Annotated in this window: 51 protein-coding genes; 28 read left to right on the top strand and 23 right to left on the bottom strand. The window is 74.3% G+C overall.

The genetic code is table 11. The annotated features are described in order from the left end of the window. Positions 1–216: 216 nt before the first annotated feature. From mmsA to ACI79Y_RS14145, 7 genes are all read left to right on the top strand, one after another. Positions 217–1,755, top strand: coding sequence for a multiple monosaccharide ABC transporter ATP-binding protein (mmsA, locus tag ACI79Y_RS14115; protein ID WP_457159083.1), 1,539 nt, complete (start codon positions 217–219; stop codon positions 1,753–1,755). Further along, the gene (gene mmsB, locus ACI79Y_RS14120; protein WP_457159084.1) at positions 1,752–3,005 is read left to right on the top strand and encodes a multiple monosaccharide ABC transporter permease; all 1,254 of its coding nucleotides are present in this window, start codon (positions 1,752–1,754) and stop codon (positions 3,003–3,005) included. The genes mmsA and mmsB overlap by 4 nt, the downstream gene beginning before the upstream one ends. Before the next feature lie 95 nt (positions 3,006–3,100). Next, positions 3,101–4,045 (top strand): LacI family DNA-binding transcriptional regulator, encoded by a 945-nt coding sequence (locus ACI79Y_RS14125; protein ID WP_457159085.1) that lies wholly within the window; start codon positions 3,101–3,103, stop codon positions 4,043–4,045. Between the two features lie 168 nt (positions 4,046–4,213). After that, positions 4,214–5,878 (top strand): xylulokinase, encoded by a 1,665-nt coding sequence (locus ACI79Y_RS14130; RefSeq protein ID WP_457159086.1) that lies wholly within the window; start codon positions 4,214–4,216, stop codon positions 5,876–5,878. Next, positions 5,875–6,567, top strand: coding sequence for an L-ribulose-5-phosphate 4-epimerase (locus ACI79Y_RS14135; RefSeq protein ID WP_457159087.1), 693 nt, complete (start codon positions 5,875–5,877; stop codon positions 6,565–6,567). The genes ACI79Y_RS14130 and ACI79Y_RS14135 overlap by 4 nt, the downstream gene beginning before the upstream one ends. Positions 6,568–6,596: 29 nt before the next feature. Then, a complete protein-coding gene (araA, locus tag ACI79Y_RS14140; protein WP_457159088.1) occupies positions 6,597–8,099 on the top strand; it encodes an L-arabinose isomerase in 1,503 nt (500 codons plus the stop codon). 501 nt (positions 8,100–8,600) lie between these two features. Then, positions 8,601–9,158 carry a recombinase family protein gene (locus ACI79Y_RS14145; RefSeq protein ID WP_457159137.1) on the top strand — a complete coding sequence of 186 codons (558 nt, stop codon included), beginning with the start codon at positions 8,601–8,603 and terminating at the stop codon, positions 9,156–9,158. 149 nt (positions 9,159–9,307) lie between these two features. On the opposite strand, the gene ACI79Y_RS14150 is transcribed toward ACI79Y_RS14145, so the two are convergent. Together ACI79Y_RS14150 and ACI79Y_RS14155 are read right to left on the bottom strand one after the other, a co-directional pair. Then, positions 9,308–9,499 carry a ribbon-helix-helix protein, CopG family gene (locus ACI79Y_RS14150; RefSeq protein ID WP_457159089.1) on the bottom strand — a complete coding sequence of 64 codons (192 nt, stop codon included), beginning with the start codon at positions 9,497–9,499 and terminating at the stop codon, positions 9,308–9,310. A gap of 902 nt (positions 9,500–10,401) precedes the next feature. After that, positions 10,402–11,613: a cytochrome P450 gene (locus tag ACI79Y_RS14155; RefSeq protein ID WP_457159090.1), complete on the bottom strand. Its 1,212-nt coding sequence runs from the start codon at positions 11,611–11,613 to the stop codon at positions 10,402–10,404. A gap of 50 nt (positions 11,614–11,663) precedes the next feature. Here ACI79Y_RS14155 and ACI79Y_RS14160 point away from each other — a divergent pair, with 50 nt between their 5' ends. Together ACI79Y_RS14160 and ACI79Y_RS14165 are read left to right on the top strand one after the other, a co-directional pair. Beyond that, complete coding sequence (locus ACI79Y_RS14160; protein WP_457159091.1) at positions 11,664–12,599, top strand: DUF5926 family protein; 936 nt, start codon at positions 11,664–11,666, stop codon at positions 12,597–12,599. An 85-nt stretch (positions 12,600–12,684) separates the two neighbouring features. Continuing rightward, positions 12,685–13,662, top strand: a complete 978-nt coding sequence (locus ACI79Y_RS14165) for a cytochrome c oxidase assembly protein (protein ID WP_457159092.1) — start codon at positions 12,685–12,687, stop codon at positions 13,660–13,662. Between the two features lie 42 nt (positions 13,663–13,704). Here ACI79Y_RS14165 and ACI79Y_RS14170 read toward each other — a convergent pair whose 3' ends face one another. Further along, a complete protein-coding gene (locus ACI79Y_RS14170) occupies positions 13,705–14,259 on the bottom strand; it encodes a sigma-70 family RNA polymerase sigma factor (protein WP_457159093.1) in 555 nt (184 codons plus the stop codon). Between the two features lie 39 nt (positions 14,260–14,298). Between ACI79Y_RS14170 and ACI79Y_RS14175 the strand changes: the two genes are divergently transcribed. The 3 genes from ACI79Y_RS14175 to ACI79Y_RS14185 all read left to right on the top strand — a co-directional run bounded on the left by ACI79Y_RS14175 (position 14,299) and on the right by ACI79Y_RS14185 (position 18,394). Further along, positions 14,299–15,030: a zf-HC2 domain-containing protein gene (locus ACI79Y_RS14175; RefSeq protein WP_457159094.1), complete on the top strand. Its 732-nt coding sequence runs from the start codon at positions 14,299–14,301 to the stop codon at positions 15,028–15,030. Positions 15,031–15,149: 119 nt separating this feature from the next. Next, positions 15,150–16,433 carry an APC family permease gene (locus tag ACI79Y_RS14180; RefSeq protein ID WP_457159095.1) on the top strand — a complete coding sequence of 428 codons (1,284 nt, stop codon included), beginning with the start codon at positions 15,150–15,152 and terminating at the stop codon, positions 16,431–16,433. A 32-nt stretch (positions 16,434–16,465) separates the two neighbouring features. Continuing rightward, positions 16,466–18,394 (top strand): alpha/beta hydrolase, encoded by a 1,929-nt coding sequence (locus tag ACI79Y_RS14185; protein ID WP_457159096.1) that lies wholly within the window; start codon positions 16,466–16,468, stop codon positions 18,392–18,394. Between the two features lie 16 nt (positions 18,395–18,410). On the opposite strand, the gene ACI79Y_RS14190 is transcribed toward ACI79Y_RS14185, so the two are convergent. Then, positions 18,411–19,631: an arginine deiminase gene (locus ACI79Y_RS14190; RefSeq protein ID WP_457159097.1), complete on the bottom strand. Its 1,221-nt coding sequence runs from the start codon at positions 19,629–19,631 to the stop codon at positions 18,411–18,413. 78 nt (positions 19,632–19,709) lie between these two features. Between ACI79Y_RS14190 and ACI79Y_RS14195 the strand changes: the two genes are divergently transcribed. After that, positions 19,710–19,964, top strand: a complete 255-nt coding sequence (locus ACI79Y_RS14195) for a hypothetical protein (RefSeq protein ID WP_457159098.1) — start codon at positions 19,710–19,712, stop codon at positions 19,962–19,964. A 109-nt stretch (positions 19,965–20,073) separates the two neighbouring features. Next, complete coding sequence (locus tag ACI79Y_RS14200) at positions 20,074–20,364, top strand: DUF1540 domain-containing protein (protein WP_457140324.1); 291 nt, start codon at positions 20,074–20,076, stop codon at positions 20,362–20,364. A 16-nt stretch (positions 20,365–20,380) separates the two neighbouring features. Here ACI79Y_RS14200 and ACI79Y_RS14205 read toward each other — a convergent pair whose 3' ends face one another. Together ACI79Y_RS14205 and ACI79Y_RS14210 are read right to left on the bottom strand one after the other, a co-directional pair. Continuing rightward, complete coding sequence (locus ACI79Y_RS14205; protein ID WP_457159099.1) at positions 20,381–20,809, bottom strand: hypothetical protein; 429 nt, start codon at positions 20,807–20,809, stop codon at positions 20,381–20,383. A 68-nt stretch (positions 20,810–20,877) separates the two neighbouring features. Beyond that, complete coding sequence (locus ACI79Y_RS14210; RefSeq protein WP_457159100.1) at positions 20,878–21,219, bottom strand: STAS domain-containing protein; 342 nt, start codon at positions 21,217–21,219, stop codon at positions 20,878–20,880. Between the two features lie 287 nt (positions 21,220–21,506). On the opposite strand from ACI79Y_RS14210, the gene ACI79Y_RS14215 reads away from it, so the two are divergent. Further along, positions 21,507–22,097 (top strand): hypothetical protein, encoded by a 591-nt coding sequence (locus ACI79Y_RS14215; RefSeq protein WP_457159101.1) that lies wholly within the window; start codon positions 21,507–21,509, stop codon positions 22,095–22,097. A gap of 38 nt (positions 22,098–22,135) precedes the next feature. Then, on the top strand, positions 22,136–22,933 hold the full coding sequence (locus ACI79Y_RS14220) for a methyltransferase domain-containing protein (RefSeq protein ID WP_457159102.1): 798 nt from the start codon (positions 22,136–22,138) through the stop codon (positions 22,931–22,933). A gap of 154 nt (positions 22,934–23,087) precedes the next feature. Here ACI79Y_RS14220 and ACI79Y_RS14225 read toward each other — a convergent pair whose 3' ends face one another. The 3 genes from ACI79Y_RS14225 to ACI79Y_RS14235 form a co-directional block, all read right to left on the bottom strand. After that, positions 23,088–24,335, bottom strand: a complete 1,248-nt coding sequence (locus tag ACI79Y_RS14225; protein ID WP_457159103.1) for an MFS transporter — start codon at positions 24,333–24,335, stop codon at positions 23,088–23,090. A gap of 111 nt (positions 24,336–24,446) precedes the next feature. After that, the gene (locus ACI79Y_RS14230) at positions 24,447–25,538 is read right to left on the bottom strand and encodes an FUSC family protein (protein WP_457159104.1); all 1,092 of its coding nucleotides are present in this window, start codon (positions 25,536–25,538) and stop codon (positions 24,447–24,449) included. A gap of 128 nt (positions 25,539–25,666) precedes the next feature. Further along, positions 25,667–26,425, bottom strand: coding sequence for a MerR family transcriptional regulator (locus tag ACI79Y_RS14235; RefSeq protein WP_457159105.1), 759 nt, complete (start codon positions 26,423–26,425; stop codon positions 25,667–25,669). A 100-nt stretch (positions 26,426–26,525) separates the two neighbouring features. On the opposite strand from ACI79Y_RS14235, the gene ACI79Y_RS14240 reads away from it, so the two are divergent. Beyond that, positions 26,526–27,425, top strand: a complete 900-nt coding sequence (locus ACI79Y_RS14240; protein ID WP_457159106.1) for a haloalkane dehalogenase — start codon at positions 26,526–26,528, stop codon at positions 27,423–27,425. Positions 27,426–27,439: 14 nt separating this feature from the next. Here the strand turns inward: ACI79Y_RS14240 and ACI79Y_RS14245 are convergent, their stop codons facing one another. The 6 genes from ACI79Y_RS14245 to ACI79Y_RS14270 all read right to left on the bottom strand — a co-directional run bounded on the left by ACI79Y_RS14245 (position 27,440) and on the right by ACI79Y_RS14270 (position 35,034). Continuing rightward, a complete protein-coding gene (locus tag ACI79Y_RS14245; RefSeq protein WP_457159107.1) occupies positions 27,440–28,027 on the bottom strand; it encodes a diguanylate cyclase domain-containing protein in 588 nt (195 codons plus the stop codon). Positions 28,028–28,160: 133 nt separating this feature from the next. Further along, a complete protein-coding gene (locus ACI79Y_RS14250) occupies positions 28,161–28,805 on the bottom strand; it encodes a LysE family translocator (RefSeq protein WP_457159108.1) in 645 nt (214 codons plus the stop codon). 46 nt (positions 28,806–28,851) lie between these two features. Then, entirely contained in the window at positions 28,852–29,448 is a 597-nt protein-coding gene (locus tag ACI79Y_RS14255) for a TMEM165/GDT1 family protein (protein WP_457159109.1), read from the bottom strand. A gap of 255 nt (positions 29,449–29,703) precedes the next feature. Continuing rightward, entirely contained in the window at positions 29,704–30,408 is a 705-nt protein-coding gene (locus ACI79Y_RS14260) for an ASCH domain-containing protein (RefSeq protein ID WP_457159110.1), read from the bottom strand. A gap of 13 nt (positions 30,409–30,421) precedes the next feature. After that, positions 30,422–33,238, bottom strand: coding sequence for a diguanylate cyclase domain-containing protein (locus ACI79Y_RS14265; protein WP_457159111.1), 2,817 nt, complete (start codon positions 33,236–33,238; stop codon positions 30,422–30,424). Beyond that, a complete protein-coding gene (locus ACI79Y_RS14270; RefSeq protein ID WP_457159112.1) occupies positions 33,235–35,034 on the bottom strand; it encodes a diguanylate cyclase in 1,800 nt (599 codons plus the stop codon). Before ACI79Y_RS14270 ends, ACI79Y_RS14265 begins: the two co-directional genes overlap by 4 nt. 113 nt (positions 35,035–35,147) lie before the next feature. Between ACI79Y_RS14270 and pheA the strand changes: the two genes are divergently transcribed. After that, positions 35,148–36,110 (top strand): prephenate dehydratase, encoded by a 963-nt coding sequence (gene pheA, locus ACI79Y_RS14275; RefSeq protein ID WP_457159113.1) that lies wholly within the window; start codon positions 35,148–35,150, stop codon positions 36,108–36,110. 176 nt (positions 36,111–36,286) lie between these two features. Here pheA and ACI79Y_RS14280 read toward each other — a convergent pair whose 3' ends face one another. The 3 genes from ACI79Y_RS14280 to ACI79Y_RS14290 form a co-directional block, all read right to left on the bottom strand. Then, positions 36,287–36,625 carry a GroES family chaperonin gene (locus ACI79Y_RS14280; protein ID WP_457079335.1) on the bottom strand — a complete coding sequence of 113 codons (339 nt, stop codon included), beginning with the start codon at positions 36,623–36,625 and terminating at the stop codon, positions 36,287–36,289. Positions 36,626–36,711: 86 nt separating this feature from the next. Further along, on the bottom strand, positions 36,712–37,059 hold the full coding sequence (locus tag ACI79Y_RS14285) for a metallopeptidase family protein (RefSeq protein WP_457159114.1): 348 nt from the start codon (positions 37,057–37,059) through the stop codon (positions 36,712–36,714). Next, positions 37,059–38,492 (bottom strand): GuaB1 family IMP dehydrogenase-related protein, encoded by a 1,434-nt coding sequence (locus ACI79Y_RS14290; RefSeq protein WP_457159115.1) that lies wholly within the window; start codon positions 38,490–38,492, stop codon positions 37,059–37,061. Before ACI79Y_RS14290 ends, ACI79Y_RS14285 begins: the two co-directional genes overlap by 1 nt. Before the next feature lie 124 nt (positions 38,493–38,616). Here ACI79Y_RS14290 and serS point away from each other — a divergent pair, with 124 nt between their 5' ends. The 6 genes from serS (at position 38,617) to ACI79Y_RS14320 (ending at position 47,121) form a co-directional block, all read left to right on the top strand. After that, on the top strand, positions 38,617–39,918 hold the full coding sequence (serS, locus tag ACI79Y_RS14295) for a serine--tRNA ligase (protein WP_457159116.1): 1,302 nt from the start codon (positions 38,617–38,619) through the stop codon (positions 39,916–39,918). Positions 39,919–39,944: 26 nt separating this feature from the next. Further along, positions 39,945–40,868, top strand: coding sequence for an HAD family hydrolase (locus ACI79Y_RS14300; RefSeq protein ID WP_457159117.1), 924 nt, complete (start codon positions 39,945–39,947; stop codon positions 40,866–40,868). Beyond that, positions 40,861–41,670: an HAD family hydrolase gene (locus ACI79Y_RS14305; RefSeq protein ID WP_457159118.1), complete on the top strand. Its 810-nt coding sequence runs from the start codon at positions 40,861–40,863 to the stop codon at positions 41,668–41,670. The genes ACI79Y_RS14300 and ACI79Y_RS14305 overlap by 8 nt, the downstream gene beginning before the upstream one ends. A 158-nt stretch (positions 41,671–41,828) precedes the next feature. Next, positions 41,829–43,460: a methyl-accepting chemotaxis protein gene (locus ACI79Y_RS14310; RefSeq protein WP_457159119.1), complete on the top strand. Its 1,632-nt coding sequence runs from the start codon at positions 41,829–41,831 to the stop codon at positions 43,458–43,460. A 221-nt stretch (positions 43,461–43,681) separates the two neighbouring features. Further along, entirely contained in the window at positions 43,682–45,313 is a 1,632-nt protein-coding gene (locus ACI79Y_RS14315; protein ID WP_457159120.1) for a methyl-accepting chemotaxis protein, read from the top strand. Positions 45,314–45,483: 170 nt separating this feature from the next. Further along, entirely contained in the window at positions 45,484–47,121 is a 1,638-nt protein-coding gene (locus ACI79Y_RS14320) for a methyl-accepting chemotaxis protein (protein WP_457159121.1), read from the top strand. 168 nt (positions 47,122–47,289) lie between these two features. Here ACI79Y_RS14320 and ACI79Y_RS14325 read toward each other — a convergent pair whose 3' ends face one another. After that, the gene (locus ACI79Y_RS14325) at positions 47,290–47,829 is read right to left on the bottom strand and encodes a bacterial proteasome activator family protein (protein ID WP_457159122.1); all 540 of its coding nucleotides are present in this window, start codon (positions 47,827–47,829) and stop codon (positions 47,290–47,292) included. 87 nt (positions 47,830–47,916) lie between these two features. On the opposite strand from ACI79Y_RS14325, the gene ACI79Y_RS14330 reads away from it, so the two are divergent. From ACI79Y_RS14330 to ACI79Y_RS14340, 3 genes are all read left to right on the top strand, one after another. Further along, positions 47,917–49,134 (top strand): cysteine desulfurase-like protein, encoded by a 1,218-nt coding sequence (locus ACI79Y_RS14330; RefSeq protein WP_457159123.1) that lies wholly within the window; start codon positions 47,917–47,919, stop codon positions 49,132–49,134. Between the two features lie 72 nt (positions 49,135–49,206). Then, a complete protein-coding gene (locus tag ACI79Y_RS14335) occupies positions 49,207–50,370 on the top strand; it encodes an acyl-CoA dehydrogenase family protein (protein WP_457159124.1) in 1,164 nt (387 codons plus the stop codon). Further along, on the top strand, positions 50,367–52,433 hold the full coding sequence (locus ACI79Y_RS14340; RefSeq protein ID WP_457159125.1) for a SpoIIE family protein phosphatase: 2,067 nt from the start codon (positions 50,367–50,369) through the stop codon (positions 52,431–52,433). The genes ACI79Y_RS14335 and ACI79Y_RS14340 overlap by 4 nt, the downstream gene beginning before the upstream one ends. A gap of 6 nt (positions 52,434–52,439) precedes the next feature. Here ACI79Y_RS14340 and ACI79Y_RS14345 read toward each other — a convergent pair whose 3' ends face one another. The 4 genes from ACI79Y_RS14345 to folP form a co-directional block, all read right to left on the bottom strand. Next, positions 52,440–53,432, bottom strand: a complete 993-nt coding sequence (locus tag ACI79Y_RS14345; protein WP_457159126.1) for an NAD(P)H-quinone oxidoreductase — start codon at positions 53,430–53,432, stop codon at positions 52,440–52,442. Positions 53,433–53,494: 62 nt separating this feature from the next. Continuing rightward, on the bottom strand, positions 53,495–55,123 hold the full coding sequence (locus ACI79Y_RS14350) for a 4-coumarate--CoA ligase family protein (protein WP_457159127.1): 1,629 nt from the start codon (positions 55,121–55,123) through the stop codon (positions 53,495–53,497). An 83-nt stretch (positions 55,124–55,206) separates the two neighbouring features. Next, positions 55,207–55,635, bottom strand: coding sequence for a PaaI family thioesterase (locus ACI79Y_RS14355; protein ID WP_457159128.1), 429 nt, complete (start codon positions 55,633–55,635; stop codon positions 55,207–55,209). A gap of 129 nt (positions 55,636–55,764) precedes the next feature. After that, positions 55,765–56,625 (bottom strand): dihydropteroate synthase, encoded by an 861-nt coding sequence (gene folP / locus ACI79Y_RS14360; RefSeq protein ID WP_457159129.1) that lies wholly within the window; start codon positions 56,623–56,625, stop codon positions 55,765–55,767. Positions 56,626–56,650: 25 nt separating this feature from the next. Here folP and ACI79Y_RS14365 point away from each other — a divergent pair, with 25 nt between their 5' ends. Continuing rightward, on the top strand, positions 56,651–57,190 hold the full coding sequence (locus ACI79Y_RS14365; protein WP_457159130.1) for a DinB family protein: 540 nt from the start codon (positions 56,651–56,653) through the stop codon (positions 57,188–57,190). Positions 57,191–57,258: the final 68 nt, after the last annotated feature.

Raw genomic sequence — 57,258 nt, forward strand, 5'->3', positions numbered from 1 at the left:
CCCCCCCCCCCCCCCCCCCCCCCCCCCCCCCCCCCCCCCCCCCCCCCCCCCCCCCCCCCCCCCCCCCCCCCCCCCCCCCCCCCCCCCCCCCCCCCGGCCCCACCCCCTGCCGGCCGCCGATCCCGGCGGCGGTGGGGGTGCCCAACCGAAGCAGCACCCCCGGGCGAGTCCCGCTCGGGGCATCCACCCGTGGGAACAACGAGGACGACGGAGTCCATGGACGACAACATCCTGGAGATGCGCTCCATCACCAAGACCTTCCCTGGCGTCAAGGCCCTGGCGGACGTCTCCCTGGCCGTCCGCCGCGGCGAGGTGCACGCGATCTGCGGGGAGAACGGCGCCGGCAAGTCGACGCTGATGAAGGTTCTCTCCGGCGTCTACCCGGCCGGGACCTACGACGGCGAGATCGTGTTCGACGGCGAGGTCTGCCGGTTCTCCGGCATCCGCGACAGCGAGCAGGTGGGCATCGTGATCATCCACCAGGAGCTCGCCCTGGTCCCCTACCTGTCGATCGCCGAGAACATCTTCCTGGGCAACGAACGCCGGGGCCGCGCCGGGATCATCGACTGGAACAAGGCGCACGCCGAGGCCGCCCGTCTGCTGGACCAGGTGGGGCTGCGCGAGAACCCGACGACCCCGGTCGGTCAGCTCGGGGTCGGCAAGCAGCAACTGGTGGAGATCGCCAAGGCGCTCTCCAAGGACGTCAAGCTGCTGATCCTGGACGAGCCGACCGCCGCGCTCAACGACACCGACTCCGCGCACCTGCTCGGGCTGCTCCGCACGCTGCAGGAGCGCGGGATCACCTCGATCATGATCTCGCACAAGCTGAACGAGATCGCCGCGATCGCCCAGAGCACGACGATCATCCGGGACGGCCGCACCGTCGAGACCCTGGACATGGCGGACCCCTCGGTCACCACCGACCGGATCATCCGCGGCATGGTCGGGCGGGACCTGGAGTCCTACTACCCGGAGCGCGAATCGCACCCGGGCGAGGAGGTCTTCCGGGTCGAGGACTGGAGCGTCAAGCACCCGGTCCAGGACCGGCTGGTGGTCGACCACGCGTCGCTGAACGTGCGCGCCGGCGAGGTCGTCGGCATCGCCGGGTTGATGGGCGCCGGTCGCACCGAGCTGGCGATGAGCATCTTCGGCCGGTCCTACGGCCGCGACATCACCGGCCGGCTGTTCATGCACGGCCGCGAGGTCAAGGCCCGCACCGTCGCGGAGGCGATCGAGAACGGCATCGCCTACGCCACCGAGGACCGCAAACGCTACGGCCTGAACCTCATCGAGGACATCCGCCGCAACGTCTCGGCCGCTGCTCTCGGCAAGCTGTCCCGCCGTGGCTGGGTGAACGGCAACGAGGAGACCAAGGTCGCCGAGGAGAGTCGGCGCAGCATGAACATCAAGGCGCCGAGCGTGTCCTCGATCGTGGGGAAGCTGTCCGGCGGGAACCAGCAGAAGGTCGTGCTGTCCAAGTGGCTGTTCACCGACCCGGAGGTGCTGATCCTCGACGAGCCCACCCGCGGCATCGACGTCGGCGCCAAGTACGAGATCTACACGATCATCAACCGACTGGTGGCGGCCGGGAAGGCCGTCATCGTCATCTCGTCCGAGCTGCCCGAGCTGCTCGGCATCTGCGACCGCGTCTACACGCTGTCCGCGGGCCGGATCACCGGTGAGCTGCCGGTGCGTGAGGCCACCCAGGAGAGCCTGATGGCCCTCATGACCAAGGAGAGGGAGCTCGCAGCATGACCAGGACCGTTCCCCAGGAAGAGGAGCTGACCCCTGCGCCGGGGGCCGCTGCACCCGGCGGGCTGCTGGACGACGGCTCGAACGACCTCCGGTCGCTGATCACCCGGAACCTCCGGCAGAGCGGCATCTACATCGCCTTCGTGGCGATCGTCGCGCTCTTCGCGATCCTGACCGACGGCACCCTGCTCAGCGCCGGGAACATCACCAACCTCGTCCTGCAGTACTCCTACATCCTCGTGCTGGCCATCGGCATGGTCATCGTGATCATCGCCGGGCACATCGACCTGTCGGTCGGCTCGGTGGTGGCGCTCACCGGCGCCGTCTCGGCGGTGCTGGTCATCCAGCAGGGCCTGCCCTGGTGGGCCGGTGCGCTCGCGGGCATCGCGGTGGGGCTGCTCGTCGGCGCCTGGCACGGCTTCTGGGTGGCCTACGTCGGCATCCCCGCTTTCATCGTGACCCTCGCCGGCATGCTGCTGTTCCGCGGGCTGACGCTCGAGGTGCTGGACAACGTCTCGCTCTCGCCGTTCCCCGCGGAGTACCGCGAGGTCGCCAGCGGCTTCATCAACGGGTGGCTCGGTGGCTACGGCTACGACGCCTTCACCCTGCTCATCGGCGCGATCGCGGTGGCCGGCTACGCGGTCAGCGCCTGGCGCAGCCGCGCCGCCCGGATCCGCTACGGGCAGCCGGCGGACTCCATCGCCATGCTGGTCGCCAAGATCGTGCTGGTCGGCGTCGTCGTCATGGCCTTCGCCTGGCAGCTCGCACACGCCCGGGGCCTGCCGATCGTGCTGATCATCCTCGGGGTGCTGGCGATCATCTACGGGCTGGTCACCAAGCGGACGGTCTTCGGACGCCAGGTGTACGCGATCGGCGGCAACCTGTCGGCGGCGACGCTGTCCGGCGTCAAGGTGAAGGCCGTCAACTTCTGGATCTTCGTCAACATGGGCTTCCTGGCCGGCGTCGCGGGGGTCATCTTCTCCTCGCGGGCCAACGGCGCCCAGCCTGGCGCGGGTGAGATGTTCGAGCTGGACGCCATCGCTGCGGCCTTCATCGGCGGTGCGGCGGTCACCGGTGGGGTCGGCACCGTGGTCGGTGCCATGGTGGGTGGCCTGATCATGGCGGTCATGAGCAACGGCATGTCGCTCCTGGGCGTCGACCAGTCGCTCCAGTCGGTGGTCAAGGGCCTGGTGCTGTTGCTGGCGGTGGCCTTCGACGTCTACAACAAGCGGCGGGCGGGCTCCTCGCGCTGACGTCAGCGGGGTCACCGGTACGGGGGGCGGCATCGGGGCCTCCCCCACGGGAAGGGGAGACGGTGCTGACGCAAGGGCCGGCACGAGCGCGGGCGATGTCCGACGTGGCAGCGCACGCGGGGGTCTCCCACCAGACGGTGTCCCGGGTGGTCAACGGCCACCCCAACGTCGCACCGGCCACCAGGGCGCGGGTGCTGCAGGCGATCGCGGAGCTGGGCTACCGGCCCAACACCGCAGCCCGCGCCCTGGTCACCGGGTCGACCCGCACGCTGGGCCTGGAGAAGGCCGCGCGTGCGGCGGGGTACTCGCTCGGCGTCGCCATCCTGGACGAGGACAGCGAGGCGGCGATGCGCGAGGCGGTCGACCGCTTCGTGGCCCAGTCGGTCGACGCCGTCGTCGCGCTGTCCACCTACGGCCAGGCGGTCGACGCGCTCCGGCGGTTCGAGTCGCCGGTGCCGCTGATCGCGGTGCAGGTGGGCCGGGACGAGAGCCGGCCCACCGTCTGGGTCGACCAGCAGGTCGGGGCGGCGCTGGCCACCCGGCACCTGCTCTCGCTGGGGCACCGCACGGTGCACCACGTGACGGGCCCGGGTGACTCCCTGGAGGCGCGCGGGCGGGTGATCGGCTGGCAGGCGGAGCTGGAGGAGGTGGGCGCCCCGGTGCCGGACCTGCTGCACGGCAACTGGCTGGCGTCCTCCGGGCACGCCGCCGGGCTGGAGCTGGCCCGGCGGGCCCGCGCCGGTGAGGACGTGACCGCCGTCTTCGTGGCCAACGACCAGATGGCGCTCGGGCTGCTCCAGGCCCTGCACCGGGCGGGGCTGTCGGTGCCCGCCGACGTGAGCGTCGTCGGCTTCGACGACATCCCGGAGGCGGCGTACTTCACCCCGCCGCTGACGACGGTGCGCCAGGACTTCGCCGAGCTGGGCCGGCGGGGGGTGCAGCTGGTGCTCTCCCGGCTGCGGGGTGAGCAGAGCGAGTCCCAGCCGGTGCTGCCGGCCCTCGTCGTCCGGGAGACGACCGGCCCCGCCCCCGTCCGCTGAGCGCCAGCTCGCGGTCCACCGCCGCGCCCCCGGGGAGCGAGGGCGGCTTGACCGGGCCCTTGTTAACGCTAACAATCCACTCACGTTCCGCGACCCACGGTCGACCGGATCACCGGCACCAGATCCCGGGACCAGGCCTGTCACCGATGGGCGGAAGGGACTCCTGACATGACGATCGACGCTGTCGCAGCGATCACCTCGGGCCGCACGGCGCTGGGCATCGAGCTCGGCTCGACCCGGATCAAGGCGGTGCTGATCGGCCCCGACCACGCGCCGCTCGCCGTCGGGGCCTCCGACTGGGAGAACCAGCTGGTCGACGGCCTGTGGACCTACTCGCTGGACGCCGTCTGGGCCGGCGTCCAGCAGAGCTTCTCGGCCCTCGCCGACGACGTGCGGCAGCGCCACGGGGTGGAGCTCGCCGGAGTCGGTGCCCTCGGGGTGTCGGCGATGATGCACGGCTACCTCCCGTTCGACGTCGAGGGCCGGCTCCTCACCCCCTTCCGCACCTGGCGGAACACCCACACCGGCCGGGCGACCGAGCGGCTCAGCGCGGAGTTCGGGGTCAACATCCCGCACCGGTGGAGCGTCGCGCACCTCTACCAGGCCGTCCTGGACGGCGAGGACCACCTCGGCCGGCTGGACCACCTGACGACCCTCGCCGGGTACGTGCACTGGCAGCTCACCGGCGAGCAGGTGCTCGGCATCGGGGACGCCAGCGGCATGTTCCCGATCGACCCCGCCACCGGTGGCTACGACGCCGCCATGCTGGCCCGGTTCGACCAGCTGGCCGCCGAGGCCGGGGTGGAGCTCACCCTCGCCGAGCTGCTGCCGGCCATCGCCGTCGCCGGGCAGCCGGCCGGCACGCTCACCGCAGCGGGCGCGGAGCTGCTCGACCCGACCGGGGGGCTGCGCCCCGGCGTCCAGCTCTGCCCGCCCGAGGGCGACGCGGGCACGGGCATGGTCGCCACCAACTCGGTGGCGCCGCGCACCGGCAACGTCTCCGCCGGGACGTCCATCTTCGCGATGGTCGTGCTCGAGGGTGAGCTCGCCGGGGTGCACCGCGAGCTGGACCTGGTCACCACGCCGGCCGGCGACCCGGTGGCGATGGTGCACTGCAACAACGGGGCCAGCGAGCTGGACGCCTGGGCCGGTCTGTTCACCGAGTTCGCCCGGGCGCTGGGCTCCCCGGCCGACCCGTCGGAGGTCTTCGCGACCCTGTTCACGGCTGCGCTGGACGGGGCCGCCGACTGCGGCGGGATGCTCGCCTACAACTACCTCTCCGGCGAGCCGATCACCGACCTCGAGGAGGGCCGCCCGCTCTTCCTGCGGTCCCCGGACAGCCGGCTCGACCTCGGCACCTTCATGCGCACGCACCTGTTCTCCTCCCTGGCCACGCTGCGCATCGGCATGGACGTGCTGCAGAAGGCCGAGGGCGTGCGGCTGGACCGGATGTTCGCCCACGGCGGCATGTTCAAGACCGCAGGCGTGGCCCAGCGGTTCCTGGCCGCCGCGATCGACACGCCGGTCTCCGTCGGCGACGTCGCCGCGGAGGGGGGTGCCTGGGGCATCGCCGTCCTGGCCGCCTTCGCCACCGGGCGGGCGCCGGAGCAGAGCCTGCCCGACTACCTGGACACCGCGGTCTTCGCCGGCACGAGCCTGGTGACCGCCGAGCCCGACCCGGCCGACGTCGCGGGCTTCGACGCCTTCATGCAGCGGTACGTCGCCGGGCTCCCGGTCGAGCGCGCCGCCGTCCAGCACGTGGCCACCGGCTCCCAGCCGACCGAGCCGTCCGACACCACCTCCGCACCCCTGACCGAGGAGCAGCCGGCATGACCGCCACCGCCGACCCGCAGGCCCGCACCGAGCGGGGCACCCACCGCGCGCAGCGCGAGCACGTCGCCCACCTGCACTCGTACCTCACCCGCTACGAGCTGGTCACCTGGACCTCCGGGAACGTCTCCGAGCGCGTGCCCGGCGAGGACCTGTTCGTCATCAAGGGCAGCGGCGTCGAGTACGACGAGCTGACCTGGGAGGGCATCACCGTCTGCGACCTCGACGGCAACGCCGTCGACGGCGTCCGGGCGCCCTCCAGCGACACGGCCGCGCACGCCTACGTCTACCGGAACATGCCCGAGGTCAACGGCCAGGTGCACACGCACAGCACCTATGCCGCGGCCTGGGCGGCCCGGCACGAGGAGATCCCCTGCGTGCTCACCGCGATGGCCGACGAGTTCGGCGGTCCGATCCCGGTCGGGCCGTTCGCGCTGATCGGCGACGACTCCATCGGCCAGGGCATCGTCGCGACGCTGCAGGGGCACCGCTCGCCGGCGGTGCTGATGAAGAACCACGGCGTCTTCACCATCGGCCCCTCGGCGAAGGCGGCGGTGAAGGCGGCGGTCATGACCGAGGACGTCGCCCGCACCGTGCACCTCTCCCGTCAGCTGGGGGAGCCCGTCCCGATCGCGCAGGCGGACATCGACTCGCTGTACGCGCGCTACCAGAACGTCTACGGCCAGCGCTGACGCGCCGGCCCCGAGGTAAGGACCTGTACGTGGCATTCGAGGACAACGAGGTCTGGTTCCTCACCGGCAGCCAGGGGCTGTACGGCGAGGAGACCCTGCAGCAGGTGGCCGAGCAGTCCCAGCGGGTGGCGGCCGCCCTCGACGGGTCGTCCGACGTCCCGGTCCGGGTGGTCTGGAAGCCGGTGCTCACCGACGCCGGCGCCATCCGCCGGCTGATGGGCGAGGCCAACGAGACGCCGTCCTGCATCGGTGTCATCACCTGGATGCACACCTTCTCCCCGGCGAAGATGTGGATCTCCGGGCTGGACGCGCTGCGCAAGCCGCTGCTGCACCTGCACACCCAGGCCGACGCCGCCCTGCCGTGGGCGACGATCGACATGGACTTCATGAACCTCAACCAGGCCGCCCACGGCGACCGGGAGTACGGGTTCATGCTCACCCGGCTGCGCACGCCGCGGACCACGGTCGCCGGCCACGTCAGCAACCCGCGGGTCGCCCGGCGGGTGGGCTCCTGGGTGCGGGCCGCCGCCGGTGCGGCCGAGGCCCGCGGGCTGAAGCTCGCCCGGTTCGGCGACAACATGCGGGACGTCGCGGTGACCGAGGGTGACAAGGTCGAGGCGGAGATCCGCTTCGGCATGTCGGTGAACACCTGGGGCGTCAACGACCTGGTGGCCGCGGTGGAGCGGGTGGCCGAGCCGGCCGTCGACGCGGTGATCGCCGAGTACGCCGACCTGTACGAGATGGACGCCGACCTGCGCCCCGGCGGCGACCGGCACCACAGCGTCCGCTACCAGGCCCGGATCGAGGTGGCGCTGCGCCAGTTCCTGACCGAGGGCGGTTTCGGCGCGTTCACCACCAACTTCGAGGACCTCGGCGGGCTGCGCCAGCTGCCCGGCCTCGCCGTCCAGCGGCTGATGGCCGACGGGTACGGGTTCGGCGGTGAGGGCGACTGGAAGACCTCCGCCCTGCTGCGGGTGCTCAAGGTCGCCGGCGCCGGGCTGCCCGGTGGCACCTCCTTCATGGAGGACTACACCTACGACCTGGCCGCGGACCGGCCGACGATCCTCGGCGCCCACATGCTCGAGGTGTGCCCGACGATCGCCGGGGAGAAGCCGCGCCTGGAGGTGCACCCGCTCGGGATCGGCGGCCGCGAGGACCCGGCCCGGCTGGTGTTCACCGCCGCGCCCGGCGCCGGGGTCACGATCGGCTGGTCGGACCTGGGCGACCGGTTCCGCTGGGTGGCCAACGAGATCGACGTCGTCGAGCCCGCCGAGGCGCTGCCCAACCTGCCCGTCGCCCGGGCCGTCTGGGCGCCGCGGCCGGACTTCGAGACGGCGACCGAGGGCTGGCTCACCGCCGGCGGCCCGCACCACACGGTGCTCACCACCCAGCTCGGCGCCGACGAGCTGACCGACCTGGCGGAGGTGTTCGGCACCGAGCTGGTGCTCATCGACGCCGACACCACCCGCCGCAGCTTGGCCAAGGAGCTGCGCTGGAGCGCGGCCTACCACCGCCTCGCGCAGCGCCTCTGAACTCCGGTCACCCGCGGCGACACCCCCCGAGCCGCTGCGGGTGACCGGATCCCACCTCGACGCCCCGGCCCGGACCCCTGGCCGGGGCGTCGTCGTGTGAGCGGTGCGAGACCGGAGGGGCGCTCGTCGATCAGCAGGGCCGGGTGTGGACGGGCTGACGTGGACCGTCACAACGCAGGGCCGGCAGAAGTGCACCTGGCGGAGCTGACTGTAGCGCACCGACTAAGTAAAATGATGCGTCTTCTTAAGGCAAAGAACAGAGCGCATCTTGTCGCCGTGGTGCTCACCCACGTACGATCATCGCCCACTGATCGAGGGATCTCGTGAGAACTTCCAAGAACCGTCTCGTCCGCGTATCGGTCTACCTGTTCGCCGGTCTGGTAGCCGCCTCATATTCGATGCTTGCCGAGTCACCGAGGCTTTGGGTAATGATTCTTCTTGCTGGCGTCGTGACTATCATCGGATGCTCTGCGGTGTCGTGGTGGGAATCTCGAAAACTGGATCAGGAATAGCCACTCCTGGACCAGAACCCCCGCCTCCCAGGCGGCCGAGCTGCGTGCCGCCTTCGCGGTGCGCGTGTTCGTCGACCACGGCGAGTCGAGCCGCGTCGCCGACCGGCCGCAGTGGCTCGCGTGCCTGGACTACCTGCGCGACGGTGACACCCTCGTCGTGCGCCGGCTCGATCGGATCGCCGGCAGCGAGACGATGGCCATCCAGACCATCAACGAGCTGCCCGAGCGAGGCGTCAACATCAAGAGCCTCACCGAACCCGACATCGACACCACCACCCTCATGGGCCGCGCACTGTTCGGCATCGTTGCGGTGTTCGCCCAGCTCCGCGTGGACACGATCCGGGACAACACCCGCCGCGGCCTCGAGCACGCCAGGGCCGAGGGACGAGTCGGCGGGCGCCCGGCGGTCATGACGCCCGAACGGGTGGAGCAGGCGCTGCAGATGCGCGCCGAGAACCACAGCATCGTGCACATCGCGAAGGTGCTCGGCGTCGGTAAGTCCTCAGTCTCACGAGCCCTCGACAAGGCCGCTCAGCTCGCGTCCTAGACGGTCTGTCCCAGGCAGACCCTCTAGACGCAGCGTCGCGTCATTGCGGGCGAACTGGCCGATCTGAGTTTTCCTGCCCGCGACCGTGTGCGGAGGGAACGCAAGAAGGGGCGCCTGCTAAGCAGGCGCCCCTTTGGGAGATTGGTGGACTACATGAGGACGAGCCCTCTGCCGGCACCCTTGGGGCCGACGGTCTGAACTCGGTTGCCAGCATCAAGTTCGTCGTCAACGAACTTGTAGACCGAGATCGCACGGCGAACCGCCTCCGTGTAAGAGATGCCTGAATCGCTCGCGATCTTCTTGAGCGCATCGGCGGTCTCTTGGTTTAGGTTCACGTTCATCTCCGGGTAGAAGTACCCCGCCCACAGCTCCCCGCTCAGAGGCCATCAGCCGGCGAGGGACGCCACCTTGCGACGACGCTCCGCGGCGGAGTCCGCACGGCGCAGGTACTCGTCGCGGTCGAGATCAGCACCAATACCAAGGCGACAGCCGCATCTGCGGAAACGCCTGCGGGAAAGCTGGTCCGCCTGGCGACCTCGAAAGTGTCTCGCAACCGACGGTGACGACACTCAATCTAGCCGACAGGGCGTCCCGGGCCCTGGCGTAGATCAGTCAACCGCCTGCCGGCACGGCTCGCCGGTGTCGGCCCGAAAATGGTCGGGTTTCGGGCCGTCCATTAACGGGCGTTATCGGTCAGCGCAAACTCGACTATCTGCCCGTGTGGCTGTCGTGTCTTCGCTGACACTCCGCGGTGATGCCTGCAGGCCTACCAGGGGGTGGGTCAGCGCGTAGGCGGGGCGGGCAACCGCTTCATGCGGAGCACCAGGATCACAGCCACGCCGAAGCCCGAGGCGGCGCCGCCGACCAGGGCCTGCGTGAGGGTGGACCAGTCCGTGAGCACGACAACGAGCAGTGCGACAGCAACGGCCCAGCCGAGGCCGAGAGCTGCCGTGACGACTGTCCAAGTGGCTCGCTTATTCACGCCGTCAGGATGGCCGCTGTGCCGACTCCTTGAGGTGAGTGTGGCTGTATGGCTCCCTGAAGGAGTGAGCCGACGTCTGCCACTATCGCGACTCCTTGCGGAGGAGTGTTCCGACTCGCCGCAGAGGCTTGCCGATAACAAGTCGTTATGTCGAGTGGTGTCTGCGGGTGCTGCAATCGGCGGTTGAGGTACCGCGGCACTGGCCCGCGACCCTGAGCGACCGCGGTGGGACACTTGGAGCGTGCGACGGCGGTCCGGCGCTCAACGGGCGGTGAGCACCACGGGCAGGTCGGCCAGCCCGCGCATCACGAACTCCGGCCGGCGCTGCGGCCGCGCGCCCAGCTCCAGTGACGACGTCCGGGACAGCAGCGCACCGAAGGAGGCCTGCAGCTCGACCCGGGCCAGCGGCGCGCCGATGCAGAAGTGCACCCCGGCGCCGAAGGAGATGTGCGGGTTGTCGGTGCGCCCGACGTCGAGGGCGTCCGGTTCGGCGAAGACGGCGGGGTCGCGGTTGGCGCTGCCCAGCAGGGCGGCGATCTTCTGCCCCTCGGCGACGGTGACCCCGCCGATCTCCACGTCGGTGGTGGCGGTGCGCTCGAACAGCTGCAGTGGCGAGTCGAAGCGCATGAGCTCCTCGATCGCGGTGGGCAGCAGCGCCGGGTCCTCGCGCAGTCGCTGCAGCTGGTCGGGGTGCTCCAGCAGGGCGAGCAGGCCGTTGCCGCTGACGTTCACCGTCGCCTCGTGGCCGGCGTTGAGCAGCAGGATGCAGGTGGTGACCAGCTCGTCCTCGGTCAGCCGGTCGCCCTCGGAGTCGCGCACGGTGACCAGGTGGGTGAGCAGGTCCTCGCCCGGGGCGCGGCGGCGCTCGGCGGCCAGCTCGCGCAGGTAGGCGACGAACTCGGCGGCGGCCCGCTCGGCGTCGTCCTCGATGGCCGTCGTCCGGCCGTACTCGTACATCTTCACGATCGCGTTGGACCACGGCCGCAGCAGCGGCCGGTCGGCGGTCGGGACGCCGAGCAGCTCGGCGATCACCGCGACCGGCAGCTCCTCGCTCATCCCGGACAGGACGTCGACCGGTGCCGACCCGGCCGACCGCTCGACCAGCTCGTCGACCAGGGAGTCGGCCAGCTCCTGCACCCACGGGCGCAGCCGCTCGACGTGCCCGCGGGCGAACGCGGCGCTGATCAGCCGGCGCAGCCGGGTGTGCTCCGGCGGCTCCATCTCCAGGATCGCGTTGCGGTGGATCAGGTTGAACTGGTCGAACCGCTCGGCGGGCGCCTTGTCGCGCCAGATCCGGCCCAGCCGCCGGTCGCGCAGCACCGCGTTGGACTCGGCGTGGGTGAAGGCCAGCCACATGCCGAGGCCCGCGTCCCACTGCACCGGCGCCACGGCCCGCGCTCGCGCGAAGGTGGGGTACGGGTCGGCGACCACGGCCGGGTCGGCCAGGTCCAGGGGAGCAGCAGCCAGCGTCACTGGAGTGACTCTAGCGAGTTGTCGTCGGGGGAGTCTCCTACCCTCGCAGCATGGCCCGTTCCGCATCCCGCAGCCGTTCCGCCGCCCCGGCCGCCGACGGCGAGATCAACCCGAAGGCCCCGTGCCCGTGCGGCTCCGGCCGGCGGTACAAGCACTGCCACGGCTCCGGCTACGCGGCGCCGGTGCGCCGTCCCTTCGAGGGCCTGACGGGCGAGGCCGACTGGGTCGCGCTGCGCGAGCTGGTGCCGGCCGCCACCGCGGAGCTGCGCACCACCGACGGCCGGGAGGTGACGCTGGCCAGCGTGCTGCCCGGTGGCACGCCCGCGCTGGTGCGCGCCAACGGCGAGATCCTGCTCGGCGTCCAGCTGCCGACCTCCTCCGACGACGTCAGCCGCGACCTGGGGACGGCGCTGGCCGCCGCGCTGGAGGCCCCGGCGGGCGCACCAGTCGACCCGGGCCCGATCGGCGCCGCCGGGTCCGCCGGACCGCGGCTGCAGGAGCTGCTGGACACCAGCGCGCCGATGGAGGTCACCGTCCACGACGACTTCGGCTTCTGGCTCGAGGGCGCCGAGCCGAACCCGGCCGCCCAGGCCGGCCTGCAGCAGGCCAACGAGATGGTCATGCCGACCGTCCGGCTCGAGGGCCTGGAGGCCGCGTACTGGTGCCGTCCCTCGGTCGACCGGGCGCACGTGCGCTGGGCGCGGACCGAGGCCGAGGAGCCGCTGCTGGACGCCCTGGCCCGGCTGGCGGCCGCCGGCGAGCTGACGCTGGGGGAGGACACCCGGTACGCCGGCGCCTTCCGCGCTCTCGGCCTCGTCGTCCCGGTGTGGGACGTGCCCGCCGACGTCCCCGGTGCCGACTGGGCGGCCCCGGCGGCCGAGCTGCAGACCCGGCTGGAGGCGGCGCTCGCCGTCGACACCCCGCTGACCGCGGACGAGCGGCGGGCCCGCGCCGGGCTGCTGTCCCGCCAGGTCACCCTGCGCTGATGCCGGGTGCCGCCGCGGCCACGGGCCGCGGCGGCACACGGGGGCCTACCGTGGTGCCCGCACGGCACGGCTGAGGAGGGCGATCGTGGACCACGAGCACGGCGGGATGCACCTGCCGGAGCTGCCGCCGACCACCGGCCGGGTGCTGGCGCTGGATCTGGGCGGGGCCTCCCCGGTGGCCTGGGTGGCGGTCCTGCTCGCCGTGGTCTACGGCGTCGGGCTGTGGCGGCTGCACGCCCGCGGCGTCCGGTGGTCGCCGCTGCGCACCGCCTCCTGGTTCGCCGGCTGCGCCACCACCTTCTACGTCTGCGCCAGCGGGCTGCAGACCTACGGCATGGGGCTGTTCAGCCTGCACATGGTCCAGCACATGGTGCTGACCATGATCAGCCCGCTGCTGCTGCTCGGTGGGGCACCGGTCACCCTCGCGCTGCGGGCCCTGCCGGCGTCCCCCGGCACCGCCGGGATGCCCCGGCGGCTGGTGCTCTCGGCGCTGCACAGCAGGCTGGGCCGCGCGGTGTCGCACCCGCTGTTCACCGTGCCGCTGTTCATCGCCAGCCTCTACGGCGTCTACTTCACGCCGATCTTCGACGACCTGATGTCGACGGTGCCCGGGCACACCTTCATGCTGCTGCACTTCCTGGTCACCGGGCTGCTGTTCTTCGGCCCGATCCTGGCCATCGACCCGTGGCCGCGCCGCTCCGGCCACGGCGGCCGGATGCTGGAGCTGCTGCTGCCCGCGCCGTTCCACGCCTTCTTCGGCGTGATCGTGATGATGAGCAGCGGCCTGCTGCTGACCAGCTACGCGAACCCGCCGGAGTCCTGGGGCGTCGACCCGCTCTACGACCAGGGCGCGGCCGGCGGCATCGCCTGGTCCTTCGGGGAGTTCCCGACCGTGCTGGTGCTCGCCGTCGTGTTCTTCCAGTGGACCCGGTCGGAGGAGCGGGCCAACCGCGCCGCCGACCGGGCCCGGGAGCGGGCCATCGCCCGGGGTGAGAGCGGCGACGACCCGGAGCTGGTCGCCTACAACGAACGCCTGCGCCGGCTCGCCGCCCAGAACCCCTGACCCCTCACCCCGCCGCAATGGCCATTTCGGCGGGGTGAGGGGTCAGGAGGGGCGGCGGGTGCGGGGGTGGTCGGCGGCGACCAGCGCGTCGACCAGGTCGGCGCGGGCCCGGGCGACCCGGGAGCGGATGGTGCCCACCGGGCAGCCGACGACCTCCGCGGCCTCGGCGTAGGGGAGCCCGATCAGCTGGGTGAGGACGAACGCCTCCCGCCGCTCGGGGTCGAGCCGGTCGAGCACGTCCTGCGCGGCGACCGTGCCGCCCACCTCGTCGGCGGGGGCGTCGCGCACCAGGTCGCCCAGGTCGGCGTCGTCCTCGATCAGCACCAGCCGGCGGCGCTTCCTCGAGCGCAGGTGGTCGGCGCAGACCCGGCGGGCGATCGACAGCAGCCAGGTGCGCACGCTCGAGCGGCCCTCGAACCGGGCCAGCGCCGGCAGCGCCCGCAGGTAGGTCTCCTGGGTGAGGTCCTCGGCGACCTGCCGGTCGGCCAGGTGGGCGCACAGCCGCCACACCTCGGCCTGCGTCTCGCGCACGAACGCCGCCTGCGCGGCGCCGTCGCCCGCTGCCGCCCGGGCCGCGAGCCGTTCCAGCTGCTCCACGACCACCCTCCGGGAACCCTGCGACTGCCGGCGACGACTATGCCAGTCGTGCGGTGCGTTCCCTTTCGTGAGGCGATCTCGGCGGGTCTGGACGGCGAGGACCCGGGTATGCCCCAGCGCTGGGTCGACGAGCACCTGGCCGGCTGTGCGGCCTGCCGTGGCTGGGCGGAGGCGGCCGCGGAGGTGACCCGCCGGGCCCGGCTCGCGCCGGCCTCCTCGGTGCCCGACGTGACCGCGGCAGTGCTCGGCCGGCTGCCGGCGGCCCGGGTGCGGCGGAGCTGGGTGGACGCCGCGCTGCGGCTGGCCCTGCTCGCGGTGGGCGCCGGTCAGCTCGCGGTGAGCCTGCCGGCGTTCCTCGGTGCGGGGTCGAGCGCACCGGTGCACCTGGCGCACGAGACCGGCGCCTGGAACCTGGGGCTGGCCGCCTGTTTCCTGGTGGTCGCCGCCCGCCCCCGGCTGGCCGCGGGTGCGCTGCCGTTCCTGCTGTCCTTCACCGCGGTGCTCGGCTGGGTCACCCTCGCCGACCTCGGCGCCGGGCACGTGCACCCCGGCCGGGCCGGGGCCCACCTGCTGCTGCTCGGCGGCGCCGTCCTGGTCAGCGCCCTGGCGCTGCGCGCCCGCACCCCGGGCCGCGGGCCGGTGGGCGCCGTCCGCGAGTGGGCCGGCCGGCTCACCTCCCGTGCCGGTGCCGAGGGGGCGGGGACGACGGTGCGCCGCGCCGCCGTCCGTTCCCTGCCGGTCGACCCGGTGGCCGAGCAGCGCGCCGCCTGACGTCGGGCCGCATGATCACCTCGGGCTGAGCGGGGCCATCCGCGCCCGGTGGCCCCGCTGGACCCGAGGTGATCATGCGACACCCGGCGTTCACCTGGTCTCCCTACGCTTCCAGGGCCATGAGCACCCCCAGGGACTCCTCGCCGGGGACCGGCGCCCTCGCCCGCCGGCTGGGCACCGGCGACGCCGTCGTCATCGGCCTGGGCTCGATGATCGGGGCGGGGGTCTTCGCCGCGTTCGCCCCGGCCGCGCAGGCCGCCGGCGCCGGGCTGCTGATCGGCCTGCTGCTCGCCGCGTTGGTCGCCTACGCCAACGCGACCGCCTCGGCGCAGCTCGCCGCGCAGTACCCGGCCTCCGGTGGCACCTACGTGTACGGCCGGGAGCGGCTGGGGCCCTGGTGGGGGTTCCTCGCCGGCTGGGGGTTCGTCATCGGCAAGACGGCGAGCTGCGCGGCGATGGCGCTGACCTTCGCCGCCTACGCGGCGCCCGACGGATGGCAGCGCCCGGTGGCGGTGGCCGCCGTCGCCGCGCTGGCCGCGGTCAACTACCGCGGCGTCACCCGCACCGCCCGGCTGACCCGGGTGATCGTCACCGTGGTGCTCACCGCGCTGACCGTCGTCGTGCTGGCCAGCCTGGTCGGCGGCTCACCGACGTGGTCGCAGGTCAGCCCCTGGGACGGCGTCAGCGGCGGCTGGTACGGCGTGCTGCAGTCGGCCGGGCTGCTGTTCTTCGCCTTCGCCGGCTACGCGCGGATCGCGACGATGGGCGAGGAGGTGCGTGATCCCGCGCGGACCATCCCGCGGGCGATCCAGCTGGCCCTGGGTCTGACGGTCGCCGTCTACGCGGTCGTGGCGGTCACCCTGCTGGCGGTGCTCGGCCCGGACGGGACGGCGGGGACGGCGGCACCGTTGGCGGCCGCCGTCGACGCGGGCAGCTGGTCGGCGGCGGCGCCGGTGGTCCGGATCGGGGGCGCGGCCGCGGCGCTCGGTGCGCTGCTCGCGCTGATCGCCGGCGTCGGCCGCACCAGCCTGGCGATGGCCCGGGAACGGGACCTCCCCGGCTGGCTGGCCGCGGTGCACCCCCGCCACCAGGTGCCGCACCGGGTGGAGGTGGCGCTGGCCGTCGTCGTCTGCCTGCTGGTGCTCACCGTCGACCTGCGCGGCGCGATCGGCTTCTCCTCCTTCGGCGTGCTGCTCTACTACCTGGTCGCCAACGCCTCGGCGTTCACCCAGGACCGCTCGCACCGCCGGTTCCCCCGCGCACTGCAGGTGTTCGGCGCGGTGGGCTGCGTCGTCCTCGTGGTCACCCTGCCGCCGAGCGCCATCGCGGTCGGTGTCGCGGTGCTGGCGGTCGGCGCAGCGGCCCGACTGGTGCGCGTCTCCCGGGGACGACGCGCCGCATGATCCAGCGCGGCCGGACCTGGTTGAGTGACCCCGTGACGAGTCGTCTGGCGGCAGTGCCGATCGCCCTCCTGCTCCTGGTCGCCGGGTGCACCGGCTCGGGGGAGGACGACGACACGGCGGCGCCGAGCGCGGCGGCCCGGGAGGTCGCGTGGGGCGCCTGCGACTTCGACGTGCCGGCCGGGGTCGACATCGAGTGCGGCACCCTCGAGGTGCCGGCCGACCGGGACGACCCGGACTCTCCGACGATCGAGCTGGCCTTCGGTGTCGTCGCCGCGGCGGACGACGACCCGGCCGAGGACCCGCTCGTCTACCTCTCCGGCGGACCGGGCCAGGGGGCGCTGGAGTTCGTGCCGCTGGCGTTCGGTGAGCTGTACGAGCCGCTGGCCCAGGACCGGGACCTGGTCATCCTGGACCAGCGCGGCACCGGGCTGACCGAGCCGTCGCTGGCCTGCGACGAGTACAGCTCCTGGGTGCGGGAGTCGCTGGGGTCGGAAGAGCCGGTCGAGGAGCTCGCGGAGCAGGCGGCCGCCTCGCTGGAGGAGTGCCGGCAGCGCCTGGTCGACGAGGGCGTCGACTTCGCCGACTACGACAGCGCCGCCTCCGCCGCCGACCTCGACGACCTGCGCCGCGCGCTGGGCCACGAGGAGTGGAACCTCTACGGGATCTCCTACGGCACCCGGCTGGCGCAGACCGCCATGCGCGACACCCCCGAGGGCATCCGGTCGGTGGTGCTCGACGCCTCCTACCCGATCGACGCCGACCTCTACGAGGAGACGCCGGGCAACGCGGCCCGGGCGATCGATGCGCTGTTCGCCGCGTGCGCGGCCGACGCGGGGTGCGCCGAGCGGTACCCCGACCTGGAGCAGACCGTCACCGACCTCGTCGCGGAGCTCGACGCGGCGCCCGCGTCGGTCACGGTGCTCGACCCGACCACCGGTGAGCGGGTGGAGAGCCCGCTGGACGGCGCCGGCTTCGTGGGCTTTCTCTTCCAGAGCATGTACTCCACCGAGCTGATCCCGTTCCTCCCCGAGGTCATCGAGGCCGCGGCCAACGACGAGTTCGGCACCATCGGCCTGCTGCTCAGCGCGTTCACCCAGCAGCTGGACATGGTCAGCGTCGGCCAGCAGCTGGCCGTGCAGTGCCAGGAGGAGGTCAGCTTCAGCGACCCGGACGCGGTGGCGGACGCGGTCGCCGAGCACCCGCTGGTCGAGAGCTTCTTCGCCAGCACGCCCACGATGGGCCCGGGCATCTTCGACGTCTGCACCAGCTGGGACGCCGGCGAGCCCGGCCCCGCCGAGAACGAGGCGCTGAGCAGCGACCTCCCCACCCTGGTGCTGGCCGGTGAGCTCGACCCGATCACCCCGCCGCGGTGGGGCGAGCAGCTGGCCGAGGAGCTGGGCAACGCCGTCTACGTCGAGTTCCCCGCCACCGGGCACGGCTCGGTGGGCACGCACGAGTGCGCGGTGCAGCTGACCCGGGAGTTCCTCGCCGACCCGGGCAGCGAGCCGGACACCTCCTGCGTCGACGACGTCGAGGCCCCCGCGTTCACCCCCGAGGGCGTGCAGGTCGAGATGACGGACTGGGAGAGCGAGGAGCTGGGCCTCGCCGGGGTCCGGCCCGACGGGTGGTCGGAGGTGCTCCCCGGCGCGTTCCAGCAGTCACCCCTGGTCTCGCTGGTGCAGCAGGTGGTGCCCGGCGCCACGGCCGACCAGGTGCTCCAGCAGCTGGCGGCGCAGCTGGGCACCGGTGAGCCGGTCGAGCCGGTCGACCAGCTGGAGACGGCGTCGGTCACCTGGGACCTGTACCGGGTCGACGACCTCGGCCAGCGGGTCGACCTCGCCCTCGCCGAGACCCCGGCGGGCCTGGCCGTGGTGCAGCTGACCGCGAGCCCGAAGCGCAGCGACGTCTACCGGGAGCAGGTCTTCCTGCCCGCCGTCGAGGCCTTCGACCCGGGGGCCTGACGGTCGGGTGGGGCGGCTACGTCGGGACGGGGTCGCGGAGCACGGGGCAGGACATGCACCGCGGGCCGCCGCGGCCGCTGCCCAGCTCCGACCCGGCGATCGCCAGCACCTCGATGCCGGCCTTCTCCAGCGCCGCGTTGGTGACGGTGTTCCGCTCGTAGGCCACCGCCAGCCGCGGCGCCAGGGCGAGGGTGTTGTTGCCGTCGTCCCACTGCTCGCGCTCGGCGGTGACCGGGTCGAGCCCGGTGTCGATCACCCGCAGCCGGTCGATGCCCATCGCCTCGGCCGCGGCCTCCAGGAACGGCCGTGGCCCGTGCACCGACAGCTCCACCGTGTCGGCGTCGTCGGGCAGCTCGTCGCTGGTCACCGTCCAGGCCTGCAGCGAGTCCGCGACCGCCGGGTACATGACCATCGCGTCGACGTCGACCATCGTGGCGATGGTGTCCAGGTGCATCGTCGCCCGCTCCTGGGCGATCGGGACGACGAGCACGGTGTGCGCCAGCCCGCGGGCGAACACCCGCCGGGCCAGCCGCTCCGCCCCGCCCGGCGTCGTCCGCTCGCCGACGCCGACGGCGACCACGCCGGGCGCGAGCAGTAGGACGTCGCCCCCCTCCAGGTGCTCCAGGTGCGCGCCGTAGAGCTGCTCGGCGCCGGCGAAGCGCGGGTGGTGGGCGTAGAGCGCCGCGGTCAGCGCGCTCTCCCGCGCCCGGGCCGGCATCGCCAGCGACGTCACCGCCACCTGCCCGCCGACCCACACCGAGGAGTCGCGGGTGAACATCAGGTTGGGCAGCGGCGGGACGACGAAGTCCCCGTGGCCCATCAGCTGGTAGGCCAGGCCCCGGCCGCCGTGCAGCTCGTCGTGGGCGACCCCGGCGATCAGCGCCTGCGCCAGGTCGTCGGGCGCCAGCCCGGCCAGGTGCGCGGTGGTCGCGTGCTGCAGCGTCGCCCCCAGCCGTGGGTCGTCGACGGCGGCGGCGATCACCTGCTCGCGCGCGGCGGGCAGCGCCATCACCTCGGTGAGCAGCCGGTGCAGGTGCAGCACCTCCACCCCGCGCTCGGTCAGCGCCGCGGCGAACGCGTCGTGCTCCTCCTGCGCGCGGGCCACCCACGGCACGCCGTCGAAGAGCAGTTCGTCGTTGTTGCGCGGGGTGAGCCGGCGCAGCTCCGCGCCCGGCCGGTGCAGCAGCACGGTGCGCAGCCGGCCGACCTCGCTGGTCACCGAGCAGGGGGCGGTCATGCGGTCGAGCCTCGCCGATCGGGCCACCCGCGGCCAGCCCGGAACGGGTGAACCCGGCGGTCGTGGTCCACTACGGGCGTGACGCCGGTCGACCCGCCCCCACCGCCGCCCACTCCCGGCGGCCAGCCGCGGTGGCTGGTCGTGCTGCTCGCCGCTGGCATCTCCCTGCTGGTGGGCGCGGTGCTGCTGCTCCTGTTGCAGCTGGCGGGCGTCGAGCGGATCGGCCTGCTCGGGCTGCTGCTCGTGCTGATCACGGCCGCCGTCGCCGGCGGCTACGCCACCCGGGCGCTCGCTCCCCGGCTGCCGCCGATGGGCAGGCGCCCGCGCGGCTGACCGGCGTGTCGCACGGCCTCTTCAGAAACGCCTGCTCAGGCGCATATGTGCAGGTCAGGTCAGCCTTCCCTGGCTGGCGAGGTCGGTCGTGTGCTGCCAGCCTGGGGTCATGACCCAGATGCTGGACATGCCCCAGGTGCAGGACTGCTCGGTCGACAGCTGTTCGTACAACGCCGAGCACACCTGCCACGCCGGCGCCATCACCGTCGGCGGCGACCACGCCCACTGCGGCACCTTCGTGGAGATCTCCTTCCGCGCCGGGCTCGACCGCACCGGCGTGGTCGGCGCCTGCCACCGCTCGGACTGCGTGCACAACGAGGCACTGGAGTGCCGCGCGTCCGCGGTGCAGGTGGGCTCCGCCGCCGACAAGGCCGACTGCCTCACCTACACGACCCGCTGACCCCAGCGGGCCCGGGTCAGGCGACCAGCTGCTCCAGCTGGTCGGCGCTGGGCACCGGTTCCAGGGCCAGGGTCGGCGTGCGCAGCGCGCCGTCGGCCACCGACAGCGCCGCGACCGGGTCGCCGTCGTCCACGAGGACGGCCCGCCCCGCCGTCGCGACGCCCCGCAGCGCGGCGAGCACCGTGTGCCGGTCGCGCGCGGCCAGTCCGTCGGTCAGGTGGTCGACGAGGACGACGGACGCCGCGCCGGCGCGCGCCTGCTCGACGGCGCCCAGTCGGTGCCGGACGTCGTCGTCGGGCGAGGCGGTCAGCCGCAGCACGGGCAGGGACGCGTGGCCCCCGGCGCACCGGGCGCTGCCCGGGTCGAGCGCGGCCATGGTGGCCGCTCGCGTCGCCGCCGGCCCCAGCAGCACCGTGACGCCGCCGACCGGCAGTCGCAGACCCATCGAACCCCACCTCACGTCGAGTGAGGCCAGGCTAACCTGACCGGCTGTTCGGGTGCCAGCCGCGCTGGTCAGGCGGGCGTGGCCCGGTCGTCGGGGCGCGGCAGCAGCCAGGACAGCCCGGCGCGTTCCAGTGCGGGGCGCAGCCGGTCGGGCAGGTGCAGCAGCTGCAGCTCGGCGCCCCGGCGACGCGGCTTGCGGGCCAGGTGCACCAGCAGTTCCAGCCCCGCCGCCTCCAGGGTGGTCACCGCCTCGAGGTCGACCCGTTCCGGCCAGGACGACGGCGGCACCTCGCGGCGGAACCGGCGCACGGTCTCCCGGTCGATCTGGCCGCTGAAGCGGAGCAGGGGGCCGGAGCCGTCCTCCGCGAGGACGACCGCGCCCGATCCGCTGCGATCCGGGCCGATGGTCACGGTGGACTGGGTACCCGCTCATCCCCGCTGAAACGTGCCCCAGGGCGAACGCCCAGGTCAGCAGGCCAGGATCCATCCGGGAGGGGGCGGTGTGCGACGGCCACCCGTTGGCGGCGGTGCGCCCGGAGGCGGTGGGGGAGCTGGGGTTCGCGGGGCGGGCGCCGGTGACCGTCCGGGCCCGGCCTGCCGATGACGGTTGCAGAGCGCGCCGACTTCCCCGGCGCGGTCGTCGAACAGTGGGGGTCTCTGGCGTGAGCGCGTCGAACGGGCATCAGCCCAGGACGGCGGTGGGGCGGGGTGCCGACGCCGCCTGGTGGCTGGTCGACGAGGACGGCGTCGTCCTGGCCGGGCCGTTCCCCAGCCAGCTGGACGCCGCCGTCGCCGGGCTGACGGCCGACGGCTGGTTCGCCGAGCCGGGCTACGGCTCGTGCCGGCCCGACGGGACCCTGTCGCGGCAGTTCTCCCCCGAGGACCGCAGCTGGCTGGGGCACCTGTCTGCGCTGCTGGACCGGCTGGCCGACGACTGGGACCCGCTGATCTCCGACGCCGACCCGCTCACCGGCCTGGTCTGCGAGATCACCGCCGCCGTCGCCGAGGCCGGACTGCCGTTGCACGACTGCGCGGGCCGCACAGCGGACCGGGCGCTCGGCGGGGTGTGCCTGACGCCGAGCCCGGAGCGGGACGGCGTGGTGGTCTCCTGGACCCAGCACGACCGGACGTCGGTCGGGCGGGTGCGCGGCCCGGAGACCGACGCCGCGGTGCAGCAGACGATGAACGCCGCGGTCGCCGAGGTGCTGTCGGCGTCCGGGTTCCTGGTCGAGGCCCTCGGTGCGGTGTCCGTCGTCCGCGCCGCCGACAATCCCACTTCGTGGGAGTGACGTCCCACTACATGGTCTGACTCGGGCATCCTGCGCGGGTGGACACCTACACGCACGGGCACGCTGAGCCGGTCCTGCAGTCGCACCGCTGGCGCACGGTGGAGAACTCCGCCGGGTACCTGCTGGCCTCGTTGCGTCCCGGCATCGACGTGCTCGACGTGGGCTGCGGCCCGGGCACGATCACGGTCGATCTCGCCGCCCGGGTGGCGCCGGGGCGGGTCGTCGGGCTGGACGTCGCGCCCGCCCCGCTGGCCGAGGCCCGGGAGCTCGCCGCCCGGGCGGGGGTGGACGTCGAGTTCGCCGTCGGCGACGGCTACGCGCTCGCGTTCGACGACGGCTCCTTCGACGTGGTGCACGCCCATCAGGTGCTGCAGCACCTGACCGACCCGGTGGCCGCGCTGCGCGAGATGGCCCGGGTCTGCCGGCCCGGGGGAGTGGTCGCCGTCCGGGACGTCGACTACGCCGCGACCACCTGGTTCCCCGCCGCGCCGGGCCTGGACCGCTGGCTGGAGCTGTACGGGCAGGTGGCCCGGCGCAACGACGCCGAGCCGGATGCGGGGCGGCGGCTGCTGTCCTGGGCCCACGCCGCCGGGCTGCGGCAGGTCACCGCGACCACCTCGGCCTGGTGCTTCGCGAGCCCGGCCGAGCGGGAGTGGTGGGGCCGGTCGTGGGCCGGGCGGGCGACGGCGTCGGCGTTCGCCGAGCAGGCGGTGGCCTACGGGTTGGCCAGCCCGGCGGAGCTGCAGGAGGTCGCGGACGCATGGCTGGCCTGGGTGGCGGCCGACGACGGCTGGCTCGGCATGCTGCACGGCGAGCTGCTCATCCGGGTCCCCTGAGGGCAGAGATGGCCATTTCTGCCCTCAGGGGCGTCACCGGAGCCAGCCGTTCGCCTTCTCCGACACGCCGCGCTCGGGGGAGAGCGCGGCCCGCACGCGGTCGGCCAGCTCGCGGTCGTAGGTCACCCGGCAGCATGCCGCGCCGGCGCCGTCCTCAGGCGGCTGCCGGCACCGGCTGTTCGTCGGCGTGGGCGACGTGCCGCAGGGCGCGCCAGATGAGCACGACGAACACGGCCGACCCGGCGAAGGCGAACCAGAACGGCGCGGTGACGCCCCAGTGCTGCGCCAGCACCCCGCCGATCCCGGAGCCGACCACCAGCCCGCCGTAGACGCCGACCACGTTGACGCTGCCCACCCGCCCCTGCAGCGCCTGCGGCACGGCCCGCTGGCGGACGGCGACCGACGTCGTCCCCCAGATGAAGGCGTGCGCCCCGAAGGCGAAGAAGACCGGCAGGGCGACCCACGGGCTGCTGGTGAGGGCCAGAGCCAGGTGGGTCAGCGTCTCGACGACCAGGCCGATCCGCATGAGGTCGCCCAGGCTCACCCGGCGGGTGATCCACCCGTAGGTGAGGCCGCCGACGATGCCGCCGACGGCGCTCACGGTGGTCATCAGCCCGAAGCCGATCGCGCCCAGCCCGAGCCGCTCGGTGGCGTAGAGCACCAGCACCGACCAGGCCGCGCCGAAGGTGACGTTGAAGATCGTGATGGTCAGCACCAGGGTGCGCACGGCCGCGTGGTGCCGCACCCACCGCAGCCCCTCGGCGATGTCGTGCCGCATCGCGGTGCGCGCGCCGGTGCGCGGCTCCCGGGCCGGCAGGACGACGCGGGTGACGAGCACCGCGCCCAGCGCGATCACCACCGCCTGCACCCCCAGCGCCCACGCGGCGCCGACGGTGAACAGTGCGGCGCCCAGCGGCGGACCGGCGAGCTGGTTGACGGTGATGAACCCGGTCTGCAGGCGGGAGTTCGCCACCGCCAGGTCGTCCCGGGCCACCAGCATCGGCACCAGGGTCTGCGCGCTGTTGTCGGCGAACACCTCGGCGGTGGCCAGCGGGAACAGTGCTGCCAGCACCACGGCGATGGACACCCGGTCGGTGACCACCGCCAGGGTCAGCACCACCAGCACGGCGGCGCGGGTCAGGTCGACGACGAGCACGATGAGCCGCCGGTCCAGCCGGTCGGTCAGCGCCCCGGCGAGCAGCCCGAACAGCAGCGCCGGCAGCCACTGCACGGTCGCGGCCAGGGCGACCAGGAACGGGTCGCCGGTCAGCGAGGCGACCAGCAGTGGCCCGGCCGCGAGCAGGATGCCGTCACCGAGCTGGGAGATCCAGGAGGAGGCGAGCAGCCAGCGGAACGGGGTACCGAGCCGCCCCGGGACGAGGATCTCAGCGATGCGGCTCACGAGGACCGGACCTTAGCCGGGCTCAGGGACGGCGTCGTCCCGTTTCCGCTGAGGGTGGACGTTCCACGTGCAACCGTCTCGCCATCATGGCCATTCTGGCGGGGAGACCGGTCAGGCGGGCTGGGGGAAGCGGACGTGCGCCTCCAGGGTCGCCAGCGAGCGGTGCATCCCGATCGTCACCGCCGCGAGGGCGAAGAAGCCCTCGTCGTCGCCGATCTCGGAGCCCCGCAGCAGCGCGGTCAGCCGGTCCGCCGCGGTCAGCGCCGTCGCGATGGCCGCATCCCGGTCGTCGGGCTCGGTGTCGGTGGCGTGGTACGGGATCCGGACCACGCCGGCCAGGCCGTCCAGCGCATCGGCGAGCACCCAGCCGGTGCCGTCGTCCACCCGGTCCAGCCCGCGCCGGTGCGGCTGGAACTCCACCACCAGCGTGGTGAGGTCGTCGATCAGGACGGCGACGCGGTCCAGCGCGCGGGACTGCTCGCGGATGCTGCTCGCCGTGCCCCGCCAGCGCCGGGCCCGGGGGTTGGCCCGCCGCGCGCGCTCGACCATCGCCTCGGCGGAACGCATCCGGTCCAGGGCGCGGTCCAGCTCCTCCCCGCGGACCTCCCACTCACCCAGCTCGGGCACCTGCCCGCTGCGCAACGACGTCGCGATCGTCTCCAGGTGCTCGCCGAGCAGGGTCCGGGTGCGGGCGATCCGCTGCTCGGCGGTGGTCAGCTGCAGGGGTGGGAACAGCAGGCTGGTCACCAGCACGCCGATCACGGCGCCCAGCAGCGTCAGCCCCGCGTACCGGAGCGCGTACTCGGCCGGGTCCGCCGTCCCCACGGTGAGCATGAGGACGGCGGCGAAGCTGACCCAGCCGGCCTGCTCGCGGAACAGCCACCGCCACTGCTCGACCACGATCGCCAGCGCGACGATCAGCGCGATGGTGATCGCGTTGGAGACACCCCGGGTCGCCTCGAACAGCGCCACGGCGAGGGCGAACCCGACCAGGATCGCCACGATGCTGCGCCAGGCCGCCGACGCGGAGTCCGCCACCGTGGGGCTCACCGCGATCACCGCGCCCAGCGGCGCGTAGTAGGCGTACGCGGCCAGCGACGGCGGCAGCAGCAGCGCGACCTGCCAGGACAGCCCCGCCGCCAGCGCCGCCCGCACCGCCCGCTGCACCCACGGCTGCTGCAGCCGCGCGATCACCCATCCCACCGGGCCAGCATGCGGGCTGCCAGCCACCCGGCGGGAGCGGGAGGGACGTGACGTCGCTCGCCCGGGTCAACCCGCGTCGCCGGAGGTGGAGCCGCGCCGTGCCCCGGCTCCACCTCCGGCCGGCCGGCTCAGCCCTGGCGGACGGCGTTGGCCTGGACGGCGGTGCTCACGTACTGCGCCAGGCCGGGCGCGATCCGCTCGTAGTGGGCGGTGAACCGCTCGTCCTCGACGTACATCCGGCCGAGCCCGGCGTGCATCTCGGGCGAGCAGTCGTAGAAGTGCCGGCTGATCTGCTGCCGGTGCTCCTCGGCGACGTCCATGGCGGTCGCGGAGTCGGCGGGGACCCCGGCCGCCAGCGCCGCGGCGAAGCGCCGCTCGACGTCGTCGGTCTCCGCCTTGACCCGTAGCCAGTCCTCCTTGCCGTGTGCCGCCGTCCGCCGTCTCGACTCCGCGTACGCCGCGGTGTCGCCCCAGCGCTCTTCGACCTCCGCGTCGTACTGCGACGGGTCATGGTCGCCGAACACCTCGAACCGTTCCTCCGGGGTCAGGGAGATCCCCATCTGCCGTGCCTCCATCTCCTTCTCCACGGCCGCGACCATCGCCCGGGTGCGCTCGAGCCGGTCCCGCAGCAGCCGGTGCTGCCGGCGCAGGTGCGCCGCGGGGTCGGCGTCGGGGTCGTCCAGCAGGGTCGCGACCTCGTCGAGGGGGAACCCGAGTTCGCGGTAGAGCAGCACCTGCTGCAGCCGGTCCAGGTCGCGCGCGTCGTAGCTGCGGTATCCCGCCGACGTGCGCTCGCTGGGCCGGACCAGCCCGATCCGGTCGTAGTGGTGCAGCGTGCGCACCGTGACGCCGGCGAGCCGGGCCAGCTCACCCACCGTCCAGCTCATCGCCCCTCCTCTCTCGTCGACGGAGACCACGGAACAGCCTGACGCGGCGTCAGGGTCAAGGGCAGGTTCGGACGGCGCGTGGACGGGGCACTGGCCGGACATGGCCGACGACGTCCGCACGCCCGTGCCCGCCGACGACCCGTTCCCGCGCTCCCGGGTGCGGGTCGGTGACCACGAGATGGCCTACGTCGACGTGGGGGAGGGCGACCCCATCGTCTTCCTGCACGGCAACCCGACGTCGTCCTACCTGTGGCGCAACGTCATCCCGCACGTGCAGCACCTCGGGCGCTGCATCGCACCGGACCTGATCGGCATGGGGGAGTCGGACAAGCTGCCCGACCCGGGACCGGGCAGCTACTCCTTCGACCGGCACGCCGAGTTCCTGGCCGGGTTCCTGGACGCGGTCGGCGTCACCGAGCGGGTGACCCTGGTGCTGCACGACTGGGGCTCCGGGCTGGGGTTCGACTGGGCCGCCCAGCACCCCGACGCCGTGCGGGGCATCGCGTTCACCGAGGCGATCGTCACGCCGATGATCTGGGCCGACTGGCCCCGGGCGGCCAAGCCGGTGTTCCAGGCGATGCGCGGGGCGGACGGCGAGCGCAGGGTGCTCGACCAGAACGTGTTCGTGGAGAAGATCCTGCCGGCGGAGGTGCGGCGCGGGCTGTCGGCGGAGGCGCACGACCGGTACCGGGCGCCGTTCCGCGAGCGCGCCGACCGCTGGCCGACGCTGGAGTGGCCGCGGCAGATCCCGATCGAGCACGTGCCGCCGGGCGTGCACGACGTCGTCGACCGGTACGGCCAGTGGCTGGCACACAGCGAGGTGCCCAAGCTGTTCCTCAACGCCGACCCGGGGTCGATCCTGGTCGGCCGCCAGCGCACCAGGGTGCGGCGCTGGCCGGCGCTGACCGAGGTCACCGTGCCCGGCGGGCACTTCGTGCCCGAGGACTCCCCGGACGAGATCGGCCGCGCGCTGGCGGACTGGATCCCGACCCTGCGCTGAACCGGGGGGGGGCGTCAGCCGTGCCGGCCGCTGCCCTGGCGCTCGTGCCGGATCCGGGTCATCGACTCGTTCGCCGAGGCGATCAGCGACTCGGGGGTCGACGCCCGCCCGGAGAGCGCCACACCGACGCTGAGCCGGATCCGGCAGGCGAGCTCGGGGGCGGGCTGCAGGGGGGCGTCGAAGGCCGCGGCGACCCGGCGGGCGATCCCCTCCGCGTCGGCGGGGTCGGTGATGCCGGGGCACAGCAGCACGAAGGTCTGCGCGCTGATCCGGGCGACGACGTCGCCCTGGCGGACGGCGGAGACCAGCCGGCCGGCGGCCTCGGCGCGGGCGGCGTCGGCGACCGGACGGCCGTGGGTGTCCTCCACGGCGGTGATCCCGTCGAGGTTGCAGGAGAGCACCGCCAGCCGGCCGGCGTCCGGCCCGGCGGCGGCCAGCGCGAGCTCGAGCCGGTCGATGAGCAGGCTGCGCACCGGCAGGCCGGTCAGCGGGTCGGGGACCGTCCGCTGCCGCAGCCGCTGCGCGAACTGCCGCTGGGCGGCCACGACGGCGGCCGTCTGCACCAGCACGTCCTGCGACTGCTCGAAGCGGATGGTCTCCATGGTCGGTGCTCCCGTTCGCTGGGCGGCCGCATCTCGGCCGTCCTCCCAGGAGTCGGCAGGTCGGCGACGGCGCTTGAGGACGGCGGGCCGCCGGTCCCCCGGAGGGGTGCGGTTCCGCCCCCGCGCCGACCGGTCAGCCCGCGGTCTGCGGCCGTCCGGTCAGCGCGAGCCGGACGGCGAGGGCGCCGAGGACCCCACCCATCAGCCACCGCTGGACGCGCAGCCAGGTGGGCCGGGTCGAGAGGAAGCCGGTCAGCGAACCGGCGAAGACGACGATGAGCCCGTTCACGGTGAGCGCGAGGGCGATCTGGACCAGCCCGAGCACCAGGCTCTGCGCCGCCACCGAGCCGCGGTCGGGGTCGATGAACTGAGGCAGCAACGACACGTACAGCACCGCGATCTTGGTGTTGAGCAGGTTGGTGACCAGCCCCATCAGGAACAGCGTCCGAGGGGGGTCGGGGCGGAGGTCCCGCGGGGCGAAGGCGTTGACGCCGCCCGGCCGCAGCGCCTGCCAGGCGAGGTACAGCAGATAGGCCGCACCGGCGATCTTGAGGACCGTGTAGGCAGCCGGGACGGCCACGAAGACGGTCGCCAGACCCGCCGTGGCCGCAGCCAGGTAGACCAGGAACCCGGCGGCGACACCGAGGAGCGAGACCAGCCCGGCCCGGCGGCCCTGCGTGACCGACCGGGACACCAGGTAGATCATGTTGGGCCCCGGCGTCAGCACCAGACCGAGCGCCACGAGGGCGATGCCGGCGACGGCAGCGGTGGTGACCACGTCGTCCTCCTCCGCCGGGTCCGGCTGCGACCCTGGCCTGCGCCGTTCAGCCCACCAGGGTGCGCACGGTCTCGACCACCGCGACGACGGCGAAGACGGCGAACAGCACCGCCGCGACCCGGCGGATCAGCGCGATCGGCAGCCGGTCGGCGAGCTTCCGGCCCAGGAAGGCGGCCAGACCGGAGACGACCAGCAGCGCGGCCCAGGCGCCGAGGAACACCGACAGCGGCTCCTCGTAGCGGGCGGCGAGCCCGGCGGTGGCCAGCTGGGAGAGGTCGCCCCACTCGGCGGCGAACAGCACGCCGAAGGAGATCACCGCCGCGCGCAGGAACGACGTCTGCTCGCGGGCCGCGGCGGCCTCGTCGTCCTCGGGCCCCTCGTTCGCGCTGCGCCACAACAGCACCGCGCCGACCACGAACAGGGCGGCGACGACGGCGCTGACCAGGGCCGCGGGCAGCAGCGACAGCAGCGAGCCGGCGGTGACGGCGATCGCCACCTGCAGGCCGAACGCCGTCCCGACGCCGACGAACACCGGCAGCGCCGGGAACCTGGTGGCCAGCACCAGGGTGGCGAACAGCGTCTTGTCGGGCAGCTCGACCGGCAGGACCAGGACGAAGGCGGCCAGGACGACCGAGGGGACCACAGTGCTCTCTTCCGCTCAGCGTCGCCGGGCGGGGATGCGGGGCAGCCCTCGACCGGCGGCGCACCATCAAGGTGGCCGCGAGGCCGAAGGTCTCGCCCACCCGCGCCGGAGCACGGGCCCGCTGACCGGGCGCGCGAGCGCGCCAGCATGTCGACCAGCGGTCGGGGGGCTACTCCCCTTCTCGGCCCAGGAGACTAGCCGATGCCCCGGGGTGCACGGCGTGAGCACGTCCGGATGCCCACCGGGCGCGCTGGATCAGTCGTCGAGTTCGAACGCCACCAGCACGATCGTGTCGTCGGCCTGCAGGTCGGGGTAGTAGCCACGCAGCAGGGGCAGCACGTCGGCGCGGCTCTGGAAGCCGTCGGCGTGCGCTTCCTCTTCGGTCACCTCCGAGACCCGCTTGGCCACCGTGGAGGTGATGCGCCCGGGCAGGGAGACGTTCACGGGCGATTCGAACACCAGCAGCGCCCGGCCGACCTGGACCGGGTCGTGGAACCGGAGGGTCAGTCGCTTGCGCCCCGCGCGGACGGCGTCGAGGTGGGTCGCGCGGAAGCGCAGCCGTTGGACCTGCTCGGCCGGCCACGAGAACGAGCGCGGCAGCAGGTCTGCGGCGCGGACCACCTCCGCGCCCGTCGAACGCGGCACGATCACCCGCAGGTGCGGGTGGTGGTCGGCGAACACCTGCCTGTCCCGGCCGCACGGGGAGAGCACGCCGCGGCCGGCGTCGCCGACGGCCACGATCGTCTGTGGAGCCAGCGCCCCCGCCGCGCGCGCGGTTGCCAGCGCCACCAGTTCTGCGCACGGCCCACCTGTGAAGTGGTACAGGTTCACCCCGACGTGCACGTCGCCGTGCTCGTCGCGCACGGCCGCCGCGACCGTGTGCAGCGCCCCATCGCCGTGGGCGGCGATCACCTGCTCGGCGGCGTCGACCAGCTCCCGGTCGTGCGGGGTGGGTTCCATGGTGCCCGAGGGATCACCGCTGGGCGGTGCGGCGGGCGATGCGGGCGGCGAAGACGCCGGCGGACCAGCCGTTGTCGATGTTGCTCACCACGACGCCGGGCGCCGCGGAGTTCAGCATGGTCAGCAGCGCGCTGAACCCGCCGAAGGTGTTCGCCTGCCCGGCCGAGGTGGGGACGGCGACCACCGGCACCTCGGTGAGGCCGCTGACCACGCTGGCCAGCGCCGCGTCCAGGCCGGCGACGACGACCAGGCAGTCGACGTCGTTCAGCAGGGACGGGTCGGCCAGCAGCGGGCGGATCCGGTTGCCGCCGACGTCCTCGACCCGGACGACCTCGGCGCCGGTGACCCGGGCGACGAACGCGGCCTCGGCGGCGATCGGGGTGTCGCCGCTGCTGGCGCAGAGCACGGCGATCCGGCCGACGGCCTCGGGCACCGGGCCGACGGCGGCGGCCATCGCCACGCCGTCCATCGTCGTGTACGCGTCGTGCTCGCTGGCCAGCGCGACGAGGGTCTCGGCACTGGCCCGGACCACCACGGCCGGGTGGTCGGGGTGGTCGCGGCGGGCCTCGCGGACCAGCGCCAGCACCTGCTCGGTGCTGCGGCCGGTGGCCCAGATGACGTCGGGTCCGAACGGGGCGACCACCTCGCGGGCGGCCGCCGGGGCCGGGGTGGGCGCGGGAGCCGGGGCGGGCTCGGGATCGGCCGGCTGTTCGGTGCGCGGCCGCCGGGCCGCGGGGGCCGAGCCGAAGAGCTCGTCCAACGGGCTGCGCGGGCGCGTCGGCTGCACCGGCGGGTCCATCAGCAGGGACGCGAAGCCGTTGAGGTCGCTCTCCGGCTGGTCGTCGGTGGGGCGGTCGGCCAGCGGGGAGGTGCTCACGTCGCCGACGATAAGCGCCACGTCGGCCGAGCCCGGGACCTCGCCGGAGGCCGTGCCGGGCGCCGTCACACCGGCCCCATCGGCCCCGTCCGGAGCCCGGGTCTGGGTCACCCCCGACAGCCGGACGACGCGGTCGCGGCCGGCCCGCTTGGCGTCGTAGAGGACGCCGTCGGCCGCGGCGAACAAGGTGCGGCGGTCGTCGCCGCGGGCGGCCTGGGCGATGCCCACGCTGATCGTGACCGGCCCCTCGACGCCGAGCGCCGACCAGTCGTGGGTGGCGATCGAGCGGCGGATCCGCTCCATCGCCCGCTCCGCCTGCTCGGCCGTGGTCTCCGGCAGCAGGATGACGAACTCGTCGCCGGCCCAGCGGCACACCTCGTCGGTGTCGCGGCAGCCGTCGACCAGCAGCTGGCCGACCGCCCGCAGCACCGCGTCGCCCCCGGGATGGCCGGCGGCGTCGTTGATCGCCTTGAACCGGTCGATGTCGACCACCGCGAGCGCCGGGGCGGCGCCGGAGGTGAGCAGCCCGTCGAGCCGGGCCTCGGCGTACCGGCGGTTGGGCAGGTGGGTCAGCGGGTCCTCGTAGGCCTGCCGGCGCAGCTGGCCGGCGGCCCGCTCGGTCTCCAGCAGGCTCTTGCGCCGGCCGAACAGCTCCACCCAGCGGGTGCGCCGCTCGTCGACCCGGTCCAGCTCGTCGGCGAGGTAGGCCTGCAGGTAGGGCAGCGCGCGGGCGGCGTCGTCCAGGTCGGCGTGCAGGGTGCACAGCTCGCGCAGCGCTGCCCGGCGCAGCCGGGCCAGCCCGTGCTCGGTGGCCACGGTCAGCGCGGCGGCCAGGTGGTCGTCGGCGCGGCGCGGCTCGCCGGACCGGCGCAGTGCCCGGCCCAGGCCCAGCTGCGCCGAGGCGAGCAGCGACCGGTCGCCGGCCTGCTCAGCGGCGCTGACGACGGCGCCCAGCAGCGGCAGGGCCGCGGTGTGCTCGCCCAGCCCGACCAGTGCCCAGCCGTGGACCACCTGGGCGTCCAGTACGGCGGGGTCGTCGGCCGGCAGCTCCTCCAGGGCACGCTCGGCCAGCCGGCGGGCCTCGGTGAAGGAGGCGTGTGCGGACTCCAGGCCGCCGTCGTCCAGCACGCCCTCGCCGACCTCGGCGGACAGCGCGGCCAGCCGGGTGGCGGTCTCGCCCACCAGGCCGCGGGCCAGGTCACCGTCGTCCGCGGTGGCCGCCGCGGCGGCGGCCACCTCCGCGGCGCGACGCTGGTAGTCCAGCGCCAGCGGCATCAGCTCCAGGTCGGCGAGCACCCCGGCCAGCGCGCTGAGCGTGTGCACCAGCAGCGGGCCGGGCGGCACGGCCGGGTCCAGCAGGCTGGCCGCCTCCACCGCCTCGTCCATCGCGGCGTCGACCCGGTGGGACAGCAGCTCGATCCGCGCGTGCCGGACCAGCCCGGCGGCCCGCTGCAGGCCGTCGTCCTGGGCGTCGAACGCGGCGCGCGCCGAGCGCACCAGCGCGATCGCCTGCGCGGCCCGCTCGGCGGACTCCGACCGCGTCTCCCGGTCGACCGGCTGGTCGTCGCCGGCGGCGCTGCCCTGCAGGTCCAGCGGCGGTTCCTGCTCGGGCCCGCCGTCGACGAGCGGCTCGCCCAGCAGCGACCAGCCGGCCAGCCGCAGCCGGCGGACCAGCAGTTCCGCGCGCAGCGTGTCGGCCCAGGCCCGGGCCAGCGAGGCCCGGGCCCCGCCCCGCTCGTCGGCCGGCGTGGCGGGCAGCTCGCCCTCGACCTCGGCGAGCAGCCTCTCGGCCTGGTCGAGCTCCCAGTTGGCCAACGCGGAGCTGACCCGCTGGTGCAGGAGTCCGGGCGGCACGAGGGCACTCTGCACGGTGGTCCCGGGCGTGTCACGCACCGGGGTGTCGGCCCGGCGGGCGGTGTCGTCGCCCCGGGAGCCGCTCAGGCGCAGGGTCACGAGACCGCCTCGCCGTCGTCGAACGCCCAGCCGGGCCGGCGGGGCGCGCCGCTGAGCACCTGGGAGACCAGGTCGTCGACCGACGTGGCGGCGGCCGCGGCGCGGGCCGGCGTGGCCGGTGGTTGGTCGCCGCCCGGGGCGCGGACCCGGTTGCGGCCCCCGCGCTTGGCCGCGAAGAGGTTCAGGTCGGCGCAGTCGAACAGCTCCCGCCACGTCCGGGGGCCGGCGGCGCCGGGCGCGGCGGTGCTGGCGACCCCGATGCTGACCGTCAGCGGAGCCGGGACCTCCAACGCGGCCCAGTCGGCGTCGGCGACGGCGCTGCGCAGCCGCTCCATGGCGACCACCGCCTGCGCCTCGTCGGTGTCCGGCAGCAGCACCAGGAACTCGTCGCCGGCCCAGCGGAACACCTCGTCGCCGGTGCGGCTGTGCTCCTCGAGCAGCGTCGCGACCGTGCGCAGCACGGCGTCGCCGTGCAGGTGGGAGTGCTCGTCGTTGAAGGACTTGAAGCCGTCGACGTCGACCACCGCCAGCGAGACCGGCTCCCGGTCGTCGCGCAGCTCGGCCATCCGCTGCTCGGCGCTGCGCCGGTTGCCCAGCCCGGTGAGGGTGTCCTCCATCGCGTGCCGCCGGAGCACCGCCGTCTGCCGCTCGGCCTCCCGCAGCCGGCTGCGCCGGACGAACATCTCCGCCCACAGCTCCCGGCTGCGCAGGTGCGCCCGGCTCGTCTCGGACCGGTAGGCGTCCAGCCAGTGCAGCGCCTCCGCGGTGAGCCCCAGGGCCGCGGTCGCCTGGCCCAGCTCCAGCAGGCACTGGCGGTAGCGGCGCAGGTCACCGGCCGCGGCGAAGGCGCCGGTGGCCGAGACGAGCAGCTGCAGTGACTCCTCGCCCAGGTGCGGGGGCGGGGTGCGGTCGCGTGGCCCGGGACGGGCGGCGGCCTGCCGGGCCAGCAACCGGGCCAGCGCCAGGTCGGCGTAGCCGGCCAGCCAGGGGCCGGCGTCGCCGGCGGCGAGGTGACGCTGGACGCGCCGCAGCGGGGCGAGCGCGGAGTCCAGGTCGCCGGTGAGGGTCAGCGACCAGGCCTGCACCACGTCGAGCAGGTCGACGTCGGCGTCGGTGGGCTCCCAGGCGAGCTCCCGGGCGGTGGTGGCGTGGCGCAGCGCCGCCTCGGCCAGCTCGCGGGACCGGGCCAGGTCGCCCCGCCGCTGCACCGTCTGGGCCAGCTCGACGTGCTGCTGGGCGCACAGCCGCAACAGCTGCCACCGGTCGCCCAGGTCGGGCAGCCGATCGGCCACGCGGGCGCCGCGCCGGGCCTGGCTGACGGCGAGCTCCTCGAGGTCCAGCCGGGTCAGCGCGAGCGAGAGCCAGTGGTGTGCCTGGTGCAGCGCGCGGGGAGGGGTGCCGGACGCGCCGGTCTGCTCGCCGAGCTGGTCGGCCAGCAGGCTCGCGTCGACGGCGAGGTGCAGGGCGGCGTCGTACCGGTCGGCGCTCACCTCCACGTGCGCCAGGTAGGCCAGGGTCAGCGCGCGCTCGGCCGACGCCGGGCAGCGCTCGAGTGCGGCGCGGGCGGCGGCGACGGCGGAGGCGGCCCCGTCGGTGTCGCCGTCCAGCAGGAGGGCGCGGGCGCTGAAGGCGTGCGACCAGGCGCTCCACGAGGGATGCCGGGCGGCGGTGAGCACGATGGCGGCCCGGTCCAGCTCGGCGGTGAAGGCGCGGGCGTCCTCGGCGCTGCTGGCCGCCAGGAGGCGCCAGCGGACCGTGTCGAGCATCGGCTCGAGGGTCTCGGGCGCCGCGGTCACGCGCACCTCCTGTCAACTGTCGGGGGACGTGACGAGCACGTACCCGGCCGGTGACGAGGCAGCTCCCCCCGCGCCGGGACCTGGATCCGGCGCGGCCGCACTACCCTCACCAGATGCCGCGCGCAGACTCCCGCACAGCGCCGACGAGGTTCGCCTATCTCGGACCCGAGGGTACCTTCGCCGAGGCCGCCCTCGCCGTGCTGACCGCCGAGGTCGATCCCCCCGTCGACGTCCACCCCGCGCCCAGCGTCGCCGCCGCGCTCGCCGCGGTGCGCGCCGGGGAACGCGACGCCGCCCTCGTGCCGCTGGAGAACTCGGTGGAGGGCTCGGTGCCGGCCACCATGGACGGGCTGGTCGACGGTGCGCCGCTGGTGATCACCCGGGAGGTGTTCCTGCCGGTGGCCTTCGTGCTGGCCGTGCGCCCCGGCACCGACGCCGCCGCGGTGCGCTCGGTGGCCAGCCACCCGCACGCCCTCGCCCAGTGCCGGGCCCGGGTCGCCGAGCTGGTGCCCGGGGCCGACGTCGTCCCGACCGGGTCGACCGCCGACGCCGCCCGCCGGGTCGCCGCCGGCGAGCACGACGCCGCGGTCTGCGCCGCCATCGCCGCCGAGCGGTACGGGCTGGTGGCGCTCGCCGGCGACGTCGCGGACCACCCGGGCGCCGTGACCCGGTTCGTGCTGGTCGAGCGGCCGGGGCCGCTGCCGGAGCCCACCGGGTCGGACAAGACCACGGTCACCGCCGTCGTCGCCGACCGCACCGGCGCCCTGCTGGACCTGCTGGCCGAGTTCGCCGTGCGGGGGATCAGCCTGACCCGGATCGAGTCCCGCCCCACCCGCGAGGGGCTGGGCGTCTACTCGTTCTCCATCGACTGCGAGGGGCACGTCGCCGACCAGCGGGTGGGCGACGCGCTGGCCGCACTGCACCGGCAGGCCGACGAGGTGCGGTTCCTGGGCTCGTACCCGCGCGCGGACGCGCAGCCCGGGAAGCCGGTGGCGGAGCGGGTCGGCGATGCGGCGTTCGTCGCGGCGGAGGAGTGGCTGGCCCGGGTGCGCGCCGGGTCCGCCGGGCAGGGCTGAGCCGCCGTCCCGGGGCCGTGCACCGACCGTCATGATCACCCAGTGTGCGCGCTCAGGGACGCTCTGCACACCCCTGGTGTCGGACCGTTCCGTCTCGTCGGTTCCGGTGTGCGCACGACGTCACTCCTGCCCCGCTGGACCGACGACGAACGCACAACGGGGCGAGGCGCCCTGCCTCAGAGGTAGAGGCCGGTGTTCTCCTCGATCCGGGCGGCGGCGACGGCGTGCACGTCGCGCTCACGCAGGATGATCAGGTCCTCGCCGTGCACCTCGACCTCGTGCTGGTCCTCGGGGGAGAAGAGCACCTGGTCGCCGACCTTGATCTGCCGCACGTTCGGGCCGATGCCCTTGGCCTCGCCCCACACCAGGCGCTTGGCCACCTGGGCGGTCGCCGGGATCAGGATGCCGCCGGTCGAGCGCCGGTCGCCGTCCTCCTTGCGGAGGGCGACCAGCAGCCGGTCGTGCAGCATCTGGATCGGCAGGCGGGGGGCGGTGCGGTCGGCGTCCTCGGGCACGTCGGGCAACGCTACCCGCCGCCGTCCGCGCGCTTTCTCGCGAGAAAGCCCGCGCGCTTTCTCGCGGGAAAGCGCGCGGGGTCGGGCTACCCCCAGCCGAGGGCGTGGAGGCGTTCCTCCTCGATGCCGAAGTGGTGCGCGATCTCGTGGACGACGGTGACCGTGACCTCGTCGACCACCTGCTCCTCGTCCTCGCAGACGTCGCAGATCGCCACCCGGTAGATCATGATCCGGTCCGGCAGCGCCCCGCCGTAGTCCCAGCCGCGCTCGGTCAGTGCGAAGCCCTCGTAGATGCCGAGCAGGTCCGGCTCCTCGGGGTTCCGGTCCTCCACCAGGACGACGACGTTGTCCAGCAGCGCCATGAGCTCGGCCGGCACCTGGTCCAGCGCGTCGGCGACCAGCTCCTCGAACCGCTCCTGCGGCAGCGCCTCCATCACCAGCTGGTGGGCTGCGGGCGGCCCTCCTCGTAGCCGGCCGCGCTCTGCACGCCCAGCACCGCCCGCTCGTGCAGCTCGTCGACGGTGCGCGCGCCGGCGTAGGTGGCCGAGGAGCGGACGCCGGCCACGATCTGGTCGATGAGGTCCTCGACGCCGGGCCGGGCCGGGTCCAGGTACATCCGGGAGGAGCTGATGCCCTCCTCGAACAGCCCGGCGCGGGCCCGGTCGAAGCCGCTCTGGGTGGCGGTGCGGGCCTTGACCGCCCGCGCCGACGCCATGCCGAAGCTCTCCTTGTAGCGGCGGCCGGTGCCGTCGTCGTACAGGTCGCCGGCGCTCTCGTAGGTGCCGGCGAACCAGGAGCCGATCATCACGTTCGCCGCGCCGGCGGCCAGCGCCAGGGCGATGTCCCGGGGGTGGCGCACCCCGCCGTCGGCCCACACGTGCCTACCCAGCTCCCGCGCCGCGGCCGCGCACTCCTCGACGGCGGAGAACTGCGGGCGGCCGACGCCGGTCATCATCCGGGTGGTGCACATCGCGCCGGGCCCGACGCCGACCTTGACGACGTCCGCGCCGGCCTCGACCAGGTCGCGGGTGCCCTCCGGCGTCACCACGTTGCCGGCCACCACCGGCGTCGTCCCGGCGACGGCGCGGACGGCGCGCACCGCCTCGACCGCCTTCTCCTGGTGGCCGTGGGCGGTGTCGACCACGAGCACGTCGACCCCGTGCGCCAGCAGCGCCTCGGCCTTGCCCGCGACATCACCGTTGATGCCGACGGCGGCGGAGGTGAGCAGCCGGCCGGCGGCGTCGACGGCGGGGGCGTAGATGGCCGAGCGCAGGGCGCCCTTGCGGGTGATCAGGCCGACCAGCTGGTCGCCGTCGAGGACCGGGGCGGCGCTGATCCGCTCGGCGGAGAGCACGTCGAAGACCTTGGGCAGGTCGGTGCCGGCGGGGATGGTCAGCGGCTCGGGGGTCATCACCTCGGACAGCTGGGTGAACCGGTCGACGCCCTGGCAGGCGCCGTCGGTGACCACGCCGACCGGCCGGCCGTCCTGGACCACGACGACGACGCCGTGCGCCCGCTTGCCCATCAGCGACAGCGCCTCGGCGACCGTGGACGTCGGGCCCAGGGTGATCGGGGTGTCGTAGACGGTGTGCCGGGCCTTGACCCAGGAGACGACCTCGCCGACGACGTCGATCGGGATGTCCTGCGGCAGCACTGCCAGGCCGCCGCGGCGGGCCACGGTCTCGGCCATCCGCCGGCCGGAGATCGCCGTCATGTTGGCGACGACGATCGGGATGGTCGTGCCCACCCGGTCGGGGGTGGTCAGGTCGACCTCGAGGCGGGAGCCGACCGTGGAGTGCGCCGGCACCATGAACACGTCGCTGTAGGTGAGGTCGTGGTCCGGGCGGCGGTCGCCGAGGAAGCGCATGGCACCAGTGTCCCGCACCTGGGCCAGGAGGGGTGGCCGTCGGTGGCGCGGGTCGACCCGCGCGGCAGCCGGATCGGGCCCCGGCCGACCGGATCGGGCCGACGGCGCCACCTACCATGCGTCTGTGATCGACCTGCGACTCGTGCGTGAGGACCCCGAGCGGGTCAAGGCCAGCCAGCGCGCCCGGGGCGCCGACGACTCCCTCGTCGACCGGCTGCTGGCCGCCGACGCCGACCGCCGGGCCGCGGTGAAGGCCGCCGACGACCTGCGCGCGGAGCAGAAGGCGGCCTCGCAGGCGGTGAAGAAGGCCACCCCCGAGGAGCGCCCCGCCGTCCTGGAGCGGGCCAAGGCGCTGGCCGCGCAGGTGAAGGAGGCCGAGGAGGCCGAGCGCACCGCGGACGCCGCGCTGACCGAGCTGCACCTGCGCATCCCCAACCTGGTGCACGACGAGGTTCCGCCCGGCGGTGAGGACGACGCGGTGGAGATCCGGGTCGTGGGCGAGGTGCCCAGCTACGACTTCGAGGTGAAGGACCACCTGCAGATCGGGGAGGCGCTCGGCGCCATCGACATGGAACGTGGCGCCAAGGTCTCCGGCGCCCGCTTCTACTTCCTCACCGGCCCCGGCGCGCTGCTGGAGTTCGCGCTGGCCCAGCTGGCCATCACCCGCGCCGTCGCGGCCGGCTTCACCCCGGTCGTCGCCCCTGCCCTGGTCAAGCCGGAGGCGATGGAGGGCACCGGCTTCCTGGGCGAGCACGACGAGGAGGTGTACCGGGTCGAGCGCGACGACCTGTACCTGGTCGGCACCTCCGAGGTCGCCATCGCCGGCATGCACGCGCGTGAGGTGCTCGACCTCTCCGCCGGCCCGAAGCGGTACGCCGGGTGGTCCTCCTGCTTCCGCCGGGAGGCCGGGTCCTACGGCAAGGACACCCGCGGCATCATCCGGGTGCACTGGTTCGACAAGGTCGAGATGTTCAGCTTCTGCGCGCCCGAGGACGCCGCCGCCGAGCACCGCCGGCTGCTGCAGTGGGAGGAGGAGTTCCTCCAGGCCCTCGAGCTCCCGTACCGGGTGGTCGACATCGCCGCCGGCGACCTGGGCACCAGCGCGGCCCGCAAGTTCGACATCGAGGCGTGGTTCCCCTCCCAGGGCACCTATCGGGAGCTGACCAGCACCTCCGACTGCACGACGTTCCAGGCCCGCCGGCTGCAGATCCGGCACCGCGACCCCGACGGGAAGCCGCAGCCCGCGGCGACGCTGAACGGCACGCTGTGCGCGATCGCCCGCACGATCGCCTGCCTGCTCGAGGTGCACCAGCGGGCCGACGGCTCGGTGCACGTGCCCGCGGCGCTGCGCCCGTGGCTGGGTGGCCACGAGGTGCTCACCCCCGGCATGGCGCTGGCTGCGGTCGCCCCCGGCCCCGCCGCGTGAGCGCTGGCCGGCCCGACGGCGGCGGGTTGACCGCACCCGCGGCCGCCGCGGCCGCGGGTGAGGTGGTCGACCTGGGCGACCTGGGCGCCCGCCTGGGGTCGTGGCGGCCCCGGCTGGTGGTCAGCGACCTGGACGGCACCCTCCTGGGTGCGCACGGGGAGGTCAGCCCGCGCACCGCGGCGGCGATCGCCGCCTGCCGGGCCGCCGGCCTGCCGGTGGTCGGCGCGACCGGCCGCGGGCCGCGGCTGCTGGAGAGCGTCCGCGCCGCCCTCGCCGGGCAGGGGATCGCGGTGCTGGCCCAGGGCGGCTACGTCGTCCGGTTCGGGTCGGACGGCGCCCCCGACGAGGTGCTCCGCACGGTCGGCATGCCCCGCGAGGTGGCCACCGAGGTGATCGCGGCGATCGAGGAGGTCGCCGGCGAGCTGATCGTCGCGGTGGAGGACGCCGCCGAGCAGGCCGAGGCGATGCGCCCGCTGCGGGTGCAGCACGGCTTCGACTGGCCCTACCCCGAGCCGGCCCACCTGCTGCCCCGGCACCAGGTGCTGCCCGTGGGGGCGGTGCTCAAGGTGTTCCTGCGCTCCCCCCGCCTGGGGGAGGACCAGCTGGTGGAGCTGGCCCGCCGCGTCGTCGACCCCTCGGTCGCCGAGCTCACCCACGCCGGGCTCGGGTTCATCGAGGTGCTGCCCCCGGGGGTCACCAAGGCCACCGGGCTGCAGGTCGTGCTGGACGCCCTGGGTCTCGGGTTCGGCGACGTCCTCGTCTTCGGCGACATGCCCAACGACCTGCCGATGATCGAGGCGGTCCGGGACGGGGGCGGCCGGGCGGTCGCCGTCGCCAACGCCCACCCGCTGGTCCGCGCCGCCGCCGGCGACCGGACCAGCGGCCACGAGGCCGACGGGGTGGCGCGGTACCTGGAAGCCCTGCTGGAGCTGGAGGGCACCGGTGGCTGACCGGCCGAAGCTGATCGTCAGCGACCTGGACGGCACGCTGCTGCGCAGCGACGAGACGATCAGCGACGCGACGCTGGCCGAGCTGCGCTGGTGGGACGCCGAGGGGGTGCCGCTGGTGCTGGCCACCGGGCGGCCGCCGCGCTGGATGCTCGGGGTGCGCGAGCGGCTGGGCGGGGGGACGGCGATCTGCTGCAACGGCGCCGTGCTGCTCGACCTGACCGGGTTCACCGTGCTGGAGGAGCACCCGGTGCAGCCGGAGGTGCTGCAGGAGGTCACCGCGCAGCTGCGCCGCCGGCAGCCGGACACCTGGTTCGCCGTCGAGTACGGCGACCAGTTCCGGCACGAGCCGATCTACCGGCCGCGCTGGGACAGGGACGCGCCCGGCGTGGCGGTCGCGACCCTGGAGGAGATGGTCGCCCAGCCGGTGGCCAAGCTGCTGGCCCGGCACGAGCGGCTCGGCCGCGACGAGTTCGTGGCGCTGGTCGCCGAGGTGGTGGGGGACACCGCCACGGTGACCACGTCCTCCTCGGACGCGATGGCCGAGATCTCGGCGGCCGGCGTGACGAAGGCGACCGGTCTCGCCCGGCTCGCCGCCGAGCGCGGGCTGACCCCGGCCGACGTCGTCTACTTCGGTGACATGCCCAACGACATCGCCGCCTTCGAGTGGGTGCGGGACGGCGGGGGGCGGGCGGTGGCCATGGCCCACGCGCACCCCGACGTCCTGGCCGTCGCCACCGACGTGACCGTCGCCAACGATGCGGACGGGGTCGCGGCCTTCCTGGCCACGCTGCGCAGCAGCTGAGGCCCGGGCCGCGTCGGCCCCTTCGTGGGAACGATGTCACCCGATCCAGCGGACTTCCTGGTTTCGCATCCGCGCTGTGCTCCAGAACCGGTCGTGCGCTGCCGATCTCCGGCTGACAAGGGCGCCCAGGGTGCGTCCATCCGCAGGAGAGGTACGCCATGACCGACGCTCGGGCCCACCAGGCCACGCCCACCGACCCGGACCGACGTCCGGGTCTCGTCCAGCGCACGGGCCTGCGCGCCCGGCTGCTCGCGGCCTTCCTGCTGGTCGCGCTGGCCACGCTCGCGGTCGGCACGCTCGGCGTGACGCGCATGGGCGAGCTGAGCGACCAGGCCGAGGCGGTCTACGAGGAGGGCGCCGTGCCGCTGCGCGACATCCTGCTGCTGCGCTCCACCTACTGGGAGATGCAGGCGGCGACCTCCCGTGGCATGAGCCCCGGCCTGCCGGCCGACGTCGTCGCCGGCCTCCAGGAGCAGGCGGTCGCGATCCGCGCGACGCTGGACGAGCTCCGGGCCGGGGTGGAGGAGATCACTCTCACCTCCGCCACCGAGAGCGCCTTCCAGGACTTCCAGGCCGCCATCGCGGCCTACGACGACACCAGCGCCCAGATGGCCGAGCTCGGTGCCGCCGGCGGCGACGTCATGACCCTGCTGCCGGGGTTGCAGGAAGCTGAGCTGAACGCGGTCACGGCGCTCAACGAGGCCACCGACGCGCAGATCGCCGCCACCTCGGCGACCGTGCAGGAGGCCCGCGACGCCTACGCCAGCGCACGCACCCTCACGATCATCGGCGTCGTGATCGGCCTCGTGGTCTCGGTCGCGCTGGCTGTCCTGATGGCCCGCAGCGTCACCCGCCCGGTGCAGCGGATCCGCGAGACCCTCGAGCAGGTCGCCGCCGGGGACCTGCGGGTGCGGGCCGGGAACGTCGGCGGTGCCGAGCTGGGCGACGTCGCCCGCTCGCTGGACACCACCCTGGACTCCCTGGGTGGGGTGCTCACGCTGGTGAGCGACTCGGCGTCGCGCCTGGGTGCGGCGTCGCAGCAGCTGACGGCGGGTGCGGCGGCGATGGCCGGCAACGCGCGGACGGCGGCCGGTCAGGCCGACGTCGTCGTCGCCTCCGCCGGTGAGGTGGCCTCCAGCGTGGACACGGTGTCGACGGGCTCGCAGCAGATGGAGGCGGCGATCCGGGAGATCGCGCAGAGCGCGACCGAGGCGGCGCGGGTCGCGGGGCAGGCGGTCGGCGTCGCGGAGAACACGACCCGGACGGTCGGCAAGCTGGGTGACTCGTCGCAGGAGATCGGCAACGTGGTGAAGACGATCACCTCGATCGCGGAGCAGACGAACCTGCTGGCGCTGAACGCCACGATCGAGGCGGCGCGTGCCGGTGAGGCGGGCAAGGGCTTCGCCGTGGTGGCGAACGAGGTGAAGGAGCTGGCGCAGGAGACCGCGCGGGCGACCGAGGACATCGCCCGCCGGGTGCAGGCGATCCAGGGCGACACCGCCGGTGCGGTGGACGCGATCGGGGAGATCTCCACCGTGATCGCGCAGATCAACGACTTCCAGGCGACGATCGCCGCGGCCGTGGAGGAGCAGACCGCCACGACCAACGAGATGAACCGCAACGTGTCCGAGGCGGCGACGTCCTCGCAGAGCATCGCCTCGGCGATCACCGGGCTGGCCGCGGGCACCGCGGAGACCAACCAGCGGGTCGAGGAGGCGCAGCGTTCGGCGGAGGAGCTGTCCCGGATGAGCGACGAGCTGCAGGCCGCGGTCAACCGGTTCACCGTCTGAGCAGCGACCACCTCGCCCCCACCGCGCGCCAGCTCGCGGCCCGGGCCCGGCGAGGTGGCCACAGCAGGGCCTGCCGGGAGCACCCGGCAGGCCCTGCCGTCTTTCGTGTTCCGGACGGCGGAAGACAGCCGGGCCGCACTCAAGAGTTCCCTCGGTGGGACCGATCCCAGGGAAAGCAGGTCGTCCGCACCAGCGCAGGAGCCACCACGAAGGAGAGACCCATGGACGTCGACACGCCGAGCACCGCCCCCGAGCCGGGAGGTGCCGGACCGCTCGCTGGGCTCGGCCGGGTGGGGCTGCGGGGCCGGCTGCTCGCCGCGATCCTCGTCGTCGCCCTGGCCACCCTCACCGTGGGCGTCATCGGGATCCACCGGATGGGCACCCTGAGCCACCAGGCCCAGGAGGTCTACGACAGCGGCACCCGCCCGCTGGAGCAGCTGGACGACCTGGAGTCGTTGTGGTGGGAGCAGCAGGCCTACTCCGCCCGCTCGGCGATGGAGAACCTCCCGGACGAGGTCCTCACCCAGAACGCCGAGGCGGCCACCGAGGCGCAGGGCCGGATCACCGAGGCGCTCGAGGCGGTGGATCCCGGGGCGCTGAGCGCGCCGGTGCGGGCGTCGTTCGAGCAGTTCCGGGACGCCGCCCTCGGCTTCTTCGAGAACCAGGCGCAGATCCTGGCCAACGTCGGCGACCTCGAGCTGACCATGGCGATCGTCCCGCAGCAGCAGGAGCTGGAGGCGACCGCCATCGAGGCGATCACCACCGCGACCTCCGCGCAGAGCGCCGTCGCCGCGGCGACGGCCCAGGAGGCCCAGGACGCGTACGAAGCCGCCCGCACGCTGACCATCGTCGTGGTCGCCGCCGGCATCGCGGTGTCGGTGCTGCTGTCGCTGCTGCTCGTGCGCTCCATCACCCGCCCCGTGCAGCGGGTGCGCGAGGTGCTCGACCGCGTCGCCGAGGGCGACCTGAGCGTCCGCGCCGGGGAGACCGGCGGCGCGGAGATCGGTGAGGTCGCCCGGTCGCTGGACCGCACGCTGGAGTCCCTCGGTGGGGTGCTGTCGCTGGTGAGCGACTCGGCGTCGCGCCTGGGTGCGGCGTCGCAGCAGCTGACGGCGGGTGCGGAGGCGATGTCCGCGAACGCGCGGACGGCGGCGGGCCAGGCCGACCTGGTCGTGGCCAACGCCGGTGAGGTGGCCTCCAGCGTGGACACGGTGTCGACGGGCTCGCAGCAGATGGAGTCGGCGATCCGGGAGATCAGCCAGAACGCCAGCGAGGCATCGCGGGTGGCGAACCAGGCGGTGGGCGTCGCGGAGAGCACCACGCGGACGGTCGGGAAGCTGGGTGACTCGTCGCAGGAGATCGGCAACGTGGTGAAGACGATCACCTCGATCGCGGAGCAGACGAACCTGCTGGCGCTGAACGCCACGATCGAGGCGGCGCGTGCCGGTGAGGCGGGCAAGGGCTTCGCGGTCGTCGCCAACGAGGTGAAGGAGCTGGCGCAGGAGACGGCGCGGGCGACCGAGGACATCGCCCGCCGGGTGCAGGCGATCCAGGGCGACACCGCTGGTGCGGTGGACGCGATCGGCCAGATCAGCTCGGTCATCGGGGAGATCAACGACTTCCAGGCGACGATCGCCGCGGCCGTGGAGGAGCAGACCGCCACGACCAACGAGATGAACCGCAACGTGTCCGAGGCGGCGTCGTCCTCGCAGAGCATCGCCTCGGCGATCACCGGGCTGGCCGCGGGCACCGCGGAGACCAACCAGCGGGTCGAGGAGGCGCAGCGTTCGGCGGAGGAGCTGGCCCGGATGAGCGACGAGCTGCAGGCCGCGGTCAACCGGTTCACCGTGTAGCCGGTGCCGGTGCAGCAGGGCCCGTCCGGTGTGTGCCGGGCGGGCCCTCCTGCGTTCGGGTGAGATCCGGGCCGGCCGACGTCGGTTGCGCTCAACCGGTCCACCCGTCTGCCGATAGGGGGTGCGAGAGCGCTGGTCGGGACGGTCCCGCCGGCGGAGAGGGCAAGGACATGACTGTGGTGGGCGACTCGGTTCCGGACAGCGGCGCACGTGGGCCCGGGAGCCGGCTCGCCGCCCGGGTGGGCCTCCGCGGGCGGCTCGTCCTGGCCCTGGCACTGGTGGCGCTGGCCACCGTGTCGGTCGGCCTGTTCGGCGTCCAGCGGATGTCGGTGCTCAGCGACAAGGCCGAGGAGGTCTACGCCGAGGGCGCCGTCCCGCTCGACGAGCTGCGCCAGTTGCAGGTCGACTGGTGGCAGTTCTCCGCCGGTACCGCCCGCGCCCAGCTCACCGCACTGCCCGCCGAGACCCGGGCCGCGTACGCGCAGGCGGCGCAGAAGAGCTCCACGGCGCTCACCGACCACCTCGCCGCCGCCGCCGACCTCCCGCTGTCACCCGACGCCCGGACGGCCTACGAGGAGTTCGCCACGGCCACCCAGAGCTACCTCGGGATGCTGCAGCAGCTCACCTCGGGGCAGGGCAGCCGCACTCCGCAGCAGACGCTGGCCCTGATCGCCCAGATGAACGACGCGGAGACCGTCATCTCCGAGTCGCTCGTGGCGGCCACCACGGCTGCCGCCGACACCGCCGAGGCGACCGCCGCCGAGGCACGGGACGCCTACACCTCCGCGCGCACCCTGACCCTGCTCATCGTCGGCGTCGGACTCGTCGTCTCCTTCGTGCTGGCGCTGCTGGTGGTGCGCTCGGTGATGCGCCCGGTGCAGCGGGTCCGCGAGGTCCTGGACCAGGTCGCCGAGGGTGACCTCAGCGTCCGCGCCGGCGAGACCGGTGGTGCGGAGATCGGTGCGGTCGCTGCCTCGCTGAACCGCACCCTGGACTCCCTGGGCGGTGTGCTGCGGCTGGTGAACGACTCGGCCGGCCAGCTGGCCGCGGCCTCCCAGCAGCTGAACGCCAGCGCCGGCGCGATGGCGGAGAACGCCCGCACGGCAGCCGGCCAGGCCGACGTCGTGGTGGCCTCGGCCGGTGAGGTCGCCGCCAGCGTGGACACGGTGTCGACGGGCTCGCAGCAGATGGAGGCGGCGATCCGGGAGATCAGCCAGAACGCCAGCGAGGCCAGCCGGGTCGCCAACCAGGCGGTCGGCGTCGCCGAGGAGACCAACCGGATGGTCGGCAAGCTGGGCGACTCCTCCCAGGAGATCGGCAACGTGATCAAGGTGATCACCGGGATCGCGGAGCAGACCAACCTGCTGGCGCTCAACGCCACGATCGAGGCCGCCCGCGCCGGGGAGCTGGGCAAGGGCTTCGCCGTCGTGGCCACCGAGGTCAAGGAGCTGGCGCAGGAGACGGCGCGCGCCACCGAGGACATCGCGCGGCGGGTCGAGGCGATCCAGGCCGACACCTCGGGTGCGGTCGGTGCGATCGGGGAGATCAGCTCGGTGATCGCGCAGATCAACGACTTCCAGGCCACCATCGCCGCCGCGGTGGAGGAGCAGACGGCGACGACGAACGAGATGAACCGCAACGTGGGCGAGGCGGCGAGCAGCTCGCAGAGCATCGCCTCGGCGATCACCGGGCTGGCCGCGGGCACGGCGGAGACCAACCAGCGGGTCGACGAGACCCAGCGGTCGGCCGCCGAGCTGGCCCGGATGAGCGACGAGCTGCAGGCCGCCGTCCACCGCTTCACCCTCTGAGGGAAGCGCGCGGAAGCGTGCTGAGCGACGTCGGGCGGGGTCAACGCACGCGGAAGCGTGCTCAGTGATCCGGTCGCGGGGGCCGCAGGCTCCCCGACCGGATCACTGGCAACGGCTCAACGCCGGCCGGGCACGCCTCCTGGCCGCGGTGGAGGCCGGTAGGCCGACTCAGAGATACTGCCCGCCGCCGTGCCGGGGCTCGTGGCCGGGCTGGCCGGCGCCGCCGGGCAGCGCCTTGCGGCGCATCTCCTCCAGCTGGGCGCGGGCGGCCATCTGCTGGGCGAACAGCGCGGTCTGGATGCCGTGGAAGACGCCCTCCAGCCAGCCGACCAGCTGGGCCTGGGCGATTCGCAGCTCGGCGTCGGACGGCGTCTCGCCCTCGGTGAAGGGCAGCGTGATCCGCTCCAGCTCCTCCCGCAGCTCGGGCGCGAGGCCCTGCTCGAGCTCACGGATGGAGGAGGCGTGGATGTCGCGGAGCCGGTTGCGGCTGGCGTCGTCCAGAGGCGCGGCCCGGACCTCCTCCAGCAGCTGCTTGATCATCGTGCCGATCCGCATGACCTTGGCCGGCTGCTCGACCAGGTCGCCGACGCCGGGGGCGCCGTCGTCGCCGCCGTCCTGCGGCATGGGCATCGCGCCGACCGGCTGACCGTCGGGACCCACGACGAGGACCTGCTGGGGGTGGGGTTCACCGGTGCCAGGAGCAGTCATGGCCCCATCCTGCCCCGCGGCCGGGAGCCGTGGGCCCGGGGCCGCCCGAGGTGACCGTCGCCACCTCCGCCCGAATAGGCTCGCGGCATGTCATCGGGTGCCGGGCGGCTGGACGTCGCCCGCGTCCGGGGCCTGTTCCCGGGCCTGTCCGACGGCTTCGTGCACGCCGACGGCCCGGGCGGCACGCTGGTGCCGGAGAGCGTGGTCCGCGCGGTCTCCCAGGCGATGCGGGTGCCGATCGCGAACCGGGGCGGGGTGTTCCCCTCCTCGGCACGGGCCGAGCAGCTGGTCTCCGGTGCGCGCTCGGCCGTCGCCGACCTGGTGGGCGGCGTCGCGGGCGGGGTGGTGCTGGGCCCGAACGCCACCTCGCTGACCTACGCGGTCGCCCGGGCGCTGGCCAAGCACTGGCGCGCCGGGGACGAGATCGTGGTGAGCCGGCTGGATCACGACGCCAACGTCCGGCCGTGGCTCCAGGTGGCCGACCGGCTCGGGCTGGTGGTGCGCTGGGCCGAGGTCGACATCGAGACCGGGGAGCTGCCGGACTGGCAGTACGACGAGCTGCTGACCAACCGCACCCGGCTGGTGGCGGTCACCGCGGCCAGCAACGCCATCGGCACCTGCCCGGACGTCGCCGCGATCGCCCGCCGCGCGCACCAGGTGGGCGCGCTGGTGTACGTCGACGCGGCGCACGCGGCCCCGCACCTGCTGCTGGACCTCGAGCAGCTGGGCGCGGACTTCCTCGCCCTGTCGGCCTACAAGTGGTGCGGCCCGCACGTGGGCGCCGTCGTCGCCCATCCCGGGTTGTGGGAGGAGCTGTGGCCGGACAAGCTGCTGCCGGCGTCGGACCGGGTGCCGGAGCGCTTCGAGCCGGGCACCCCGCCGTTCGAGCTGTACGCCGGGGTCGCGGCCGCCGTCGACCACTTCGCCGCGCTGTGCCCGGAGGCGACCGGCACCCGGCGGCAACGGCTGGCCACCGCGATGGCCGCCGTCGGCCGGTACGAGGGTGAGCTGTTCGACCGGCTGGACACCGCGCTGCGGCGGATGGCGCACGTGTACGTGCTGGGGGAGCCGTGGCCGCGCACCCCCACGCTGTCGTTCACCGTCTCCGGCATGCGCCCGCGGCAGGTCGCCGGTGAGCTGGCCCGCCGCGGCATCTGCGCCTGGGACGGTGACTTCTTCGCCCGCGAGCTGTTCGACGCGATCGGTGTCAACGAGGCCGGGGGCGCCGTCCGGCTGGGGCTGATGCACTACAACACGGCCGAGGAGGTCGAGCGGCTGGTCGAGTGCATCGACGAGCTGGGCTGAGGGGACGGACCCGGCGCCCGGCAGGCGTCCGCTTGATCACGCGCCCCGTCCGCTCTGCCTATGCTCTGGCTCATGACAGCGGCCCCGGTGAGCATCGCGGAGGCAACCGCGCGGGCCGCCGAGGTCGCCGAGACCGTCGCCGGCCCGCTGGTCGAGCGGACCGACTCCGGGGTGTGGCCCGCCGAGGCGCTCCGGGCCCTGCAGGCCGCCGGTCTCGGAGGCCTCGCCGCGGCCCGCCCGATGGGTGGGTCCGGGCTGGGCCTGCGCGGGGTCGTCGCGGTCTGCGAGGCGGTCGGCCGGGTCTGCGCCTCGACGGCCCTGTGCTTCGGGATGCACTGCGTGGGGACGGCGGTGATCGCGGCGAAGCCGACACCGCGGCAGCGCCAGGGGTTCCTCGATGCCATCGTCGCCGGGGAGCACCTCACCACGCTGGCGCTGTCGGAGCCCGGCACCGGTGCGCACTTCTGGCTGCCGCAGACCCGCATGACGCGGGACGGGGCGGAGCTGCAGCTCGACGGCGAGAAGTCGTTCGTGACCAACGGCGGGCAGGCCGACTCGTACGTGGTCAGCACGGTCGCCGCCGACCCGGAGGCGCCGGTGGGGCAGTTCTCCTGCGTCCTCGTGCCCGGGGACACCGCCGGCCTGACCTGGACCGACCGGTGGGACGGCATCGGCATGCGGGGCAACGCCTCCCGGCGGGCTCGGCTGGCGGGGGTCCGCCTCGGCGTCGACCACCTCCTGGGCGCGGAGGGCGACCAGCTCTGGTACGTCTTCGAGGTGGTCGCCCCGTACTTCCTGATGGCGATGGCGGGCTCCTACCTGGGGGTCGCCCAGGCCTCGCTCGACGAGGCGGTGGCACACCTGGGCCGGCGGGCGCACGCGCACACCGGCCGCCGGCTGGCTGCCGAGCCGCTCCTGCAGCACCGGCTGGGGGTCCTGTGGGCCCAGGTCGAGCGCACCCGCCGGCTGGTGCACTGGGCGGCGGAGGAGGCGGACGCCGGCGGTCCCGACGCCCTGCCCGGCCTCGCCGCGGCCAAGGCGGAGGTCGCCCAGTGCGCGGTGCAGGTGACCAACGAGGCGATGACGCTGGTCGGGGGAATCGGCTACCGGGACCGCTCGCCGCTGGAGCGGCACCTGCGGGACGCCCGGGCGGCGGACGTGATGAGCCCGACGACGGACATCCTGCGCACCTGGACCGGCCGGGCGGTGCTCGGCCTGCCGCTCCTGGGCGAGTGAGCGCGCCCTCCGTCCCGGGTCGTTGCGTCCTCGTCGACGGCACGCCGCAGGACCTGGCGCGGCTCGGGGGCGTACCGGGCCTGGAGCAGGTGTCCGCCGTCGACCTGGCCGAGGCCCTCGGCCCCGCCGAGGCCCCGGTCGACCTCGTGGTGCTGGGTACCCAGGCCACGGCGGCGGTGCTCCTGGCCCAGCGCGCGCACCGCCTGGCGCCGGGTGCCGGGATCGCCGTCCTGGCGGTGGACCCGGTGGCGGTGCGCCGGCAGGCCGCCTTCGCCCCCGAGGTGCCCCTGGACCTGCTCGTCGCCGGCGTGGACGACCCGGACCTGCCCGCCCGGGTGCGCGAGCTGCGGACGGCCAGCCGGGAGCGGCGCCGGCACGCCGGAGTGCTCGCGGCGATCACGCGGCACCCCGGGTCGCCCGACTGGGCCGGGGCGCCGGGGGTGACCGCCGTCGGAGCCCTGCTGGAGCACGTCCCGATCCCGGTCCTGGTGGCCGAGCCGACGGGGGAGCTGCTGGGCTGGAACCGTCAGGCCGAGGACCTCCTCGGCCTCGGGCCGGCCGTGCTGGGGTGGCCCGTCGACGAGGTGGCCCCGGGCGCTCAGGCGGCCTTCTCCGGGGCCGGTGGGCAGCAGGGGCCGGCGCACATCGGCATCGCCGGCCGGGTGCTCGAACTGAGCTCGGCGACCACCCAGACCGACACCGGCCGGCCGGTGGTCCTGGTGTTCGCCACCGATGTGACGGCGCAGCGGGCGGCGGAGCGCGACCGCGACCGGCTGGCCGGGCACGTGCAGCTGCTGGCTCGCGTCTCCGAGTCGCTGATGGGCCCCCTGGACCTCACCGAGCCGCTGACCCGGCTGGCGCAGGCCCTCGTCCCGGGGCTCGCCGACTGGATCAGCATCCAGGTCCTCGACGGGCACGGTCAGCTGCACAACGTCGCCATGCGGCACCGCGACCCCGTGCTCGCGCCGGTGGCCCGGGCGGCGGAGGAGCTGAAGGAAGCGCGCCACTGCTTCACCGAGCCCAGCCGGCGGGCCGCGGCGGGGGAGCGGGTCCTGCTGCCCCGCATCGACCCCGGGGAGTTGGCCGGCCAGGTGGCCGACCCCGAACTGCGCGCCCTGGTGACCCAGCTGGGCATGGGGAGTGCGGTCGCCGTCCCGATCACCGGCCGGGAGCGGCTCCTCGGCTCCATCCTGCTGGTCGTCGCCCCGGGCGGGAACCAGCTGGGAGCGCCCGAGCTGGAGCTCGCGGAGGAGATCGGCCGTCGGGCCGGGGTGGCGCTGGACAACGCCCTGCTTTACGCCGGCCAGCGGCACCTCGCCACCGAGCTGCAGCGGAGCCTGCTCACCGCACCGCCGGAGACGTCCTTCGCCGACATCGCCGTCCGCTACCTGGCGGCCGCCCAGCAGGCCCAGGTGGGCGGTGACTGGTACGACGCGTTCCGCCGCCGCAACGGTGACCTGCTGGTGGTCGTCGGTGACGTGGCGGGGCACGACACGCGGGCCGCGGCGGCCATGGGGCAGCTGCGCGGGCTCGTGCGGGGCATCGGACACGCCGGCGCCGACTCACCCGGCTCGGTGCTCACCGCCGTCGACCAGGCGATCGAGGGCCTGGAGCTCGCGACGATCGCCACCGCCGTCGTCGCCCAGCTGGTCGCCCCCGAGCGGGACGGCGCCGCGGGGCTGCAGGTGCAGTGGTCCAACGCCGGGCACCCCCCGCCGGTGCTGCTGGAGCCCTCGGGGCGCGCCCGGCTGCTCACCCCCGGGGGTGGCAGGGCCGACCTGCTGCTGGGCGTGGACGCCGGGGCACCACGGTCGTCGGAGCGGACCACGCTGCCGGCCGGCGCCACGCTGCTGCTCTACACCGACGGGCTGGTCGAGCGCCGGGGGGAGTCGCTGGACGAGGGGACCGACCGGCTGCTGGCCACCGTCGAGGAGTGCGCGGAGGCCGACCTGGACCGGTTCTGCGACCGCGTGCTGACCAGGATGGTCCCGGAGCCGGGAGCGGACGACGTCGCGCTCCTCGCCGTCCGGCCGACGGTGCGCGGCGGCTCCCCGGAGGCGTGACCGCGCTCAGGCATCCGGGAGCAGCAGCACCTTGCCGATGTGCGCGCTCTCCTCCAGCAGGGCGTGCGCCTCCGCCGCGCGGGACATCGGCAGCCGGCGGTCGATGACCGGACGGACCACGCCGCGTTCGACGTCGGGCCACACGTCGTGCCGCACGGCCGCGACGATCTCCGCCTTGCCGCCACGGCCGGTGGCCGGCCGGGAGCGCAGCGCCGTGGCGTGCACGCTGCCCCGCTTGGCGAGCAGCCGGCTCAGGTCCAGCTCGGCCTTCCGGCCGCCCTGCATCCCGATCACCACCAGCCGGCCGCCGTCGGCGAGGACGTCGACGTTCCGGGCCAGGTAGGCGGCGCCCATGTTGTCCAGCACGACGTCGGCGCCGTGCCCGCTGGTGGCCTCCCGCACCCGCTCGACGAAGTCCTCGTCCCGGTAGTCGATCGCGATCTCCGCGCCGAGCTCCCGGCAGGCGGCGAGCTTCTGCTCGCTGCCGGCGGTGGTGGCCACCCGGGCGCCGGCGCGCACCGCCAGCTGGATCGCCATGGTGCCGATGCCGCTGGAGCCGCCGTGCACCAGGAACACGTCGCCGGCGCGCAGCCCGGCGAGCAGGAAGACGTTGGACCAGACCGTGCAGGTGACCTCCGGCAGGGCCGCCGCAGTGGCCAGCTCCACACCCGCGGGCCGGGGCAGCAGCTGCCCGGCCGGGACGGCCACCCGCTCGGCGTAGCCGCCACCGGCCAGCAGCGCGCACACCTCGTCGCCCACCGACCAGCCGGTGACGCCGTCCCCGACCTCGCTGATCACGCCGCTGCACTCCAGGCCGAGCACCTCGCTGGCGCCCGGCGGGGGCGGGTAGAAGCCCTGCCGCTGCATCAGGTCAGCCCGGTTGACCGCGGTCGCCACGACGTCGACGACCACCTCACCCGGCCCGCACACCGGGTCGGGCACCTCGCCCCAGCCGAGCACCTCGGGACCGCCTGGCTCGCTGATCGTCACCGCGCGCATCCCCCGACCCTAGGCCGATGCCCGTGCCGGCAGCCGGCCCGAGGTCGGCCCCGTCCAGAGGCTCACCCCGAGCTTGCGAGGGGCGAGGAGGACGGGGTCCTTCCTCTGAGGTCCTTGCGCAGGATCTTGCCGGCCATCGACTTGGGCACCTGTTCGATGAAATCCACCAGCCGGACCTTCTTGTGCGGCGCCACCCGCTCGGCGACGAACGCGACGACGTCGTCCTCGGTCAGCGCCGAGCCGGGTGCCCGGACGACGAAGGCCTTGGGCAGCTCGTCGCCGCTCTCCCGCTCCAGCACCCCGATGACCGCGGCGTCGGTCACCTCCGGGTGGCCCAGCAGCACGGCCTCCAGCTCGGCCGGCGCCACCTGGTAGCCCTTGTACTTGATCAGCTCCTTGACCCGGTCGACGACGGTGTACCGGCCCTCGTCGTCGACGATCGCCACGTCGCCGGTGTGCAGCCAGCCCTCGGCGTCCAGGGTGTCCGCGGTGGCCTGCGGGTTGTTCAGGTAACCGGCCATCACCTGCGGACCGCGCACCCACAGCTCGCCGCGTTCCCCGGGGGCGCAGTCCTCGCCAGTGGCCGGGTCGACCAGCCGGCACTCGGTGTTGGGCAGCGCGTACCCCACGGTGCCCTTCGGGGTGGGCCCGGCGCCCGCGGGCTCCAGCCCGGGCTCGGGAGTGGTGTGCGAGACCGGGGACAGCTCGGTCATCCCGTAGCCCTGCCCGACGCTGACGCCGTCCGGTGCCCCCTTGCGCAGCCGGTCCTGGGCGGCCTGGGCGAGGGACTCGTCCAGCGGGGCCGCACCGGAGGTGATGCTGCGCAGCGAGGAGAGGTCGAAGGAGTCGACCAGCGGGTGCTTGGCCAGCGCCAGCACGATCGGCGGGGCGACGAACGCCCGGGTGATCCGGTGGTCCTGGATGGCGCGCAGGAACTGCTCGAGGTCGAAGCGGGGGAGGGTGACCACGGTGCCGCCCCACTGCAGGCCCTGGTTCATCAGCACGGTCAGGCCGTAGATGTGGAAGAACGGCAGGACGGCGATGATCCGCTCGTTGCCCTCGTCGACCCCGGCCAGCGGGCGCGACTGGGTCACGTTGGCCACCAGGTTGCGGTGGGTGAGCATGACGCCCTTGGGCAGCCCGGTGGTGCCACTGGAGTAGGGCAGCGTGACCACGTCGGTGGCCGGGTCGATCTGCACGTCGGCGGCGGGCGCGTCGGTGGTGAGCAGGTCGCGCAGCGAGGCGTGCCCCTCGGCGCCGTCCATCACCACCACCTCGTCGACCGGCGCCTGCGCCACCGCGGCCCGCGCCCGGTCGAGGAAGGCGGAGATGGTGATCAGCACCTTGGCGCCGGAGTCCTTCAGCTGGAAGGCGATCTCGTCGGGGGTGTAGAGGGCGTTGACCGGGGAGACGACGCAGCCGGCCGCGGCGATGCCGTGGAAGACGACCGGGTACCAGATGGTGTTCGGGCTGAACACGGCGACGACGTCGCCCTTGCGCAGCCCGCGGGCGGCGAGCGCGGCGGCCATCCGCTGGACGTAGAAGGTCAGCTCGCCGTGGGTGATCGTCTCGCCGGAGATGCCGTCGACCAGGGCCGGGGACTCCCGGCGCTCGGCGGTGCCGGCCAGCACGAACTCCGGCACGGACAGCTCGGGGATCTCGACGTCCGGGTAACGACTGCTCAGCGCCACGGGGTCCTCCTCGACTGGGGTGTGGCGCCAGTCTCACATCTGGCGTGGCCCGAGTCACATACCGGGTTACCCGTGGGTAGTGCTCAGCCCCGCGGCCACAGCACCGACTGGGTGCACCGGAACAGCGCGATGGTCTTCCCGGTGGCCGGCGCGGAGACCACGGCGTCCCACACCTGCGTCGTCCGCCCGGCGTGCGCGTTGGTGGCGACCACCTCGATCCGCCCTTCGCGCGCGGTGCCCAGGTGGTTGCTCTTCAGCTCGATCGTGGTGAACCCGCTCGCGCCCTCGGGCAGCAGCGCCCGGGTGGCCAGCCCGCAGGCGGTGTCGGCCAGCGCCACCACGGACGCGGCGTGCAGGAAGCCGTTGGGCGCGAGCAGGTCGGGCCGGACGTCGAGGTGTGCGGCGAGCCGGCCGGGCTCGTGGTCGTCGATGACGATGCCGAGCAGCCCGGGCAGCGTGCCCGGCAGCAGGTCGTTGAGCTCGTCGGCGGTGTGGAACCCGGTGGCGGCCATGCCGGCGAACCTATCCACCCGGCCGGGTCGGCCCGGGATCAGGTGACCTGATCATGCGTGCTCCTGGCTCACGGCAGGAGGTGAGCCAGGAGCACGCGGGGTGAGCCAGGACGACGCCGCCGCCCGTGCTCACGCCAGGCCGCGGATGCTGCGCACCGGCGGCCGGTCGCCCTTGATCGAGGCCACCATGTCCAGCGTCTGCCGGGTCGCGGCGACGTCGTGCGCGCGGAACACCCGGGCGCCCAGCCAGGCGCTCACCGCCGTCGCCGCGAGGGTGCCGGTCAGCCGCTGTTCGACCGGCACGCCGAGGGTCTCCCCGACGAAGTCCTTGTTCGACAGCGCCACCAGCACCGGCCACCCCGTGGCCACCAGCTCGTCCAGCCGCCGGGTCGCCGCCAGTGAGTGCCGGGTGTTCTTGCCGAAGTCGTGCCCCGGGTCGACCAGCACCCGCTCGCGGTCCACCCCCGCCGCCACCGCCGCCTCGGCCAGCGCCGTCGTCCGGGCGACGACGTCGGCCACCACGTCGTCGTAGACGACCCGGTGCGGGCGGGTGCGCGGCGGCAGCCCGCCGGCGTGGGTGCAGACGATCCCGGCGCCGGCCTCGGCCGCGACGTGCGCGAGCTGCGGGTCGACCCCGCCCCAGGCGTCGTTGACGACGTCGGCGCCGGCCGCGAGCGCCTCGCGGGCCACCTCGGCCCGGTAGGTGTCGATCGAGATCGGCAGCCGCGGGTGGGCGGCGCGGATCGCGGCGACCAGGTCGACCGTGCGCCGGACCTCCTCCTCGGGCGGGACCTCCGCGCCCGGGGCGGCCTTCACCCCGCCGACGTCGACCATGTCCGCGCCCTCGGCCACCACCCGCTCGACCCGGGCCAGCGCGGCATCCAGCTCGTAGGTGGAGCCGCGGTCGTAGAAGGAGTCGGGGGTGCGGTTGACGATCGCCATGACGACGAGCCCGCCGTCCGGCACGTCGAGGGCACCGATGCGCAGCACGAGCTCATCCCAGCAGACTGTCGGGGTGATCGAGTTCCCACCCGCCCCCGACCGCGTCGACCCGCCCTACCGGGACGGCGAGCGCGCCGCCGTGGACGCCTGGCTGGACTTCCACCGCGCGACGCTGCTGCAGAAGTGCACCGGCCTCACCCCCGAGCAGCTGGGGGAGCGCTCGGTGCCGCCGTCGGGTCTGAGCCTGCGCGGCCTGCTGCGGCACCTGACAGACGTCGAGCGGTACTGGTTCACCCGCGTGATCGCGGGCCGGGAGTCGCCGACCGTCTACTGGGAGGCCGACGGGGAGGCCGACTTCGACAGGGTGGGCGCCGACGGCGACGACCCGGTGACCGCCGTCCCCGCCGAGCTGGCCGCGTTCACCGCCGAGCTGGAGGCCAGCCGCGCCGTCGCCGCCCAGCACGACTCGCTGGACGAGCTGAGCGCCGGGCTGCGCCACGGGGAGCGGGTGTCGCTGCGCTGGGTGTACCTGCACATGATCGAGGAGTACGCGCGGCACAACGGCCACGCCGACCTCCTCCGCGAGCGCATCGACGGCGCCACCGGCGACTAGTCGCCCGGGCGCCCTGGCTCACTGTGCGTGCTCCTGGCTCACCTCCGGACGTGAGCCAGGAGCACGCA

This window comes from Modestobacter sp. SYSU DS0875 (genome assembly GCF_054050915.1).

Coding starts and splice junctions, on each gene's coding strand:
- ACI79Y_RS14190 (WP_457159097.1), bottom strand. CDS start 19,631: ATGACCGCCCCCTGCTCGGTGACCAGCGAGGTCGGCCGGCTGCGCACC.
- ACI79Y_RS14175 (WP_457159094.1), top strand. CDS start 14,299: ATGCCAGTCGTGCGGTGCGTTCCCTTTCGTGAGGCGATCTCGGCGGGT.
- ACI79Y_RS14260 (WP_457159110.1), bottom strand. CDS start 30,408: ATGGAACCCACCCCGCACGACCGGGAGCTGGTCGACGCCGCCGAGCAG.
- ACI79Y_RS14355 (WP_457159128.1), bottom strand. CDS start 55,635: ATGGCCGCCACCGGGTTCCACACCGCCGACGAGCTCAACGACCTGCTG.
- ACI79Y_RS14240 (WP_457159106.1), top strand. CDS start 26,526: ATGGCCGACGACGTCCGCACGCCCGTGCCCGCCGACGACCCGTTCCCG.
- ACI79Y_RS14135 (WP_457159087.1), top strand. CDS start 5,875: ATGACCGCCACCGCCGACCCGCAGGCCCGCACCGAGCGGGGCACCCAC.
- mmsB (WP_457159084.1), top strand. CDS start 1,752: ATGACCAGGACCGTTCCCCAGGAAGAGGAGCTGACCCCTGCGCCGGGG.
- ACI79Y_RS14125 (WP_457159085.1), top strand. CDS start 3,101: ATGTCCGACGTGGCAGCGCACGCGGGGGTCTCCCACCAGACGGTGTCC.
- ACI79Y_RS14335 (WP_457159124.1), top strand. CDS start 49,207: ATGACAGCGGCCCCGGTGAGCATCGCGGAGGCAACCGCGCGGGCCGCC.
- ACI79Y_RS14245 (WP_457159107.1), bottom strand. CDS start 28,027: ATGGAGACCATCCGCTTCGAGCAGTCGCAGGACGTGCTGGTGCAGACG.
- pheA (WP_457159113.1), top strand. CDS start 35,148: ATGCCGCGCGCAGACTCCCGCACAGCGCCGACGAGGTTCGCCTATCTC.
- ACI79Y_RS14205 (WP_457159099.1), bottom strand. CDS start 20,809: ATGGGTCTGCGACTGCCGGTCGGCGGCGTCACGGTGCTGCTGGGGCCG.
- ACI79Y_RS14325 (WP_457159122.1), bottom strand. CDS start 47,829: ATGACTGCTCCTGGCACCGGTGAACCCCACCCCCAGCAGGTCCTCGTC.
- ACI79Y_RS14235 (WP_457159105.1), bottom strand. CDS start 26,425: ATGAGCTGGACGGTGGGTGAGCTGGCCCGGCTCGCCGGCGTCACGGTG.
- ACI79Y_RS14160 (WP_457159091.1), top strand. CDS start 11,664: ATGGCCCGTTCCGCATCCCGCAGCCGTTCCGCCGCCCCGGCCGCCGAC.
- mmsA (WP_457159083.1), top strand. CDS start 217: ATGGACGACAACATCCTGGAGATGCGCTCCATCACCAAGACCTTCCCT.
- ACI79Y_RS14285 (WP_457159114.1), bottom strand. CDS start 37,059: ATGGAGGCGCTGCCGCAGGAGCGGTTCGAGGAGCTGGTCGCCGACGCG.
- ACI79Y_RS14315 (WP_457159120.1), top strand. CDS start 43,682: ATGGACGTCGACACGCCGAGCACCGCCCCCGAGCCGGGAGGTGCCGGA.
- ACI79Y_RS14130 (WP_457159086.1), top strand. CDS start 4,214: ATGACGATCGACGCTGTCGCAGCGATCACCTCGGGCCGCACGGCGCTG.
- ACI79Y_RS14320 (WP_457159121.1), top strand. CDS start 45,484: ATGACTGTGGTGGGCGACTCGGTTCCGGACAGCGGCGCACGTGGGCCC.
- ACI79Y_RS14345 (WP_457159126.1), bottom strand. CDS start 53,432: ATGCGCGCGGTGACGATCAGCGAGCCAGGCGGTCCCGAGGTGCTCGGC.
- ACI79Y_RS14330 (WP_457159123.1), top strand. CDS start 47,917: ATGTCATCGGGTGCCGGGCGGCTGGACGTCGCCCGCGTCCGGGGCCTG.
- ACI79Y_RS14180 (WP_457159095.1), top strand. CDS start 15,150: ATGAGCACCCCCAGGGACTCCTCGCCGGGGACCGGCGCCCTCGCCCGC.
- ACI79Y_RS14290 (WP_457159115.1), bottom strand. CDS start 38,492: ATGCGCTTCCTCGGCGACCGCCGCCCGGACCACGACCTCACCTACAGC.
- ACI79Y_RS14310 (WP_457159119.1), top strand. CDS start 41,829: ATGACCGACGCTCGGGCCCACCAGGCCACGCCCACCGACCCGGACCGA.
- ACI79Y_RS14200 (WP_457140324.1), top strand. CDS start 20,074: ATGACCCAGATGCTGGACATGCCCCAGGTGCAGGACTGCTCGGTCGAC.
- ACI79Y_RS14150 (WP_457159089.1), bottom strand. CDS start 9,499: ATGAACGTGAACCTAAACCAAGAGACCGCCGATGCGCTCAAGAAGATC.